Origin of the sequence: Planctellipticum variicoloris, from assembly GCF_030622045.1 — a bacterium.
Taxonomy (GTDB): Bacteria; Planctomycetota; Planctomycetia; order Planctomycetales; family Planctomycetaceae; genus Planctellipticum; species Planctellipticum variicoloris.
The window spans coordinates 403700-461370 of sequence record NZ_CP130886.1 but is presented as its reverse complement, the minus strand read 5'-3'; the positions used below and the strand labels follow the sequence as shown (position 1 = coordinate 461370).

The following is a 57671-nucleotide window of genomic DNA, read 5'->3' as shown; positions in this document are numbered from 1 at the left end:
GCTGTCGAGGCGGTCCACCAGGATCGCAAACGTCTCTGGAACGGCGTGCTTGCGAAGCTGGCCGACGGCCCAGGCCTGGATGGCCGAGTCCGTATCGTTGAGGCTCTCCTGGACGACCTGACTGACCATTTCGCCGTCGACCGTGCTTCCGGACGATGCCACTTCCTTGCGCGCCTCGGGCGATCCGCAGCGGAGCATCCACTGTTCCACCGCTCCGCGCAGACTCGGCGGGGTCTTCGTCGCCGCCAGCAATTTCAAGACGGCCGGCTGAATCTGCGGAGGAACCGTGGGCAGCGTGTCATCGGGGTTCCGCAGCCAGTCGAGCGACTCAATCTGCTTCAGATTGTCCTGCTGATGCCGGTTCAGCCGCCCGGAAATCGACCGCAGCAGATGGGCGATAAACTCGGGGTCTTCGCGTCGCTGAATCGCCTCGAAAGCCTTGGGATGCGGATACGCATAATTGAGGGAGTCGCAAATCAGCGACAACACCCCCGGATGCCGGCAGTTCATCAGCAGATGAGACACAATGTCTCGCGCCGGGGCGGCCGAGTTCCACAGCACCCGTCGGACCAGCGCTTCGTCGGCCCGTCCCAGGATCAACACACCTTCAATCACAACCTCCGGGTGAGCGATCTCGTCCGCCGAACTGAGCACCTTTCCCAGCTCCTGGAGAACCAGCAGTCGGCGCCCCTCGACCTGCGACAGGGCGGCGGAATCCCCCAGATCTCGCTCCGACTGCCACTGGTCATACAGGCGGTTGATCAGGCTCTTGAGCGTGGCGACCGCCGAGGGGTGCCCCGGGTGGTGCGTTTGCTTCACGATGGACAGCACGGGCGCCACGTGCTCGTCGGCATCGGCCAGCCGGATGCAGTAGAGCAGTTGCTCGACCAGCTCGGGACTTCCCTGTTGAAGCCCCTGTCGAAAAGCAACTTCCAGCCGACGTCCAGCGGACCGGATCTGCGGCAGAACCCCCTGCGGCAGGTGTTCGCACCGTTTAAGGACCTCGAGCTGACCGGTCACCGACGGCCGACGCAGCAGTGCCGACGCAGCCAGTTCCTGAATCTCAGGGTACGGGACATTGAGCGCAGCAGTTAACACCTCCTGAGCCTGGCGCGCGCCGGAGTCCCGCAAAACTGCGAATGTGGTTGCGAGAGATGCTGACATATGAGACAGAACGCCAGATTGGAGGAATTCCTGTTTTCCTTATCGATGGATAGCCCGGCGGCGCTGCATGCGATTCCCTCAGTCCGCCGAACTGCCGGTTTCGGAGGCAGTTGACGCGGCACTGTTAAGGAATACGTCTTTTTTGCCGCTCGTACCGAATGTCAGGGTGATTCCGGGTGCGACAATTGCAACAATCCTTCCACACGCGTTCTCCCCAGCTCCTGCAGACCGACTGTCTTCACATGCACCGCTTTTTTCTGCCGACAATTCCGGACGTCGGCCCGGCGATCCTTGATGGATCGGAAGCTCACCATCTTTCGCATGTTCTCCGAATTACATCGGGGACGGAGATCGAAGTCTTCGACGGACGCGGACGCTCGGCGGCGGCCACTGTCACCCGCGTCGGCAAACGAGACGTGGAACTGCTCCTTCAGGGCTCCCGTTTCACGACCCCGCCGACGCCGGAACTGACTCTGGCCGTTGCCGCTCCGAAAGGTGATCGATTGGACTGGCTGGTGGAGAAGTCGGTCGAACTGGGAGTCCGTCGCCTGATTCCGCTGATCACCACGCGGAGCGTCGTCGATCCGCGAGAGGGCAAGCTGGATCGGTTGCGCCAGGCAGTGATTGCGGCGTGCAAGCAATGCCGGCGGGATCATCTGCTGGAAATTCAGACGCCGGTACGCTGGACCGAGTTCCTCGCCGGTCTCAGCCGTCCCGATTCCTGCTGGATTGCCCATCCCGGAGGCGTCCCGATCGCAGCCTTGCTGCCCCAGGCCGATTCTCTGCCGCTCACCGCGGCCATCGGCCCCGAAGGAGGGTTCACCGATGAGGAGATCGCCGCGGGACTGCAACGCGGAGCAAGTCTGGTGTCGCTCGGAGATCTGATTCTCCGCGTTGAAACCGCCGCCGTGGCCGTTGCGTCGCTGGTGCGGCTGGGTTCAATCGCCGGTCGTTGAGTGATCGTGATCGCGCGGGCCGCCGGGAGGTTTATCCCAGCGTTCGAGCCAGCCCTTGCGCCAGACGAAAGCGAGAAACGCGATCCCGACGCCCCCCATGACGACGAGGGAAAACGGATAACCCCACCGCCAGCGCAGCTCCGGCATGTATTCGAAATTCATTCCGTAGACGCCAGCGACGAACGTCATCGGCAGAAACACCGTCGACAGGACCGTCAACGTCCGCATGATATCGTTGGTGCGGTTGCTGAGCTGCGAATAGTAGAAGTCCCGAAGATCCGAGCACGTTTCCCGATAGACTTCCAGAATGTCGATCAACTGGATGACGTGGTCGTAACAGTCGGCCAGATACGGCATCGTCTCGGGCGAAACGCGCGTGTGACTCGATCGCAGCAGCATCTGCAGCATGTCGCGGTGCGGCCAGACAATGCGTCTGAGATACAGCAGGTCGCTGCGGACGCGGTGAATCTGTCCCGGTCGTGTCGTTATTTGCCTGGTCGTCAGCCCGGAATCGAGCTCGTCGAGCTCCTCGCCGAAGCGCTCGACGACGGGAAAAAAACCATCGATGACGGCGTCGAGGATTTCATACAGCAGGTAATCCGGACCGGAAGTGCGGACCCGACCGCGACCGAGGCGGATTCGTTCGCGAATCGGATCCAGACAGTCTCCGCTCAGATCCTCCTGAAACGAGAGCACGAAATTCGCTCCAACGAACAGGCTCAACTGTTCCGAAAGGAGCGGAGGCCCCTGCACCATCCGCGACGTCACGAACAGGACGTCGCCGAAGTCATCCGCCTTGGCCCGCTGATGCGTATTGACGGTGTCCTCCAGGGCCAGCGGATGCAGCCCGAACACCTTGCCGAACTGCTGCAAAGCCTCCGCGTGTCCGAGTCCATCCACATTGATCCAGGTGACTGGCCAGCGCTCCAGCAGTGCGCGGGCATCGTCCGCAGAGGCGAGAATCCGCTCGTCGAGGCCATCCGGTCCGTAGCCGATGGCCCGAATCACCATCGCCGACGACTGCGGATCGACCACGAGCGTCCCCGGGGCCGTCCCCAGCGTCTGCGGTCGTCGGAGCGAACGTTTCCGATGCTTCCAGCGTTGCGTATTTCGAGCCACGACTCGACTCCTGCGCCAAACAATCCGCCTGTTTCCCGGTCGGTCGCCATCGTACAGGCGAGGGAGCCAGTCGTCTGCTCACGATCGCGCCGCCGGATCAGTCGGGAGCTCGAAGTTCAGCGTTCGGTGGCGCATCATCGGGAGTCGGCGGGACAGGCGTGGCGCCGATTCCGGAAATACTCCGAACGTACAAGTCGCGCTGCGGGAACGGAATCTCGATGCCGGCGGCACGGAATCGTTCGATGATCTGGGTGTTCAAGGCATCGGTTGTCGGCAGGCGGTTGCTCAGACTGGGGACGAAGCAATACAGGACATACTTCAGAGAACTGTCGCCGAACTGCATGAACGCGACCTGGGGAGCGGGGTCCCGCATGACGGAGGGCTGTTCGATCGCAATTTGCAGCAGCAACTCCTGGACTTTGCGCGGATCGGACGAGTACGAGACGCCGACTTCAATGACGAGCCGGCTCACCGTGTTGGACAGAGTCCAGTTGAGCAGGCTGTCCGTAATCAATTGCTTGTTCGGAACAATGAACTCTTTCTGGTCCCAGTCGCGAATCGTCGTCGAGCGGATGCGGATCTGCAGGACCGTCCCCGTCACGTCGCCAACGGTCACCACGTCTCCGACGCGAATCGGACGCTCCATGAGCAGGATGACGCCCGAAACGAAGTTGGCGAAGATCTCCTGCAGGCCGAAGCCGAGACCAACCGAAGCGGCCGCGACCAGCCATTGGACATTGGACCAGCCGACGCCGATCTGGCCGAATGCGGCGACGGCCCCCACAATGAAAATGGCGTACCGGCCGAGCAGAATTGCGGCAAACCGGATACCGGCGTCGAGCGGCAGTCGGCTGAGGACCGAGATCTCCAGCAGACCCGGAATATTTCGGCCGGCGACGATGGCGATCGCCAGCACGACAACGGCAGTCAGGACATCCGCCGCCGTGACCCAGCGCAGGCGGATGACAGTCTCCTGCGTCTGCTGCGCCTGTTCGGTATCCGAAGTCCCCGCGACCTGCTCGACATCTCGAACAATCGTCTGCTGCTGCGCCGTCTGCCAGAGGTTGACCCGATTCAGAATGCCGAGCGCGGGAACGACCTCCGCCCAGATCAGCCAGATCCCGATGAGCCAGACCACCACGAGACTTGTATTCAACAGCCGGAGAATCTGACCGACGATGCCGCCGAGATCGAACCGTGCCAGCGAAAATCCGGTTTCGGACGATTCCTGAGTCTGCTTCAGTTCCGATTCCGCCTGCGCGCGAAGCTGCTGAGCCTGCTGAAGGGCGAGTCGCCTTCGCTGCAGCGTGATCCACCGCATGATGATCGAGCGCAGGGTCAGCAGGCCGAACCACAGCCAGGCGGTTGCCTGAAGTCGTTGCGCCAGTTGCCCGGCGGTGTAGAAATAGCCGGCCCACACCAGGACGAGCAGGACCGTGGGCACCAGCAGGCTGATCGTCCGCGCCCAGGCCCAGCCTCGCACCGCCCAGGGGTGATTGGAGTCGGTCGACGGAACGGCGTGGGGACCCGACAGGACGGCCCGGCAGAACAACGTCAGCAACACCATCAGGAGCATGAAAACCAGCCGGCCCAGGGATTCCACGGGGGGCTCGTCCGCGCGGGCATTCAGGGCGCCCAGCAGGCACGCGAGCGCGAGGCCCACCGGAATGAACCAGCGCAACTGGTGGTTGATGTTCCGCAAGTTGCGGACGTTCCACGACAGGTGCTGCTCGGCAAGCCCCCGCCGGGTGCAGATGGATTGCAGCACCAGAAATGGCGTTCCGACGAGAGCCGCCTGCAGCAGACCTTGCCCGACCGCCTGCGTCCAGGCCAATCCGGAGACCTGCGACTCAAGTCGGATGCCGGGGAACCACAGCAGGCCGATCGGCCCTGCCGCCAGCAGCAATGTCAGCAGGATCGCCTGCAATGTTGGCCCAAACCGGCGGCACGAGCCCTCGGCCGCCTGATCGCCGACGTCGTGCAGCGTCCGACGGATCCGACGGCGCAACATCAGCCAGACCGCCATGAACAGCCCGAACACCGTCCAGCCGACGGGTTCGCGATGGAAGTCGCGGACGATCGAGTCGCCGAGTTCCCCCCAGCGTTCCGCGTTGAGGAATTCTGCGGCGGCGCCCGCCGCGGACCGGGCTTCGCTCCACCCATACCAGCCGCTGGTGCGTATCCAGAACGCCCGCTCATCAATGAAGCCGCCGTATTCCTCAGCGGAGCTCATCAGCTTGCGTTCGAGCGTATCGAGGCTGGTGAGTTGCTCGATGTACTTGCTGTAGTTGTTGCTGAGCCCGGTCAGAATCTCCCGTTGATGCTTCAGCAGGGTTTCCCCTTCGGCAATCAGCGTTTTTCCGGGCAGGCTGGGGGCGTCCGCATTCTGCTTGGCCAGGGCCTTGGGGAGCGCGGATTCAACGTCGGACAGCTCGTCGATCTTGGCGTTCAGCTCAAACAGCTTCAGGCGAATGTCGCGGATCGTGTCGCCGCGCTGCCGGATCCGTTCCTTCAGCTCCCGAGGATTGGCGATGTTCGCCCTCTGGCTGCGGAGCATCAGGCCAATCGACTCGGTCAGGCCGACTTCTTTGACCATCTCGCGCGTCCGGCTGGACTCGGCCTGCAGACTGTCGAACTGCGACTGAGCCTGCTGCAGGTCGTCCGCCACTTTGCGCAATCGCTCGGCGAGCGCATGGTCTTCTTCGGCGAGCTGCTGGGTTTCGTCGGCGATCGGCTTCAGCAGCGGGTGCGCGAGGGCGGCCTCCCGCTGGGCCGCTTCGACTTTTTCCTGCGCCTCCCTCTGCCGCCGCCGGTCCAGCTCTCCCTGCAGGAGCTTCACTTCATCCTGCGCGAGGGCCAGCTCCCGCTGAGCCAGGTCGCGCTGGTCCCGCAGCAAATCATTGGTTTCCGCAGGCTCGAGCCAGGCCAGCTCGGACTGCAGCGCCGACCGTTGCCGTTCCAGCATTGTCCGCTGCGCCTGCAGCGACATGCGTCGGGCCTCGGTCAGCTCCTTCGGCTCATTGTCGGGAGGCGAACCATCCAGTTCCTTCTGATTCATGTCGAGGGCGGCGGCGAGATCGGTAATCTGGGCAGGAATCTCCTGCAGTCGCTTGACCCGCCCCGTCGCCTGTTCGTCGGTCGACCTGGCCTGCGACTGCAGTCCGGTGTCCGGCTGATTGATCTTCGTCTGGACTGAAGTAATCATCCGCTGCAGATCGGCGCTGCCGACGGTCGCGTCGACATTGGCAGAGGCCTGCCTGGGAAGCTTCTGAAGCCTTTCCTGGACCTGCTTGAGCGTCGCCGCCGAGCGGTTGAGCTGATCCCGGAACCCCGCCGCCTTCCGATCCGCGGCCGCAGCGTCGTCCAGCGATGCCTGAGCGGTGGTGTAGCGATCGACGAGCTGCTTTTTCAGATCCGCGTCGAGTTTGGAGTCGGCCTCCAGTTGCTTGAGGCGGCCGGAAATCTGCGACGCCAGCGTCGGCTCAGCGCGGGTCCCGCGCCCTCCGATAGCCGGCGGCTGCGCCGCAGCATCGCCGACCGGCGCCACGCTCGTTACGAAGAACGCCGCCCAGAGCAAACACTTCTGCGCAGCGCATGACATCTTCAACCTTCGATCCTGCAATTCGTCGCGCACGAGCATGACATCCGTTTCACTGTGGCTGTTTTCGCCCCGCGACGATCGCCAGGCGATTCCCCCGATACCGGAGTCCGGCGACCGCATTCCACCAGGTGCGAGCATTGTGGCACTGGAACCAGTGCCGATGGCATGTCGCAGGGAACTCGCCTCTTTCCGACAGGCGCAGGCTGCATTTCCCAAGCGGGTTCCGTGTGGCTCTCCGTGATTTGTGTCACAATTGAAGGGGGAGTGTCAACCGGGACTCCCAAAGCCAGCGGCAGAAGTCGGCCTTCCAGAAGCGCCTCTTCCCAACCTGAAAGACCATGGCGTGAAAATCTTCGGCGGTCGCCGACCGGTCAACGGTTCGGCCGACTTTCTGATGACCGTGAGCATGGCGGCGGTGCTGCTGCTGGCCCGACCGGCGACATCGCAGGATCGACCGTCCGATCGCGTCGTTGCCGGCCGCACCATCGCGCAGTGGCGGGAGTTGATCGGGCAGATTGATTTCGCGGATCGCCAGTCTGCGGCGTACGTCGCGGGCCTGGTGGCGGTGATGGAGGACCGCGAAGTTCCCTGGTTCACCCGTCGGCAGGCGGCGCTGACGCTGGGCCGGCTCGGACCGCTCGCCCGTGACGCGGTGCCGCGGGTGCTGCGATTGATTGATGAGACCGGCGACGATCCCGAGACCGCCGCTGCACTCTGGTCCATCAAAGCGATCGCCTTGTACGGTCCGATTGCCGCCGAAACAACGCCGACCCTGATCGACCGGCTGCGAGATCCCAGAACGGACTGGTTCGCCCGGCTATCGCTGCTGGAGGCGATTTCGCAGATTGGCCCGAGCCACCCCGCCGCGCTGGCCGTGTTGATCGACGCCGCCCGCGATCCCGCCGCCGTGTATCCCCGACTCACTGAGGAGCAGGCGCTGGAGTTTCGGCGGCTGGCGTGCGAATCGCTGGGGGCGATCGGCCCCGCGGCGGCGGCGGCCACGCCGGTGCTCGCCCGACTCCTGGAGTCCGACGACGCGCATGTGCGTCGCGCCGCGGCCGATGGCCTGGCGCGTTTCGGGCCGCTGGCGACGGAGGCAGGCCCCGCGCTGGCCGACCGCGTCCTGCTGGACGAGGAGCTTGAGGTTCGCGACGCCGCACTGATCGCGCTGGCCCGCCTGGGCCCGGAAATGCTGCCTCGAGTGCAGCCCTGGCTGATGTCGGACAGCCCGCTGCTCCAGCAGGATGCGCTGCGGCTGTATCGCGAATGGGGGCCGGCGGTTCGTCGATCTCTGCCCGATGTGGCGCCGTTTCTCCAACACGAAGATCGGTTGACTCGGCTGGCGGCCCGCGCTGCGGCCGCCAAGATGACCGGGGAGGTCGCTCCTCATTTGCAGCCTGTCATCGAGTGCCTCGGCGACGATGACCGAGGCGTTCGCCAGGAAGCCGCCCGGCTGCTGATCGAATGGGGTCGGACGTCGACGTCCGTCGTCCCGACGGTCGAACGGATGCAGAACGATTCCCGGCCACGGGTCCGGGCAGCCGTCCATCACATCCTCGAACGGATCGCAGCCCAGAAACCCTGAGCGGGCCTCGAGGGGTCCGCGACAGACTTCAATTCGATGCGACGACCAGTTCGTTGACGACGCGCGTGGGGCCGACGAGCGGCAGCAACGATTCCTGGACCATCTGCTTCTGGAAATAGCTCCGGACCGAACCCCGCAGAATCAGGGCGCCGTCGACGAGATCCGCCTGAACCCGCCGCCCCGCGTAGGGGGACCGCTGCAGCGTGTGCAGAACCAGTTCGTCCAGGCGATGGCCGGTGTCGATTCGGTGGCAGGAACTGGCGACGGGCATGGCGGGAAGCTTCCGCAAACTGGTGATGGCCGGTCTCGCCTCCCGAAAATGGGGTTCGACCGGCAGATTCTGCCGATGTGTTCATCGGCTCTTCGGAAAACCTAGTTCGATTTTCCCGAAGCGCCGGAAAAAATGTTTCGAAAAAAACACAGACCAAACCCGTGCGGGCTTGTTCTTCAGTCCGCAGACCGGCCTTCCCGCTGCTGGCGGCTGATACAGTGGCGGTTCCGTTTCACGCACCCAACTCACATTTTCACAACCAGATCGGTAGCCGGCGTCATCCGCCGTTTCTGCCGCTCGCGACGCAATGGCGGCCGGCAATCGGCAGTCTCTGCGCAAGCCGCACAACCCGTCCGGCAGGAACTGCCGAGATCTTGACCGGTCCGGCGGAATCTCCTAAAAACCGCCCGCCCGACGCGACTTGGACTCAAGCGTCCTCCCCGCTCGTCGTCCCGCGTCCCTGTCGACCACTCGCACATCACAAGCAGCCGTCGGTCGTTTCTCGACTCCGAACAGGAAGGTGCTCATGCTTCGTCACCCCCTCGGCAAGGTCTCTCTGTGGAGCGGCCTCGCCCTCGTCGCCGCCGCCCAGCCGGCCCAGGCCCAGTTGTTTCCCTTTGGCGGGGCCTGCGACTGCCCGCAGCCGGTCGTCCAGTGCGCTCAGCCGGTGATGCAGACCTGCTATCAGACCGTGCCGGTCACCGAATTCCAGCCGGCCAAGCAGGTCGTCCGAAAGCCCTACATCGAAACGAAGTACGTTGAGCAACCGGTGACGGAGTATCACCCGGTCACCGAAACCAAGGTTGCGAACGTCCCCACAACAACGTATCAGGACGTCACCGAATACCGGCAGGTCTGCCGGAATACGACACAGTACGTCCGCCAGCTCGAACCGGTCTGCAAAGTGTCTCCCTGCGAGATCGACGGCCGGCCCGGCATGCTGGGATGGCTCAATCGGACGTCTTACGACTTCGCGAACATGTTCACGCCGGACTATCGGACGCGGGTCACCGCAATCCCCCAGACTTACGTGCAGAACATCCCGGTCACCCGCCGGGTCGCGATCCAGGGGACCCGCCAGGTGACCTACAACGTCACCACGATGGTGGCGGCCCAGTCGACGCGCCGCGTGGCCATGAACACCGTCGCCTACCGCGACGAAGAAGTCACCGTCATGAAGCCGGTCACCGTCATGCGGACCGTCCCGATCGGCAGTGCGATGGCTTTCGGCATCCCGGCGTACGGCGCTCCGCGCACCGCGTTCGGTCCGACTCCCGATCCGATCAGCAATCCGCGATCGGCCGACCGGCTCAACAACGCCGATCCGAACAAGTTCGAACGGGCACGCGAAGCGACTGTTCCCGTCACGCCCAAAACATCCCAGCGGATCCCGCTCGACGAAGTCATCCCCGTCCGCGGGACAAGCATCAGCCAGGTCGCCGCCGAGGAATCCGTCATCCCGGCCCGATCGACCCCCTCCGCGGTTCGCGTCGGACAGTGGGTGGCCCGCACGACCACCGAACCTCCCGCCGGCAAGTTCGGCCCGACGCTGTCCGTGGCCAACAATCTGCGGTAGTCGGCAGTCCGCTCAATCGACCGTCACGAACGCCCCGGTTTCCGCCGGGGCGTTTCGCATTGAACGCCAATCACTTCCACGGCCAAAGGGGGGCGCTCGTCCCCGCACGCGTCTGAGACCCGCGGCGACGTCCGAAACTCCATCTCCTCTCTGCGACGCTGCACGAGATCTTCTCGATCTCATCCGCTGCGATAGCGGCCCGCGAGTTTGAGTCCTGTGCGGATTGTGTGCAGCAGGCGCACGAATGCAAAGCAAAGCCGTTCGAGTCGAGTCCCGTTTCTCGGGCGATCATCGCTCTTTTTGCTTGTCGATCCGCATTTCCGTGGCCAGACTCAGGGTATGGACGCCAGACTCTCCCCTCGATTGACGTTTCTGTTTCCGCTCGTCAGCGCGGTACTCCTGCTCGGCGTCGTCGAGGCTCCGGCCGCGGAGACCCGCTGCGCGGTCGTCGAAGTCTTCCTGCGGGGCGAGTCCGAGCTGTCGACCGCGGCCCGCGCGTACGTCGAGAAGCACTACGCGAAGAAGGCCGGGGTCGTGGTGACGTATCGCGACGTCGCCGGCGACGAGGCCGCGCTGGCCCGGTTCTACAAGCTCGCCGATCACTTCAAGATCGAGAAACCCGGACTGCCGGCCTTCTACGCCAGCGGGCGGTTCGAGTTCGGCTGGGACGCGAAGACGTCTCCGCCTAAACTGGAAGAATTGCTGACGGTCGAAGTCTTCGTCCGACAGGGGTGCCCGCGCTGCGCGCTGGCCCATCCGATCATCTTTGAAGAACTGGCGCCGCGCTACCCCGGCTACAAGTTCGTTGAGAAGGATATTGCAGTCTCCGTGGAGGCCCAGCGGCGGCTGCAGGAAGTCGCCAATCGCTACGGCGTCCAGGGCGCGGGCGTCCCGGCACTGCACATGGGGGGGCGGCTGATGATCGGCTTTATCGACGCCGTCGCCAGCTTTCGACAGTGGGACGACGTCCTGAAGGGGGTGACCGTCCCCTGCCCGCCGAAGACTTCGTGGAATCGACCGGCCCGTCGCGGTTTCAACGAAAGACCGCTGCCGTGGTTTGCGGGCTGGGGCGGCGTCGCACAGGCCGGCGATCCGCCGGCGATCGAGACCGTTCCGGAACTTCCGCCGCCCCCCGAAGTCGGCGCGAGCGAGTCGAGCGCCAAACCCCTCCCGCCCGAAGTCGGCCCGCTGTCGGAGACCGATGCGGAAGCTCCTCCTTCCCGACCGCGGCGGGAATTGCCGCCGGAAGTCTCGGAGACGACCGATCCGCTGCCGCAGCCTCAAACCGCGTCGGACACGGTCTACCTGCCGATGTTGGGGCAGGTGAACTGGAAGCAGTGGGGTCTGCCGGCGTTTACGATTCTGGTGGGACTGGTCGACGGCTTCAATCCGTGCGCCATGTGGGTCCTGCTGTTTCTGCTGTCGCTGCTGGTGAACCTGCGCGACCGCTGGAAAATCCTCGCCGTGGCGGGGACGTTCGTCGTCATCAGCGGAGCAGCCTATCTGGCGTTTATGGCCGCGTGGCTGAACGTGTTTCAGTTCATCGGTCTGCTCCGTCCGGCCCAGATCCTGCTGGGCCTGCTGGCGATCGGCGTCGGCACGATCCACGTCAAGGACTTCTTCGCGTTCAAACAGGGGGTGTCGCTGTCGATTCCCGAATCCGCCAAGCCGAAGCTCTACGAGCGGATGCGGAAGATCGTGATGGCCGAAACGCTGATCGGCGCCATTGTGGGGGCGTCGGTCCTGGCGGTGCTGGTCAACATCGTCGAACTCCTCTGCACGGCGGGACTCCCCGCGATGTATACTGGCATCCTGACGCTGCAGAACCTGCCGGCGTGGGAGAATTTTCTCTACCTGCTGCTCTACATCGCCGCCTATATGTTCGACGACTCGCTGATGGTGACGGTGGTCGTCGTCACGCTGGGCAAGCATCGCCTGCAAGAGACCGGCGGCCGGGTGCTGAAGCTGATCAGCGGCGCGGTGATCCTGGCGCTGGGGATCGTGATGATCGTCAAGCCGGAATGGCTGGTGTGAGGGGACGGGAGGCGCGAAGCTTCTCAACCTCTTCTGAGCCCCGAGCGTGAGCGAGGGGAGTCTTTCCGCCCCAGCTCTCACCACGGACTCTCGGCGAGTCTGCATTCAACCCCGGAGGGGTTGCGGAGAGTAGCCGGTGGTTGAGCGCAGCGACACCACCGGAATGCGGTCGCAATTTCGCACTTCGACCTCTCCAGGGTCGCACCGTCCTCTCGCCCACGACCGGGGGTGTCGCCGCTTCGCTCCTCAACCCCCGGCTACATTCTCTCAGCCCTCCGGGCTGAAGAAAGCATTCCGACCCCGGCAGGGGTCGCAGAATGTAGCCGGGCGTTGAGCGCAGCGACACCCCCGGAATGCGGCGACTGCGACCCCTTCGGGATGAGGAGACCGAAGGGATCTGGCGACCGCTGGCCCCCGGCTCGTCCTCTCTGCTATTCTGTGCAGAATACGAGGGACTCTCCCTGAGCCAACACCGGAGCCGGCGATGGATGCGATTGTCGATGAACTGAAGGCGATGGGCGGACTGCAATACCACGAGAAGAAACTGCTGAGCGAAGGCCAGACCGGCAAGTGCCTGGAGGCGGTCTGCCTGCGCACCCGGAAGTGGCAGCTCGCCATGCTCTGGCTCTTTGTTGGCATGCTGACCATTCCGGCCCTGATCGGACTGGCGTCTCTCGTCTTTCAACAACGAGGAGCGGGTTCGAATCTCCCCTGGCAACTGGGGATCTTTCCCGCCCTGACAATCATCCCGCAACTGCTGTGGAAGTCCCATCGTCTGGCTCGGCTGGAGACCCTGGACCTGCTCTGGCGGATGACGAACGCCGGTGAGAAGTCCGTCGGCCGGGCGGCGTAAACGTCGCAATACCGTTGCTCTGTGATCGTAGAGTCGACGAGACCTTTGTGTGCCACGCGCGGAGCCGGCGATGGATGCAATTATCGACGAACTCAAATCGCTGAAGTTCCTCTACTACAACGAAAAGAAGCTGCTGGAACGCGGCGACATCGCAGGCTGCCTCGAAGCCGCGACCGGTCGAATGCGACGACGCATCGTCAATGCGAACCTGGGCTTCCTGGCGTTTGTGGCTCTCCTTATCACCACGGCAGTCCTCAGTGCGTTCACGGATGCCGATGGAGTGCCTCCATCGGAGATCGCCCCTGTGGTGTTCTGGACGTTTCTCTCGTTCGCCAGCGTGGCGATTCGATGGTTTCTGATGAAAATCCGGCTCGACGCGATGGCGCTCACTTACAGAATCGTTGAAGCTGAGAGGAAGGCACGAACGGCTGACGGCGTCGCGTAATCTTCACGCCTTGATGCGGAAAAACCGCAGCAGCCACAGCAGTGCGATGGCGCCGACCGTCGCGGTGACCAGGCTGCCAATCAGGCCGCCCGCCGAGAGCCCCAGCAGCCCGAAGAGAAATCCGCCCAGGAGCGCCCCGACCACGCCGACGATCAGATCGCCTACCAGCCCAAAGCCGCCGCCGCGCATCACCTGTCCCGCGAGCCAGCCGGCGGCAATCCCGATCAGGAGGAACCAGATGATGCTCATGCGATGGCCTCGCGGGAGAGAACGAATTGCGATGAGTTCAGCATAGCGTGGCGTCCGCAGGCGAGCGACGGGAATCGCGGCGGCTCAGGTCTCTTCAAATCGATCGCGGCTCACAGCCGTGACCCCGTCCAACTTCGCTTGACCCCGGCGGAACCGGGTCATACCATCCTCCTCCGTCACAGGTCGTGGGGTTCGCGCGTCGCAGACGTCCGAACCGGATCGGTCTCACTCCGCGCGGCCTGAGCATTCAATTCGTCGGCCGAGGAGTCCGCGGCGCACCTTTCCTGAGGAGGCTGCCAGATGTTCTTCCGGTGGTCCGACCGCGCGCTGATCGTCGACGCTCCCGCAAAACTCAACCTGTTTCTGCGGATCGTCCGCAAGCGCCCCGACGGCTTTCACGACATCGACACCGTTATGTCGACCATCAACCTGTTCGACACGCTGGAGTTCTCCGCGTCGAACGACAACGAAATCCGATTGACGGTCGAACTCGCCGTCTCGCCCATGACTGGCGTCTCGGTCGACACGATCCCCACCGGTCCGGAGAACCTCGTAGTCCGGGCGGCCGAGCTGCTCCGCCTGCACACCGGTGCGACCCCCGGCGCCGACGTCCGCCTCATCAAGCGGATTCCTTCCGCGGCGGGGATGGGGGGAGGGTCGAGCGACGCCGCGGCGGCCCTGCTGGGGCTCAACGCGTTGTGGGGGCTGGGGCTTTCGACGGGGGAACTGGTGGGCCTGGCTGCTCAACTGGGGAGCGATGTTGCGTTTTTTCTAGGCGGATCGACGACGGCGCGCTGCACCGGGCGGGGCGAGATTCTGGAACCGCTGAACCTGCCGGAGTTTCTGCACTTTGTCGTGGCAAAACCGCAGGCCGGGCTGTCGACGCCGCTGGTCTACAAGCACTGTCGCCCAGATACTGAAGGTCTTTCTCCAGAAGGACTTATCGCCGCATGGTCGCGGGGGGCGGTCGCGGAGGCGGCACGGTGTTTGCATAACGGTCTGCAAGCTCCGGCGGAATCGCTGAGTGAGGCGATTCGGGGGCTCAGGGAGATTTTTGACCGTCTGCCAGTGCTGGGGCATCAGCTCAGCGGCAGCGGAACGGCGTACTTCGGCGTCTGCCACAACCGCGGGCAGGCGCTGCAGATTGCCGGACGGCTGAGATCAGCCGGATATCCCTGGGTCTTTGTCACCCGGAGCTGCACGTGAGGGACGCGGATAGGAGCGCGGCCGTGGAAATTACTGAGATTCGCATCAAGCTGATGGAAGATCCGAACGAGCGTCTGCAGGCATTCTGCTCTGTGACCTTCGATGGATGCTTCGTAATCCGCGACCTGAAGATCATCCAGGGGACCCGCGGGTCCTTCGTGGCGATGCCGAGTCGCAAACTGACGGACCGCTGCCCGCGGTGCTCCTGCAAGAACCATCTCCGGTCCCGCTTCTGCAGCGAATGCGGAGCGAGGCTGAACGAAGATCGCGCCCTCAAGGGGGACGACGGTCGCGCCAAGCTGTATGCGGACATCGCGCACCCGATCAATTCGATCTGCCGCGAGCTGATCCAGAACCGCGTGGTCGACGCCTTCCACAAGGAACTGGAACGTTCGAAGCTGCCGGGCTATGTCAGCACCTACGACGACTACGGCGAAGAGAGCTACGCCTCGCTGCTGCCGTCGGATGAACGCGAAGAAGTGCTGGATCTGCCGCGAATGTATCCGGTGAGTAGCGGACGGCAGATGGTCGCCGTCGGTGCCGGAGCCGGTCGTTCCTTCGGAGCGGCGTCCCGCGAAGAAGGTTTTGCTGACGGCCTGTAGTCGCCGGATGCCGGTCTGAGCGAACATGCTGCAACGTAGGGTGAGTCGAGTCCACGAGGCTCACCGCTGCAATCACAAATTAAGGTGAGCCTCGAAGACTCGACTCACCCTACTGCTTCACCCCGGAATCCGCGTCACGCCGTGCAGGTAGACGTCGCCGTCAAGCGTCTGCAGTTCCACATGCTGCAGACTGCTCGTCTGGGAAATTTTGGAAGCTCCGGTGCCGCCGATGGGCGACGGCGCCGATGCGCCGCCGACGAGTTTCGGGGCGATAAAGGCATGTACTTCATCGATCAGGTTCGCGTCGCGAAACGCCCCGTGAATCGCCGAGCCTCCTTCGACGAGCAGATTCGTCATGCGACGGCGCCCCAGCTCGGCGAGCAACGCCGTCAGATCGGGGCGGCCATCGGAGCCTGCAGCAAGTCTCAGGACTTCCACGCCGGCTTCAGCGAGCAAGTCGGCGCGCTTTGCGCCGGCTGCTGAAGTCGTCACGACAATCACCGGCCCCATGTCGACCGACTTGGCAAGCTGGCCGGCAGGGGGGAGTCGCAGTTGGCTGTCGACGACGATCCGGGCCGGCGTTCGGGGGCCGGGAGGCCGGGCGGTCAGGAGCGGATCGTCGGCCAGCGCAGTGCCGATGCCGATCAGGACGGCATCCATCCGGCCGCGCAACTGGTGGACCACGGCCCGGGAAGCCGCTGACGAGATCCACTGCGAGTGTCCCGTCCGGGTGGCAATCTTTCCGTCGAGGGTCATGGCCCATTTGCCGTGGACCCACGGCCGCCGGTCGAGCATCAGGCAGACGAACGGGGCGGTCAGCAGCCGGGCCGCCGTCTCCTCAAGGCCGACGGTGACTTCGATGCCTGCGGCCCGCAACTCGGCGAAGCCCTTTCCGCCGACGTGCGGGGCGGGGTCGGCCATAGCGGCGACGACCCGCCGAACGCCTGCCGCGATAACCGCCTGGCTGCACGGCGGCGTCTTGCCGTAGTGACAGCAGGGCTCCAGCGTGACGTAGAGCGTCGCCCCCCGCGCCGCGTCGCCCGCCGCCTGAAGGGCATGGACCTCGGCATGCGGACCGCCGTAGCGCTGGTGCCAGCCTTCGCCCAGACAGCGCAGCTCATCGTCGACGAGCACGGCCCCGACGGGAGGATTGGGCTCGACCGAGCCCAGTCCCCGCGCCGCCAGTTCCAGCGCCCGTCGCATGACATCGGCGGGGCCGGCGAACTGCTGGACCATGGCGTGATTCCGTTACTGACCCGGGAGCCAGAGTTTGCCGCCGCTCGATTCGGCCCCGGCAGCGACCGGGCTGCCGGGCTGCCAGACCCCGCCGGGAGCGGGTCTGTCGCCGGGCATGACCAGTCCGCCCGCCGACCACGGGGATTCGACTTCGAGCTGGGCGAGAATCCCTTCGAGCTGAGGTCGAAGCTGAGGCAGCTTGGGACTGTAGTAGGTTGCGAACTTGTTGAGCAGCGGCCGGAGCCCCGGATCGGACGGATCTTCAAGGCGCAGGATCAGTTCGCGGAAGTCCCAGCGGGCCTGAACCTCAAACGAGGAGTCCGTCTCCGAGATTTGCGTTCGACCTCGCTGAATCCAGTCGAGAGCCTGATCCCGGCGGCCGTGCTGCCGGCAGAGGTCGGCGAGCGTCATATAACAGCGGTCGAGATCGAGCTGCTTGAGGCAGTTCGGCCGTTCCAGAGCGAGCGGAAGGACCCGCAGCACGGAACGGTCGTGGTGAATCAGCAGCGTCCGGTTGGCAACCGACATCAACTGCGCGTCGGTCAGCGACTCCACGGGCAACCGTTCGGTCTGCATGACCGACAGGTTGCTGACCGGGGCGTCGCCGTCGACCTCGAACGGCGGCAGCGGTTCGAGCTGCAGGTCCTTCAGGACCGCGTCGAGATCGAGGTTGTAACCCGCTTCATCGCAGTAGGCGTCGAAGGCGTAAGCGGCTGCGTAAAGGGCCACGCGAGAGCTGGCGTCGCCGACGCATTCGCGCGGCGAGCGACCGCCCAGCAGGAATGTCTTGCGGTTCGGCCAGACGTCGCGGACGGTTCGAGCCCATTGTTCGAGATCGATTCGCTGCCGCTCGACGGCGGAGGCATTGGCGGGGAAGCCCCAGGACCAGCCCAGTTCGTGCAGTTCGCGGGCGGCGCTGGAGACCGTCGAGGTTTCGGGCTGGCTCCAGTCGGCCAGCTCTCCAACGACTGCCCGCATCAGGTCGCCGGCGTCGTCGAAGTCCTTGCCCGCGGCCGCGACGATCAGCATTCGGGCGGGCACTTCCTGGACGCCCCGTTCGGCGTCGAAGACGAGGATCTGCGCCACTACCTGAGGGGCCGTCTCCACCGTCAGTCCAGCCATGTCTTCGCGTCGGACGCGAGGCCGGTCAAGGACCTGGTACGAGGCTGTGGGCGCATCCGGGTCGCCCGGGGGGAGCGTCAGTCGCTGGAGCCGTGGAACCGCGTCGAGGGCAGTGAGAAGACGGGAAACCGAATTCAGCGGGACCATCAGCGACAGGACGTCCGTGCGGTCGGTCGCCACGTTCTGATCGAGGAGTTGAGCGATCGTCTCACACTCGACCGCGGTGGCCAGGTCGGAATAGCGACCGGCCGCCGCGTGCAGGGCCGCCGCCGCCGCGGCTTCATCGCCGGACCAGGCGCGGCAGAGTCCGACCGCATGGTGGACTTCGGCGGACTCGGGGACGGCGACTGTGAGGGGCTGAAGGACGTCGGCGGCTTCGCGCCAACAGCCGACGCTGACGTATTTGAGGGCCTTCTTGAACTCGGACTGCTGAGGTTCGCTCAGTGCGGCCTGCGGCAGGTTATGGGCGCCGCGCAGGGGATACGGTATCTGGGCGCTGTTGTCGAATTCGAGCAGCCGGACGAAGATCTCCTGGCGATCCTGATCCGGAGCGATCTTCAGAGCGAAGCCCAGGTGCTCGCGGGCCGACATGAATTTGCCGCGCGAGGACATGACCGCCGCGGACGCGAGCGCCAGCCCCGCCACCATCGAGGGAAACTTGCGGGAGGCGCGCTGGAAGGCGCGATGCACCAGCTTTTCCGCCTGATCATAACCGTCCGCCTGCAGGGCCGAGGTGGCGTAGAGCACCAGAGTAAATTCGTGGTCCGGCTGGTGTTCGAGAAACTCGCGGGCCAGGTCGCGGGCTGCGGCCGGTTCCGCCAGTTCCAGATGGACCAGGATGCGGGTCGATTCAACCCAGGAGCTGCGGGCGTGTCGCTTGGCGAGGGCTTCGAGCTGCTGCAGGGCGGCGCGGGGCTGATTGTTCTCCATCAACCGCGTGATCCGGTCCATATCCTCCGCGAGGTCGGCGCAGCAGAATTTCAGTTTTTTACCGCTGCCGCACGGGCACGGTGCGTACACGTCCATTGCCATATCGAATCGGTCCTTCCGCGAAAAGCGAAACCGCGCCTGCGAAGGCGCGGGCATCGTGCGGGAATGCCTGCAATCCGGGCACGGAGCCCGGCGAATTGACCAAAACGGCAGGATAACAGACGCTCCCAAATTTCGCACGAGCAGCCGGCAAATTCGCCGCTGTGCGGAGCGTCGCGATCACGAGGTCGGCAGGTTGCAATCCTGCTCGAAATTCCGAATCCGATCGAGCAGCGGCTTCGGCTCTCCGTTCTCGCGGAGGATGCCGGCGCGCGGGAGCTCGTGAGCGACCACGTCGCTCCACTGCGACCAGAAGACGCCGGCGACCGCGGGCTTCGCCATCAGCAGCGGCAGCAGCTCCCCGAACCACCGCGCCTGCTCGCTCTCCGTGTCGGCCGTTTCCCAGACGTGCGGGTCGATCTCCCAGTCGAAGCCGGCGGCCGGGTCGTGTGCCATCGCGGACGGCGCCGCCAGTGTGATGTACAGCGGGATGCCGAGGACGCTCCACTGATCCAGCAGCCGGGAGACTTCGAGCAGATCGCGACGGGCGGAACCGCGGGGCAGATAGCCCATCGCAATCTCCAGGTGCACTCCCGCCAGACCCACGCCCGACCGGAGCAGCGCGTCGACCATCTGCAGCGGCGACAGCCGGTGCTGGCCGCGGGCGAGATACTCCCCCCACGGCTGATCGACCCGGACGATCAGCCGGGCTTCTTCGTCCACCTGACGGGCGACGTCCAGCATCCGGGCGACCAGTGTCAGTCGGGACTCTTCGGCGAGCGCCAACGCCCCCCCCGTATTGGCCCGGGCGGCGATCTCCCAGAGTCGAATCCGCCCCTGATACCGCGCGACCGCCGTCTCGACGAAATCGCAGACAAAACTCTGCAGATTGAAAAAATCGTGCTCCCACCGCGCCAGCCAGGGAGGAAGTCCGGACGAGCCGAAATCGACCAGCGAACTCCCCAGAACCATCAGCCGGTTCTGTTCGCACCAGCTCACCTGCTGATCGAACAGATCCCACCGGTACTCCCCCTCGGACTCTTCAACCGTCCGCCAGTTCAGCGGAACCGCGGCGGCGTCGAACGACAGCCCGAACTCCTGAGTCTCGCCGGGAGGCAGCACATAATCCGGAAGATGGCAGCCAAGCACTGCCGGAAGCTGCGAATAGCGTTGCGTGCGGCCCGCAAGCGCCTGACGCGAGTAAGCCCGCGTCAGGATGTCGGCGGCAATAAATCCATGTTCCAGCGACTGCTCGGCCAGAGCCGACGCCCCGGCCGGATCCGACTGCGACGACGCAGCCCGCGCGAAAAACAGGTGTGCCCGGCGGCTGGCGGGGAGAAATTCGTCGGGAATCCGCATGCCCGCCAGTTCCCAGGCGGAGGCCTGGTTGCGAAGCTGAACCAGCTTGCCGCGGGCGAGTTCGACCGACAGCAGGAAGGGCTCCGCACGTTCGGGAAGCGACGACGTCGACACGATCGGCATCCCGAAGCCCGGAACGGGCCACGCGACATGGAACCGACTGCTCTCGGACGACGACCGCCGACAGCCGATGATATTCTGATCGAGTTCGATGCGGGTGGGAAAGATCCGGCCGTCCGACCCGGTGAGGTAGCCGCGATGCACCTCCGGCCAGTCGACCAGCCGGTCCGCAGGGTGCACAGCAAAGCGGATCAACCCCATGAGCGCCTCGCGGAGAATCAACAGCCGAGGCCCGGAGTGGGAACTTCGAACTGCCCGAATTCGCGCGACCGGATCGGGGAGAGTCCTCGCCGACGGAACGGTCGCGAGCGTTCTCAACGGTCCAAAACCGCCGGGGACGCCATTTTGGAGTGTATATCCCGGCCAATTGATGTTCAAGAACGGGGCCGTTTGCTAGGTTGGCCGGCGAGGCCGATCTTGTGTCTGTCGCAAAGGTTCAGGAATGGCGGAAGCTGCTGGTAACGTGCTGCTGAACAGCGAAATCCCCGGAATCCCCGTTCTGCGGGGAAAAGTCCGCGACGTCTACGATTTTGGCGATCGCCTGCTGTTTATCGCCACGGATCGGATCAGCGCGTTCGACTGGGTGCTCCCGACCGGGATTCCCGACAAGGGGCGGGTGCTCACCCGGATCAGCGAATTCTGGTTTGGACTGCTGGAGGTCGATCACCATCTGCTCAGCATGGACCCGCGGGACGTCCCGTTGCCGGCGGGAGTCGATCCTGTCCCGCTCATGGGGCGCAGCATGGTCGTCCGGAAAACCAGCGTCTTTCCGGTCGAATGCGTCGTCCGCGGCTATCTCAGTGGATCGGGCTGGAAGGAATACCGCAAGTCCGGCACAGTCTGCGGAATTGCCCTGCCGGAAGGGCTGGTCGAGAGCGACCGGCTGGGCGCCCCGATCTTCACCCCGGCCACCAAGGCCGTCACCGGGCACGATGAAAATATTCCGTTCGAGCGGATGTCCGAGATCGTGGGCGCTGAAACGGCGAGTACGCTTCGCGATCTGAGTCAGTCGATCTATCGGAAGGCTTCGGAGTATGCCCGCTCACGCGGGATCATCATCGCCGACACGAAGTTTGAATTCGGAACCGTCGACGGAAAGATCTATCTGATCGACGAGGTCCTGACGCCGGACAGTTCGCGATTCTGGCCGGCGGACCAATACCGTCCGGGAAGCGGCCAGCCGTCCTACGATAAGCAGTTCGTCCGCGACTGGCTGGAATCGACGAACTGGGACAAAAACAGCCCGCCGCCGGCGCTGCCACTCGACGTGGTGGAACGGACCCGCTCGAAATACGTCGAAGCGTTCGAGCGTCTGACCGGCCAATCCTTCGCGTGAGGCGGGCGGTCGGGCAGGGCGGGGGCTTTCAAACTCTGACGGACGTGCCCGCATCATGGGCAGCGTCGCCCGTGGAGAATCCGCGGCTGGGCGGCGCACGCAAAATTTTCCACCTGCGTAAACCTTGCGGATGACGGCTGTGGAATGGCCGGCGACAGTTCTGCCTGCGCTGCGGGCAGTGCTGTTTCCCGCTCGCAGTTTCTGCCGATCAACACAGTCGCCGCTCGCTTGCAGTCTTCGCGGCCTCGGACGCCTGCTTCTCGGCGAAGCGGATTACGAGGTCCTCTTCTGCGGGATTCACCGCGGCCATCCCAGCGCTTCTCCACCCCCAGCCTGACGAGCGGGAGAAAACTGCATGCGGCAATTCTTTCGACGGTGTCTGCCTCAGGACCCCCAATTTCGCGCAAATTCACTGGCCAGTCTGATCGCCGTGGGAACGGTGGGCTTTCTTTATCTGCAGTTTCCGGTGGAACCGGCGGGGGCAGAGACCATTCGATTGACGCGGGCGGCGCCGAAGCCGCTGATCAACCTGCAGGCGGCCGCACCGGTCGAGGCCGCTCCCTCCGCCGGAACGCCGAGCCCGAGCGCCGCCGCGGTCCTCTCGCCCGAACAGCAGGCGGAAGCGACCCTGCAGCGCAAGATCGCTCAACTCGAACGCGGGATCACCTTCCTGAAAGGAATCCCCAGCTACTCGGCCCAGTTCACCAGGCAGGAACTGGTCGACGGGACGCTGCTCGACGAGCAGGAAATGACGCTCAAGGTCCGGCACGAACCCTTCAGCGTTTACCTGAAGTGGCACACCGGGGAACGGGGCCGCGAAGCGATTTATGTCGCCGGGCAGAACGACGGCGAAATGCTGGTCCATGCGGGGGGCTGGAAAGCCCGGCTCGGGACGCTGTCGATCGATCCCGACGGGACGCTGGCGATGCAGGAAAACCGGCATCCGATCACGAACGCGGGGATTCTGGAACTGGCGAAGATGATCGTCAACTACCACCAGCGCGATCTGCAGACGCACAACTACACCCGCTGCGAACAGCTCGCCGACGCGGAATTCGACAGCCGGGCCTGCGACGTCTATCTGATCGAATACAAGGACCAGTCGGCTTCGGAGACCTACCGCAAGTCCCTGACCTTCATCGACAAGGAACGCTCGGTGCCGCTCTACATCAAGAACTTCGGCTGGCCGGGCGCCAACGCTCCGACGGACGGCGAAGAGCTGGATGAGGCGACGCTGATCGAGTTCTACAGCTTCGCGGAAATCGACTTCGGCGGTCGGATGTTGGCCGCGGACTTCGACACCGCCAATGAAGAGTACGGGTTTAAGCGATAGGCAAACTGGCGGCGGAATCGCCGGCACTCGCTGGATCAAAATGTACACGCGGCAGGCTCGAACTCGGGCCTGCCGCGTGTTTTGCATTGCAGTTACTTCGCCGGAGCGGCGGGAAGCTCCTTGAGGAACGCCAGCAAGTCGGCCATCTGCTGCGGGTTGATCTCCTTTTCGACCCCTTCGGGCATCAGCGACAGGCCGCTGGAAACCAGGGCGTCAAGGGTCTCCCGCAGAACGACGTCTTCTTTCGCTTCGGCACGCCGGAGCGTGATGCTCGCTGCGGTTTCGGCGGAGATGATGCCCGAAAAGACTCGCCCCTCATCCGTCGTCGCGGTGTAACCGATGAAGTTCGGCTGCGCTTCCCGGTTCGGATCGAGGACCGCGATCAGCAGATCCTCCAGCGACTTGTTCTGCACCGACACCAGATCGGGACCGACCTGGTGCCCGAGGCCGGCCGCCCGGTGGCAAGTGACGCAGTTCTTCGTGTACACGGCCTGACCGCGGGTGGCGTCGCCGGCCAAAGCGAGAGCCGGCTGGTACTTGGCGACGATTTCCTTGCGATTGCTGGTCTGTGTGGCGAACAGGCCGCGGGCGCGCGTGCGAATCGGCTCCGACGGATGGTTCGACAGCAGTTGCTGTTTGTCGCGGTCGATTTCCGCAAGTTTGACCGTCCCGGCCGCGACCGCGACCAGCAGTGCATCCGCGCCGCTGGAGGACTGAACCAGCGCGTCGACGATGCTGCGACGGACGGCAGGGCCGTGCGTCTTCCATTCCGCCAACAAGGCCGCCGAGGCCTGAGGACTGTTGCCGGCGGCCAGCGCCGCGACGACGGCCTGCTGGATCGCCGGAGGCGTCTGAGGAGTCAGCAGATCCGGGAACGATTCCATCAGCAGCGATTCATCGGCATTCGCCACCAGCTTGACCGCGGCCAGCCGCGTCCCTTCCGGGAGCTTTCCGTTGGAAGCCTGCTCAATCGCGGTCTTCCAGACGTCGGCCAGCGACTTCGCCGCCGTCTCGCTGGCGACGGACGAGAGCCGGACGCCGCGACGACGCAGGCCTTCGCCCAGCCCCTGCAGCACCAGCGCCTGACGGGGGGCGGGAACGCCGGCGGCAAGACTGGCGTCGAGGAGCTGCTTCGGACCGGCCGGGTCGGACTCAGCGCCCACGGAACGTGCGAGTTCCGACAAAAACGCCGTCGAGGCCTCCGGGTCGCGGAGCAGTTCGGCCGCGAGGCTGGCGGCGACTTTCGATGAAGAGCTCAGGATCGCCGGGAGGAGATCCTTGTCGGTCTTCAGATGCCGGGCCACGCGCCGCAGTCCATCGACGGCCGCCGGGCCGTCAATGGCCCCGAGCGACAGCGCGACCTGCCAGCGGACGCGTTCGACCGGATCGTCGGTCAGTGCGATCCAGCGACTGACAATTTCCGGCTGGCCGGCCGCGAAAGGCTCGGAGAGCTGCAGTCCGCATTCGCGCACGTGGGGGTCACTCGCGCCCAGGGCGACGAGCAGCTCCGCCGGCGCGAGGGCCTTCAGTCCTTCGAGCGACCAGAGTGCGTGAACCTGTCCCTGAGGCGTTTTGGCCTCTCGGACCAGTTTGCGGAGCGGTTCGACCGCGCCGGCGTCCTGGGCTTCCCAGATCAGCCGATGGGCGGTATCGCGTACCCACCCGTGTGGAGAATCGAGGTAAGCGACCAGCTCAGCCGGCTCCAGCCCCGCCAGTTTCGGCGGCGTGGCCGGCTTCGTGTCCGGCGGCAGCAGCCGATAAATCCGGCCGCGATCGTAGCCGCTTTCCAGGTCGACGTACGCCTTGATGTCGTCGGGAATCGAGAACGGATGCTCGATCGTTTCCCGATACATATCGAGGATATAGAGCGTGCCGTCGGGGGCGTTGACGAAGTTCACCGGACGGAACCAGTTGTCGGTCGACGTCAGAAACTCGACCCCTTCTTCGGTTCGTTCGGCCACGAAGCTGGCTCCCGCGGGGGTCAGCTTTTTGCGGTGGACGAGGTTGCCGCCGACGTCGCCGATGAAAACGTTCCCCTGGAACTCGGGCGGATATGCTCCCCCCCGGTAAACCGTGATTCCAGTGGCGGAGGTGAAGAACCCCGTCGCCACGAGCTCGGTCGCGGAGACGCGGGATCGAAAGGCCGGGTCGGCGGCGCGACGGGCGGTGCGGACCACGCGCCAGGGCTCGGGGCCGCTGGTGCGAAAGACCGGTCCCGCAGCGCCTTCCTTGGCGATCGACCGGAGGACGGCCGAGAACGCGAGCTGCGGGTTGCGTTCCAGGTAGTGGAGCGGGAAGACCACGTGTTCGATGTGGTTGCTGTTGTTGCAGACGAAGCGGTCGCCCCAGTCGTCGACCGTATGGCCGAACTGCTCGCCTCCCGAAACGAGCTGGAAAGTCTTCGTCGCGGGATTCAGGCGGAGATCCCGCCGGCCCGGGGAGACCTTCGTGCCGTCGGCGAGCTGGACTTCGCCGCCGGCACGGCCCGAGGCGAACCAGATGCCGTGATCGAGCCCCCAGCGGAGACCGTTGGCGAGTCCCTGCACGTTGGAAGTGCTGAAACCGGTGGCCAGGGTCTCCTGATGATCGGCCTTGCCGTCGTCGTCGGTGTCTTTGAAGTAGACCAGGCCGGCGGGACCGAGGACGAAGATGCCCCCTTTGTAGCAGCAGACCGATTGGGGCCAGCGGATCTTGTCGGCGTAGATCTCGCTCTTGTCCATCTTGCCGTCGCCGTCGGTGTCGGCCAGACGGCGAATCCGCCCCCACGTTTCCTTGCGCTGGGCAACGTACTTCTCGACGCGCTGTTCCGGGAGGAACGGGTAGTCGTTCATTTCGACGACGTACATCCGCCCGTATTCATCGAAGCAGGCGTCGATCGGGTCGACGACATCCGGTTCGTGCGCGACGAGCTGGAGCTGGAAGCCGTGCTCGATCTTGAAGCGTTTGAGCGAGTCTTCCGGAGACGTGGCCGGGATCCGTTTCATCACCTCCTCCAGCGGAGGTTCGTCGGCCAGGAGCGGTCCGGCGGCACTCAGCACGGCGGTTGCCAGCAGGCCACGGCACGCGATCGGCAGAAATCCTGCCGATCGGAAACGACTCCACAAACGCTGCAGCGCGGGCATGGCGGAAAACTCCTTCGCAAGGCAGGGGGAAACGGCGGGAGGAAAAGTACTCAGTTCAGGCGGAAGTCCTCGGCAGTTTCTAAGGGGATCGTCAGGGTGCGTCGTGCGGGGATTTCGTCGATCAGGCAGGGTCAAGCATTCGCTGAGGTCAGTCCCAGATCAGTTCGTCGGCTGTGAACACGGGACCTTCGACGCAGACGCGGCGATAGTCCCACGCTCCATCCTCCTGTTTCACGCGGGTGACGCAACTGAAACAGGCGCCGAAGCCGCAGGCCATCGGCGTCTCCAGCGAGACCAGGCAGGGGACGGACGCCGCAGCGGTCAACTTTGCGACCGCATGGAGCATCGGTTCCGGTCCGCAGCAGTAGACGGTGACCGGGCCGGATTCGGCTTTGAGGACCTCGTCCAGGAGCTGCGTTACGTAGCCTTTGCGTCCCGCCGTGCCGTCGTCGGTGGCGATGCGGACGTCGACACCCGGCAGCCGGAAGTCCTCGACGCCCGCCAGGTAGCTGGCGCTGCGGACGCCGTAGCAGAAGGTCAGCTTGTCGGGGCGCGTTTCCACCGGCCGACCGTAGTTGCGCTGGCCGAGGGCTTCGTGCAGAACCGACAGGAACGGCGTCTGCCCGATTCCGCCGGCGACGACGACCAGGTGCCCGGCGGGCGGAGGAGGGAATCCGTTTCCCAGCGGACCCCACAGCTCCACTTCGTCGCCGACTTTCAGTGAGGTCAGCAGCGACGTCAGCTTGCCGACCACGATGTAGCCGAAGTCGAGTTCGGTCACGTTGCCGCTGGCGTCGGCGTAGGTCTCGAACAGGGCGAAGGGGCGGCCGAGCAGAGGATCGCTGCGGTCGGGGGCCTTCACCATGAAGAACTGGCCGGGCAGGATCTGGCCGGCGATCTCCGGGGCATGGATCCGCATCCGCCAGGTATTGGTCGCCATCGGGCCGTGGGCAGTGATCCGGGCGCGGACCTGGCGGGCAGTCGTAACCACGCCCGGGAGTCCGAGCGGAGGAACGCAGACGCTCATCGGGAACGGCCTCCCCCTTTGGTGGAGCCCTTCGCGCCGCGCGGCGCCGGCCGATCGGATCGGCCGCCGGCGATTTTCTTCTTCATCGCTGCCGGCTTCGAAGCGGTCGGCTTCATCGAGGCCGATCTCGTCGTCGCGGTCCGGCCGGTGGGAGTCTCCGCCCGCGCCGGGCGCTTTGTGACCGGCCGGGCTGCTCCTGCGGCAGCCTTGGGGACCCGCTCCGCCGCCGCGGCACTGGCCGCCTGAATGTGCGCCGACGATTTTCTGACAACCTTCGGGCGGGCGCCCGGGGGACGGGTGGATTTGCGGGCGGGGCGGCCTTCCGCCATGCGATGCAGCTCGGCCACTTCGACGCCGTTGAGCTTGCGGTAGGCCCCGGTATCGAGGTCGGCGAGCTTCAATGGACCAAAGGCGATCCGTTTGAGATTGAGCACTTTGTGGCCGACACGGGCGAGGAGCCGGCGGACTTCGCGGTTCTGACCTTCGGTGAGCACAATCTGGAGGATCGTGCTCTGACCCTGCCGACCGAGTCGCCGGATGTCCCGCACGCGGAACTTACCCTCGGTGAAGTAGTAACCCTCTTTGAGCTTGTCGAAGACTTCCCCGGCGGGGTCGCCGGCGACCTGCACGCGGTAGACCCGTTCGACCTGAAATCGAGGATGCGCCAGCCGCTGGGCGATTTCGCCATCGTTGGTGAGAAGGAGCAGACCTTCGGTATTCTCGTCCAGACGGCCCACGGTAAACACCCGGCCCGCCTGTGGCGGGAGCAGATCGACCGCACGCGGTCGGCCGGCGGGATCGTCGTTCGTGCAGAGATAGCCCTTCGGCTTGTTGACCAGGAAGTACTGCTTCCGCTCAGGCTTGATCTTTTCGCCGTCGAGGCAGATTCGCTGCCGGTCGGGATCGACCTTAAAGCCAAGCTCTGTCACGACTTTGCCGTCGACGGAGACGCGTCCGGTGGTGATCAGTTCTTCGCAGTGGCGCCGCGAGTCGACCCCGGCCGCTGCGAGAACTTTCTGCAGTCGTTCGAGACGCGGTGCGGAGTGCTCGCCAGCCGATTCGTCGGAGGGCGGTGAGGCGGAAGGGGGTCGCATGAGATCACTTGTAAAGGCCAACGAGATTTCCTGAAGGATACCCGACTCGGGGGGCGGAATGAAGAGCCGGGGCGGCAACGGGTTTTCGCCCCGGTTTGCAGGGTGGTATGATCCGGGAGCCGGTTCGAGGCGTTCTGTGCAGCGTCGGCTGACGGACTGAGAAGCAATCTTTGACTCTCGAAAGGAGTCCTGCTCATGAGTTTCTTGCACGGTGCGCGTCCCTGGCTGGCGGCGATCGCCCTGACTGGCGGCTGGCTGGCAAGTCCTCTGGCCGCCGAGGACGAGAAGAAAGGGGCCGAGGCCCCCAAGATCGAAACGCTCGAAGTCGCCCACATCGAGCTGAAGGGAGCGCTCCGGGAAGGGGCGGCGCTGCCGGGGCTGTTCGGTGAAGTCGAGGAGACGTTTGCCGCAACCCTCAAACGACTCGACAAGGCCCGCGATGACGACGACGTCCATGCGGTCGTGCTGCACATCAACGGCCCGACGCTCGGCTGGGGCAAGCTGCACGAACTGCGTCAGGCGATCGGACAGGTCCGCGCCGGAGGCAAGAAAACCTATGCGTGGCTCGAAAGCGGCATGACGCAGGATTATCTGCTGGCGTCGGCCTGCGATCAGGTCGTGCTGCCGGAATCGGGCCTGCTGATGATGCCCGGCCTGCGGGCCGAGGTGACGTTCTACAAGAACTTGTTCGACAAGCTCGACGTGCGGGCCGATACGCTGCGGGTCGGCGAGTTCAAATCGGCGGGCGAACCCTACTCCCGGGCCGAGATGAGCCCGGAGTTCCGCAAGGAAATGGAAGAGGTTCTGGACGACTATTACCGGATGGTGATCGAGACGATCGCCGCGGATCGCAAGCTGACTCCGGAAGTCGTCAAGGAGATCGTCGATATCGGCGTCCTGACCGCGGCGAGCGCCAAAGAACGCGGGCTGGTGGACGTGCTGTCCTATGAAGACAAGATTCCGGACGCGGTCAAAGGGGATCGCCAGAATGTCGAGATCAAGCTGGTTCTGAATTACGGCAAGAAGAAAGTCGACACCGACTTCAGCGGCATGGCCGGTCTGATCAAGATGATGAACCTGATGTCGGGCGTTGATTCCCAGCCGCGGAAGTCTTCGACCGCCAAGATCGCCATCATCTACGCCCAGGGCATGATCATGGAAGGGGCGAGCTCCTCGGACTTCCTGGGCGGCGAAACGATGGGCTCGGCGACGATGATCAAGGCGATCCGCAAGGCCCGCGACGACAAGACCGTCAAGGCCGTCGTGCTGCGGGTCGACAGCCCGGGCGGCAGCGCCCTGGCCAGCGACCTGATGTGGCACGAGCTGGAAACGCTGGAAAAGCCGTTCGTCGTCAGCATGGGGAATACCGCCGCCAGCGGCGGGTACTACATCGCGATGGGGGCCGACCGGATCTTTGCGGAACCGGGAACGCTGACGGGATCAATCGGCGTGGTGAGCGTGCGGTTCGCCCTGGACGGTCTGTTCAAGAAGGTGGGCGTCAATACGGAAGTGATTCAGCGCGGGAAAAATTCCGGACTGCTGAGCACGACCTCGCCCCTGAGCGACAGCGAGCGGACGGCCCTGCAGACGCTGCTGGACGACATCTACCTGCAGTTCACCAGCAAGGCCGCCGCCGGCCGCAAGATGGAAGTCGCCACGCTGGAGAAGCTGGCGCGAGGGCGGGTCTACACCGGTTCCCAGGCCCTCAAGCTGGGCCTGGTCGACGAGCTCGGGACGCTCGCCGACGCCGTGGCCTACGCCCGCAAAGCGGCCGGTCTGGACGAGAAAGAGCGAGTCGAACAGCTCATCCTGCCCAAAGCCAGCAGCCCGCTGGAAGCCCTCTTCGGGCCGCTCGATCAGGAGACGCGCGTGCGGGGGGCGGCGCAATCGTCCGTCGCCGAAGCGCTGCCGGATTCCGCGAAGAGCGTCTGGCGCCACTGGCTGGCCCTGGAGCGCCTGGCCCGACAACCAGCCTGCACGCTGCTGCCGTTCCAGATGGAAGTCCGCTAATCCCAGGCCGAAGTCCGAGTGGACTTTTCGAAACGATCAGCGCGGGTCCGTGTTGCCGGATGGCAGCGCGGACCCATTGCATTTGGGCCACGTGCAGTTTGGAATGAATCGATCGTAGCATTTGCGCCGCACGAAGCGCCGGCGCGCAGCATGATGTGAAAAGGGAATTGAACGCGCACCCGAGCGGCATCTGACGTGCAACTGGAGCGGACTCCTCCGTTCCGTTTCTCCCCAGCGGGAGCCCTGCACCGTGATCGCAATCGCCGAACTGACCTCGATCGAACAACTTTCGTCCATGCGTCTGCTGTGGCGCGCTCTGCTGGGCAAGACACGCGGCGCCACGTTCTTCCAATCCGCCGAATGGCTCGAAGCCTGGTGGCGATATTGCGGCGAAGGCCAGACTCTCAAAGTGCTCTGCATCGGCGTCGGCGGCAAAACTATCGGCATGGTGCCGCTGACCGTCCGCCGCGAAACCACCGACGTCGGCCGCCTCCGCACCCTCACCTACCCCCTCGACGACTGGGGAACCTTCTACGGACCCGTCGGCGCCAACCCCACCGCCGCACTCTACGCAGCCATGCGCCACCTCCAGCAGTCGCCCCGCGACTGGGACCTCATCGACCTGCGACACGTCGACGAAGCCCGCCTCGACCAGGGCCGCACCGCCAACGCCTTGCGCATGTCCGGACTCTCCGCCCTCGAACAGACCTGGGCCGAGCTCCCCGCCATCCGTCTCGACCAGTGGGACGCCGGCGAAGTCTTCGCCCGACACTCACAGCTCCGACGCGCAGAACACCAGCTCTCAAATCGAGGACGCCTGATCTCCATCCGGCACCGCCCCGCGGGAAACGACGTCGGCCCGGCCGAAATGCGCCGCGATCTCCTCGACGACTGCCTGAAACTGCTCCGCGACCGGCCCGAAAACGAACGCCAGCTCATCGCCGACGCCTACCACGCCGCCGCACTGGCCGCCATGGTCGAACTGAATCTCGTCTATCTCAACGGCCGACCGGCGGCCTGCGCCATCAACTTCGTCAATCAGGGCGAGGTCGACGTCTTCGCCGCCGCCGTCGATCCGGAACTCGCACCCGCCGCAACCGACGTCCTGCGAGGTCGAATGCTCCTGGACGCAATGGACCTCGGAGATACCGTCTTCCGCTTCAGCCCGCGGACCGCCTGGCTGGCGGAGGGCTGGTCGAACGCGACGCTGACCAGCAGCCGGCACACGCACTTTGCATCGGTCGGCCTGCGGGCCCAGCTCCTGCGCCTGAACCAGTGGGGGCGTCGCCTGCTGAGCCAAAAACCCGTCACGGTCAGCGATCTGCCGGCTTGACCGGCGCCGCCGGCGGACCTTTGTCGGCCTTCGAAACACGTTCGAGTTCGGCGAGCTCCTCCCGAAAGACCTTCAGCTTCTCGCCCCCCAGGTATTCGCGAATCATGTCGCCGGTTTCGTCGCAGAGCCGGTTGATCTTGATCGCCGTGGCCCTGTCGGTCTTCGTATCGACCGCTTTCAATGCGTCCACGCGGATGCCGGTCAGCTCCTGCAGAAATGGTGCGGCCCCCGGCAACTCGCCCAGTTTCTTGCGACCGGTTTCGACGGCGTCCCACCGCTCCTGTCGGGCGAGCTTGCGGAGGCTGATCAACAACGTATTGCGCGACGCAACCGCGTCGACCAGCCGGTCCTGCAGGATCTGCAGTTGCCCTTCCACGCCGAGTCGGACGGAGTCGTCGGGAACTTCCAGCACGAGGCGCGGATGGGCGCCCGGAACCATGGGAACACGCGCCAGGCGCTGCTTGCCGCTCCAGACGGTGATCCAGCGCAGCGGAGATTCCTGCGGTTGCAGGCTCAGCCGCCCCAGCCGGTCGGTCAGCAACTCCGCCGGGGCGGGAGCCTCCTCGCCGAGTGCTTCGGCCAGCGTCACGCGGCTCCCTCCCAGCCGCCGCGGAGATTTTCCAAACGTCTGCAGGACAAGCTCGGTCTGACGATACCAGGGACGGACCAGCGCCCCCGTCTGCTGCATCCGGCCGCGGGAGCGGGCGCTCAACGCCTGTCGCAGGCCGCTATGAATCCGGCCTTGCAACGTCGCGCGGTCGACCGAGTCGATCTCGACGATCGTCCAGGGGATCTCGCGCCGCTGGCCCGGCGTCGTCCCTTGAGCGGCAAAGACGACGGCGACTTCGAGCAAGTCCCCCTCGCGGACCCAGACCACGTCGGAATCGGCCGGCGCCAGCTCGCCTGCCCGGAGCTGCAGTCGAACGTCGGAACCGTTCACCGCGTCGATGCGCGCCACCGGCCGGAAAACGCTGCGGATCGCGGCCAGCAGATGTTCGGGGAGAGTGCGATCATCCCAGGTCGTCCCCGACACCACCGGAGAGCGGCTCTCCAGCTCGGGCTGCCAGCACTGAATCTGCCAGGCTGTCTGTCCGACCGTGGTCGCGACGTGAATCCGCAACCAGACGTCGGCCGTGCCCGGCTCGGCCTCGTTCAGCAGTTTCCAGGGAGGGACGCCCTCCGCGACGGCAGGCATCCCGGGGTCTTCCGGACGGTGAATCTCAAGGCGCCAGCCGGGACCGATCACGCGATCCGTCAGCGCCGAGAGATCGGCGGCCAGCGCAGCCAGCCGGCCGTCGAGAACGGGATCGTCGCGGTCGGCCGTCAGCACCGCCTGGACCCGGTAAGGCCGCCACTCCCAGAGCGGGGCCTCGTCCTCGGCCTGGACCGGCAGAACTGCAGACAGCAGCACCAGCAGAGCGACCGGAAAGTGCAGAATCGCACTCGGCATCAGGGCGTCTCCTGCGGAAACCACGACTGCACAATCCACTTCTCCGCATTGTGATAGGGATTCAGCAGCGGCGACGGGACACCTCCCAGCCGGCGACGCGCGATCCAGAACTGCTCGACTTCCCATAGAGGAATCCAGCGGGCCTCCGCCAGCATGTCGACCTGCAGTTGCTGGATCAGATTTGTGGCCGTCGTCCAGTCGCCGGCCTGTTCGAGGCCGAGCAGACTCTGCCGCAGTCGGTCTGGAAGCGGAGCGAGACTGGCGATCTCCGTCCGTTCGGCCCCGGTCACGAGCGGCCAGAGCTCGGCCGCCGGATCGGCAAGCTGCAGCGTTCGAAACGCCAGATCCCACGGGGGCTCGCCAGGCTTGCCGCGAGGATCGACCAGCTCGACCTCAATCCCCACCCGCTTCCAGGCAAGAATCAGTTCGTCGCAGAGCCGGCGGATGTCGTCGTCTCCCGGATGCGCCAGACGCAGTCGAACCGTTTCCAGTCCCAGCTCCTTCCTGGCGGTCAGGAGCAGGGATGCCGCCAGCAGCGGGTCGTAGACCGGCTGGGCGAGAACGCGATTGTAGGCAAAGCTGCTGATCGGGAACGGGGCCGTCGTCAGCCGCCCCCAGGCGGGATCGGCGTCCTTCAGAACCACGTCCCGCAGCAATTGCTCGCGAGGGATCGCCGCGAGGAGCGCCCGCCGCAGGGGGCCGTTCTTCAGTGCAGCGCTTTCCGGATTGATCTGCAGCAGATGCGTTTCGGGAATCGCGGCGGGAACGGTGAAGAATCGCCCGTCGGACTGCAGCAGTTTCGCATCAGCCAGCCGGGCATAGGGCAGGATATCGGCGTCGCCCCGCAGCAGCGCCTGCAGCGATCGCTCCCAGGACTCGTACCGATGTTCGTCGAGATCCGTCAGATACCGCTGCTTCGACTTCCCGTTCGGCTCCCGCACGCGCAGCAGGGACTGATCGTCGTCATCCCGCCGTTCGAGCTGGAAACGGGCCGCGAGCGACGCATTTCCGCGCCCCAGGGCGCGCCGGGCGCCGGGAGTCAGATCCGCAGCCAGGTCCGAGTCCCCCGGAGGGGCCAGCAGCGGCAAAGCCAGCAGCGACTCCGGCCGCAACGGAGGCGTCCGGAAGCTGATGACCACTTCCCAAGGCGAACGGGCCTCTACCCCGGTGACCAGCGCCGCAATCCGTTCGTCGAAATCCGGACTGGCCGGATCGAGTCGGCGCTGCAGTGTCTGCTGGATTTCGAGAGCGGAAATTCCCGGACGCGACTCCCAGAGGGCGCGTCGCGCCGCCACGTTCAGACGAAGCTCGCGTCCGAGGTCGGTCGGCTCCCATTCTTCGCAGATCCCGCTCCGGTAGCGTACGCCCGATTCATCAATTCGCCCCGGTTCAAACAGCCGCAACTCGGTGAGAGAACGACTTCGCAGGTCGGCACGCGTCGGAAACGGATAAGCCGGGCTGTCGCCCGCGAACGTCAGAACGCCGACTTTGAGAAACTGCGCCGCCTCCAGCAGGCTGCGGTGAAGCTCGCGAAGCCCGGGCGTGTCCGGCCAGATCCGTGCGGCGGCATCAATGCGATGGGCGGCGGCCCGCGGATCATCCCGCGCGAGCATCGAAGCGATCTGCATCTCGGATTGCGTGCGGGACAGCAGCTCCTGCTTCCAGCGCAAGTACACCGAATGCTCCGGACGGAATCGCGCCAGTCGCGCCAGGTAATGTCGGGCGCCTCGAAAATCGCTCGCGTCGACGGCGCGCTGAACCAGGATGTTGACGGCCTCGCCAGCCCGTTCGGACATCCCCTCGTACTGCGGATTCATCGCCAGGAGCGCTTCCAGCGATCGCAAAGCGTCCTCGGGACGATCGTTGGTCAGTTGCACCCCGGCTTCCACGTAGTGAAACCGTTGAATGGCCTTGTCCGACTCCGGCCAGCCCCGCTGCCTGCGGTCGATGAGGGTCAGCAGTTCGTAGGCTCTCAGAGTGTCATTCTGATCGAGGAGAAGTTGAACTCGCTGCAGAATCAGATCTTCGAAGTAGATGATCCGCTCGATCACCCGCGTTTCGATCAGGTATTCGCTCTCACCCGGTGCATCCCAGAGCGAAATTCGCAGCCGCTGCAGCAGCGCGCGCTTTTCGGTCTGCTCCCGCTGCTCGTCCTTGTTGCGGGGTTTCGGCCACTTGAAACTGGCCTCGTACTTGGTCGCCAGATCGGTCAGCGTTCCCGGACGAGGCTGCACCGGCTCGACAAACAGAACTTTCTGCTCCGTCGTCAGCACGAACCAGTCGACCGGACGTCCGCTCAGCAGCGCCTCATACTCGGGAACCTGCAGATCCTCGAACTTCGGCAGCGGCGGTTCGACCTCCTCCTGCGCTCCGGCCGCGCCGCAAAGGCCGGCCAGCAACAGGCACAGACACGCCGTCAGCCGCCGTGCCGTTAGTGGAAAGGATCTCGAACAACCGGCAATCATGGCTGACCTCCCGGCGGAACAGTCAGGAGGTACAGACTTCCGTCGGCCGCGATCGCCACGGGGCCTGCCGCAGTCGAAATCAGTCGCGACAGTCGCTGGGGAAGTTTGAGCCGGCGGATTTCCGCCCCCGTCGCGCGATTGAGCAGCAGGACGTCGCCGCGGGTCCCCGCGAGGACAAGCTGCTCTCCCTGGACGACGGCCGCAGACAGGAGTGCGATCGGCCCGAGCTCCGCGCTCCACAGCGACGCGAGCGAATCGCCTTCGATCGGCAGCGAGTGCAGGGTTCCGGAAGTCGACTGGGCGAGGGCGATCCCCTCGACAGTGGCGAGCATGGAGACCCCCGCTTCAAACCCGCGTTCCGCCTGCAGTTCGAGGAGATCTTCCGACACGCGGATCACCCGCCCCGATCGGTCGGCGAGGAACCATTGCCCCTGGCAGCCGACGGGAGGCAGCGCCAGCGGCTCCGCCAGACTGAGAATCGCACGTTCCGCCAGGTGGGAAAGGTCCCCCCGCTTCCACTCGATGGCCCGGCATTCGCCGGAATCGTCGCACGCAAGCACCGTCGTTTCATTCAAAGCCGTGACGTGAGTCCAGTGTCTTGAGACGTCCCCCGTGATCGGAAGGATAAAATCCTGAGGCGGCGGGTCGGTGCCACGCAACGGGCGCCAGGCCAGGCTGCCGGCCAGGGGCAGAATCAATCCACCCTCCAGCGGAGCGGGCGCCACATCGAGCGGTGCAGGGGGAATGAGACTCGCATCGACAATACCGGCCGGGCTGACCACCGCGATCGACTGGGAATCGTGACCGGGGACGAGGACGGCGCAGCGGCCATCCGGCAGTGTCGTCGCCAGCAACGGACGGGCCGGGGCCACGGGCCACTCGATGTCGCGCGACCCGCGCGGATCGAGTCCTCCCTGACGCAGTCGCTCGGCGGAGATGGACACGGCTTCTCCATTTTCCGTGAGCATCGTCAGTCCGGAAGCAGTCGGAAGAACCGCCAGGGGCCCCGCGCCAAGCGTAATCCGCCAGGGGCTGCTGAGCTGATCCCGATCGACGCGCGACAGTTGCACTCCGCTCGCCCACAGCGGCCGACGGGCGACGAACAGATCGTCGCCGACCGACTGCAACGGCTGCGTCGCCAGTCCAGTGGCGACCGCATTCTGATCCATGCCGATGCTGTCGGATGTGAGCTGAAACTTGCGGAAGGCGTTACTGGCCAGCCAGAACTGTCCATCAGGCCCCAGTGACAACTGCATCGGCACGGTTCCCGTTCCGGGGACCTGGTAGCCGGCGATGGGAACGAGCCCCGGCCGCTCCGGGTCGTCGCGGACGGCAAAGGCTTCGAGACGTCCATTCGTCAGGGGGACGACGAGCTGCGGGCCGCGCACGACAGGCGGATCCCGGACGACGCCGTTCAGCGAAACCCCTTTGAGTTCCGACAGCGGCTGGCGGGGTTCGTCGGCGTTCCAGAGCCGGAGTCTGCCGGAGCTTTCCCGATCGTTTTCGCACAGCAGCAGAAGTCGACCGAGCGCAAGGGGCGGAACCACCACGCTGCCCGAAGCATGTTGCGTAAAGGTCAATGAGACCGCCGCAAACGGGTTGAGAGAGATCGCATAGATCAACGAATGCTCCCCTGGGACGAACAGCGTCGCTTCGTCGCGGGACAGGCAGGGAGTCGTCACCGGACGTTGTGAAAGCGTCAGCGCTCCGGAGAGGCGGCCGGAGTCGATTTCAATCCGGGCCAGCCGACGGTCCTCCAGCGGCAGGTAAACCTGTCCGCCGTGGATCAGCGGCGCGTCCGTCGGCTGCGAATGAAGTTCCTGGCGCCAGACATCCAGGCCGTCCTCTTCGCGGAGCAGCCGCACGGACTGATCGATCTGAAAGTAGGCAATGATCCCCCGAGCTCCGCCGGGGACGCGGATCGGAAAGAAAACCGCGCGATCACCCAGATTGCGCCGCCAGGCAGGCTCGCCCGTGATGGAGTCGACGGCATACAGAACCCCTTTCGACACCACGAGAACTCGGCGACCTTCCGAAGCTTCGTCGGTGCGAGCGCGAGCCAGCGGAGTCGGGACGAGCGGTTGAGGCGACGGATCCGCGACGGCGGGTATTGCGGCGATCGGTTCGGCCAGTTCCGCAACGGTCGACAGCTCCTGCTCGAGAGCCGTCTTCACATGCTGCTGGACCGCCCCCTGAGTCGCCAGGTCAGGATAGCGCTGGAGCAGCTCGGCGCGGGCGCGCAATGCATCGAGCGGCTTCTTCGCCTCGATCGCGGCGGTCATCGCCGCCAGCGCCGTGTCGAGACTCTGCTGTTTGACAATGGCCCGGCGCGCCTGGTCAGTGGCGACTCGAATCCGTTCCAGTGAAGTGACGGGCGGCTGCTGCGGATCGGAGTGCCTTTCCAACAGCAATTGCGCATCGGCAGACCAGGCAAGGGGCTGCTCGTCGCGTGTGGCTTCCGCGGTTTTGGCGGCGCCGACAGCGATCTGCTCGGCGTACTCGCAAATCGTCGGTTCCAGCTCGGAAAACTCGGGTGAGTTCCGATTCTGTTTGACGAATTCCTGAAGTTGTTCGAGCCCCCGTTCCCAGCTCGGCGCCGCGCCGCCGATCTCCTGCAGAATCCGGGCCTTACCCGAGCCGATCATGGCCTTCGAAACCAGCCCGTTTCGCGGGTAACGTTCGACAAACTGGTCGAAAGCCTGGATGGCCTGCGCAAACTGACCGTCTCCCAGCGCCGTCACGCCGCGATCGTAGAGTCGGTTGGCGACTTCACGGCCCATCAAAAACCAGATGGCCGCCGTGGCGAGCAGCAGCACGAGTGCGCCGCCGCCGAGCCCCAGCACGAGGGGCGACCGCAGAGCGTCCTGTTCCCCCGGCCTGGCGGACCGGACGTTCTTGACTTTGAGCTTGGCCGGCAGATCGGCGCCGCGCGCCGTGTTGATGCGCGAACCCTGGAAGCGAGGATTCTCGGCGAGCGCCGGCAGTTCGACCGATTCGGGAACATCGGGACCGTCGTCCAGAACAGGGGCGGGGCGGGCTTTCGGGCTGTGACGCGCTTCGCGCGCCGGCGGCTCCGCCACCCTGGGCTCGCGCGGCGCTTTCGCCGGCTCTTTGTGAACCGGCGCCGCCGCCGGGTATGCCGCCGGTTGTTCCGCCTGGAAAACCAGCGTGCAGGTCCCGACCTGAATCAGGTCGCCCGTCGACAGGCGAGCCTGCGCGACGAGGTGCCCGTTGACGCTGACACCCTGCGGATTCGCCGAAGTCGCCTCAAATCCGGACTTGCTCCAGCCGATGCGGCAGACGATCGGCGCAACGTCGTTTTCGTCAATGCGGATTGTGCTGTATTCCAGTCGGCCGACCAGGACGGGTTCGCTGCGCGACAGTTCCTGTCGTTGCGACGGCTGGCCCGGTCGGAGGATTTCGAGGAATGCCATGAACGGTCGGTTTCCTGCGGAAGTACGCCTGCTGCTGCGGATTCACGATGATCGAGTGCTGCTGCGGTCGACTATCCCTTGCGCGAGCCGAGTCGGATTTTCTGGATGCCGGCTTCATTCGCCGCGTCGATCACGGTTACGACAGTACGGTGCAGCGCCGCCGAATCGGCCGTGATGATCACTTCGGTTTTCTGTTCCCGGCGCATCTTGTCTCGAAGCGCCTCCGCAAGCCGCCCCAGATCGGGCCAGGGCTCGTCGTCGAGCGTGAGGGTGTTGGCGGCGTCGATCTTCACCAGAATCGACGTCCCCTGCAGGTCTTCCAGATTCAGCAGGCTCTGGGCCGCCCCCTGCTGATCCGGCTGCGGCGTCGGCGTCTCGATGCTCTTCTGCAGACTGAATGACGCCGTCACCATGAAGAAGATCAGCAGCAGAAAGGTCACGTCGACCATCGGCGTGAGATCCATCTCCTCGTCCTCTTCGACCAGACGCCGCGAGTTGAACTGGAATGGTTGCTCCGCTTCTTCGGGGTCGGACCACTCACGCTCGACCGGCCGCGCTGCGGCCGGGTGAGATGCAGCGGCAATCGGAACAGTCACGACGGCCGGGACGACTGGAGCGGAAACCTGGACCGGCGGCTCCGCCGCGGCGGGCGGCGGCTCGTCGTCGTACGAGCCGAACACGATGTCGTCTTCGGGTTCCGACCGCATCTCGACTTCGGGCTCGGCAGCGGGAGGGAACTCCAGGTCCGGCTCCACTTCCGGAACGGGAGCTTCAAACGCATCCTCCAGCGGCACGAGAGTTTCCTGGTCACACGTCGGACACGTCACCAGCGATCCGGCCTTGCGACTGCTGATGCTGAGCAGACCGTTGCAGTGTGAGCAGCGAAACCGGATTGCCATGCACGCCCCCGCTTTCCAAGACCATCAGCGCGATGGCTGATCTCCGACGCCGACGTACAGTTTGACCCCTTCGACTTCGCCGATCGCGCGAGAAAGCTGATTCACGACTCCGTGCGGAACGTCTCCTTCAGCCTTGAGCACCACGTTCGTCTTGCCGGCGCGAGCGGCGTCCGCCACGTAGCGTTTGACATCGTCCAGGCTCCCTTCGTCCCCGGCGCCATCGCCCAGCACAATCCGCTCCGCGCCGCGCGCCGAGGCGGCGAAGATCGTGACCACCACGGCATTATTGGCTTCCACCCCCAGACTGTGGGCGGCGGGAGGCACGTCGATTTCCGGCGTCCCCTGCATCGTCGAAGCAACCATGAAGAAGATGAGTAGCAGGAATACCACGTCGATCATCGGCGTGATGTCCATGTCGCCCGTCGTCACCCGGCGGGTCCGCTTCCAGCCCGAGGCTTCGACGTCGGCAAACATGCGATGGCGGGCCGCCATGCTCAGGCCTTCCTCGTCGTGGCTTCGAAGTCGTCCAGAAACTCGCCGACGTCGCTCTGAACCGAGTCCTGCAGTTTGGCGATCCGGACGTTAATCGACGCCAGAATCATCACCAGCGGAATGGCAATCATCAGCCCGATCGCGGTCGTGAACAGGGCGAAACTGATGTCGTCAGCAAGCTGGGAAGGGTCGACGCCGGTCTTCTGGCTGGACGCAATTTTGCCGAAGGCGGCGATCATGCCGACGACCGTACCAAGCAGCCCGAGCATCGGGGCCGTCTTGATCACGGTATTGATCCAGGCGACGCGGTACTCCAGGTCGGCGAGCACATCGCGTTCGAACTTCTCGCCAAGAAGTTGTTTGAGCTTCGCGAGCGGAAGACCCCGATTCCCGAGTGCGATGAGAATCAACTGCGGAGACGCCTTGCTCCAGTAAGGCGGGGAATCGCAGATCTGAGCCGCTTCGTCGTAGTTGCGTTCTTTGAGCCGCTGCCGGATCTCCCCCAGGAACTCCTGCGAGGCCGCGGGAGTGCCGAATCGTTTCTGAGCGATCCGGCGGAAGACGAGAATCACCAGGAAGGCTCCTTGGATGGCCGTCAGAGCCTGCAGGGCGTAGATCAGATTGCCGATGACGTCGAGAACGGGCGTGAGATTCATGAAGGTTTTTCTGCGCTGACGGAACGTCGACGGAACGGAAGGGATCGTCTTGCAGCAGGGCTGAACGCCCGCAATTCAGAATAGCCGTCCGGCACAGCGTCGGAAATGGTCCGTGCGCAATTCTCCATGAACCGTGTCACGGAATAACAGAACGGCCGGCATCCGCAGGGTGCAGACGCCGACCGTTCGCGATCCGAGGTCTCGAGCGTTGACAACCGGTTCTCAGCCCGCAGCGGCAACCGCAGGACTGGCGGACGCCTGAAGGGCTTCAGCCCCCTGACGGGCGCAGAAGTCGCCGAACGATTCGCCCGGCAGCCGGTCCGATTTGAAGAATTCCAGCAGCGGGACCAGCGACGGAATCAGCTCTTCGTAAGGAACCAGATCCTTGTAGATAAATGCCAGCCGCGAGCCGATCGAGTTCCCCCCTACGAACAGCGTATATTTCCCCAGCGTCTTGCCCACGATCCCCACGTCGGGGGTGTAGGGCCGGCCGCAGCCGTTCGGGCAGCCGGTGATGTGGACGGCGAACAACTCCCGCTCCAGCCCCAGCCGGGTCAACTCCGCCTCCAGCCGGGTGATCACGTCCGGAAGCACCCGCTCCGATTCCGCCACGGCAAGACCGCAGGTAGGAAACGCGGTGCAGGAGATCGCAAAGCGGCGGACCGGCGTCAATTCCTCCGCCGGCACGATCCCGTGATCGCGCATCATCTGCTCGATGACCGGCTTTTCGCTCGGCGGAATGTCGCAGAGAATCACCGCCTGCATACAGGTCAGCCGGGTCTCCATGCCGTATTTCCCCAGCACCGCGCGGAAGAACGACTTGATCCGCAGATCGCCGTCGTCCTTGATGCGGCCGCCGGAGATGTTGATGCCGACAAACAGATTCCCATCCCCCTGCTCGTGCCACCCCATATGGTCCTCGGCCTTGAGGATCGGGATCGGGCGCGGGGGGGCGAGCGGCTGGCCGTAGTATTCCTCGACCTTGGCCTTGAACGCCTCCAGCCCGAGGTTGGCGATGGTGTACTTCAGGCGGGCGACCTTGCGGTCTTCCCGGTTGCCGAAGTCCCGCTGGACCTTGATGATCGCCTCGGCGACCAGGTCGACCTGCTCCGGCGAAATGTACGCCAGCGGCTGGGCGACTGCCGCGAAGGTTTTCTCGGCGCTGGGGGTGCGGCCCATGCCGCCGCCGACCATGACGTTGAAGCCGACGATCCGGTCGTCCTCGACGACGGCGAGGAGGCCGAGGTCGTTGGCGAAGATGTCGACGCAGTTGTCGTCGGGGAGGGCGATGGCAACTTTGAACTTGCGGGGGAGATAGGCTTTGCCGTACAGCGGTTCGTCGACCGGCTGGAACTCGGCCAAGTTCTCGGTCAGCCCGCTGTCGTCCGTCAGCCAGATTTCGTGGTAGGCGGTCGATCGCGGTTTCAGGTGTTCGGCCAGGTGATAAGCCAGGGCCTGCATCTGAGCGCGCACGCCGTTGTTCTTGAACGGCGCCGGGCAGGTAATCACATTCCTGTTCACGTCGCCGCAGGCTGCGAGGGTCGTCAGCAAGTTCGCGTTAATTGCGGCGATCGTCGCCTTGAGGTCGTTTTTCAGCACGCCGTGAAACTGAAATCCCTGCCGCGTCGTGATCTTCAGAGTGCCGTTGGCGTACTTTTCGCAAAGATCGAGGTGCCCCAGGAACTGTTTGGCCGTGACTTTGCCGCCGGGAACCCGGGTACGGACCATCACACGGTACTCTTTGGCCTTGGGAGTCCCGTCGGGATTCTTGGCCTTCCGCTCGTCGCGGTTGCCTTGCTGATAGCAGCCGTGAAACTTGAGCAGGGATTCGGCTTCTCCGCTGAAATGCTGGTCGAGTACCGTCAGTTCGCGGGCGAGCGGGCCGCGGAGCTGTCGACTTTCTTCTTTCAGGACTTCGGCTTTGCTGCGTTTGGCTTCGTCAGCCATCGGTCGATGCTCCAAGGTCAGGGCCGGCAACACGTTGGAAGGAGAGCCGGGCCGATGAGTATGTCGATTTTCCGAACTATATCGGTCATCCGGAGATTTGAGTAGCGGAACCTCGCCCCGGTTCGCCCGGAAGCGCCTCGAAATGGCTCCTGACGCCGGAAGATTAGACCTTGCCAGCACTTGGGCAGTGTGAGAGACTGGGGATTCGTCGGGAAGTCTCCCGACGGTCGCACCATTCCGGACCCGGGTTTCAAGGACTTCCCTTTCATGATGGCGCGCATCACCGCGGTGGCCGGGCTGTGTCTGGCGTGTTTGTGGAGCGGCACGGCCGCAGCGCAGGTCGGCGTGTTCGAACTCCCCCCGGACGGCACCTGGGTCCGCTACGAAGGAACCTACACGCAGGTCGAAATCCGCCCGGATTCCACGCTCGGGAAGCTGGAAATCCCCCCGTGGATCGAGCACGTCTGGATCAAGTCGGTCGGCGCAGAACAGGGGATGTACCAAGGGAAAGAAGTCCCCTGTCGATGGCTCGAGATCAAGATCGAACGGGGTCGGGAGCGGGACGGCAAGCTCGACACCGGCGTGACCGGAACCGAAATCTACAAAGTGCTGGTCCCCGACTCGGGAGTGATCGAGAATCCCAAAGACGAGAAGGGCGTGCCCGTCTCATTCCTGCCGGTGATCAAGGGATTCCGGAAAATCGGACAGGGAGAGCCGACTTCGATCGCTCAACCCGCCCTGCAGCTCTACCCCGTCGGGCTCGTGCTGGGTTACTACCGGAACTGGGAGACCGCCGAAAAGGACGTCGATCCCGAAGTGGGGCTTGGGGCGGTCAAGGCCGATCAGCTCGATGGAAAAGTGAACATCGAAAGCCCAGGCGGCCGGACCATTCAGGAAACGTCGATCTGGCGGAGTCGCGATGTCCCGTTTGGGCTGGCCCGCTGGAAGGCCACGATCACCCGTGAAACCAAAGATGCCCGCCAGCCGCGGGCGGAATACAAACCTGTCAGCGAAATCAATGTCGAAGTGCGGGCTCGCGAAAAAGGCGAAGACGCTCAGAGCGAGCTGATGGTTCCGTAGTGCTGCGGAACTGGTAGAATTGCGGAGCTGGGAGGACTGCATCTTGTCTCCCGATCGCTGGATTCGCGTCTGCCGGCGGCGACTGCTGGGTCGGGAGCTGATGCTGAGGGCTCTCGGCCCGCTGGCAGCCGCTGCGTGGTGCTGGGCAGGATTGCTGCTGGCGGCCAAGCTCTGGTGGCCGGTGGCCGTCCCGGCGACGCTGTGGTCCGGCGCCCTGCTGGTCCCGGCCGCACTGTTCTGGCGGTGGACGGAGCGGCGTCCGGCGATCTCGCGAAGCGACGCGGCCGTGTGGCTCGATCATGAGCTCGAAGCCGGGGGGCTGATCGTCGCCCTGGAAGAGGCTCCGGACGAGCGTTGGGCGGCTCTGTTGCCGCAGGCCCATCAGCGCTGGCGGGAAAGTCTCCCGCGCAGGCCCTGGAACCGCGTGCTGCAGGCGCTCGGCTGGCCGGCGCTGTTTCTGGCAGGAACGATGATCATCCCGGCCAGGCAGCCGGCGGTAGCGGCGGTGGTCGAAACGACGCTGGGGCAGGAGACCGCCCGTGAGCTGGCGGATATGTCGGCGGCGCTCGACTCCTTGCCTTTGTTCGATCCCGCCGAAAAGGCGCGGCTCAAGTCAGAAATCGCCGCGCTTTCCGAGGAGGTGAAACGGGCTCCGCTGACCCATGAAAAATGGGAAACGGTCGACGCATTGCGTCAGCGGCTGAAGTTCCGCGTCGATCAGGCGGGGAGCGAGCTGGGTCAGGCAGGACAGATCCTGTCGCTGCTGACGGCGGCGATGGAGGCCGGCGGCGGACCGATTCCGGCCGATCAGCAGCGGCAACTGGAGGAGCAGGCGCTCGGCGTCGTGCAAAAGTTTGCCACGCCGGAGAACCTCTCCCAGTTGCAGAGCCTGGTCGAGCAGCCGGCCGTTCGAGAAATGCTGCAGCAGGGAGTCACCAGTCTCCCCAGCGATCCCGCACAGCGTCAGCAACTGTTGCAGGGGCTGCAACAGGCCGTCTCGGGCGAAGCCCGCGAGCTGCAGTCGTTGCAGAATCTGCTGCCGATGGGAGGCGCGCCGAAATCGCTTGCCGCCGCGGCGATGGGTGGAGCGATCTCGTCGCTGCGGGGGGGGAGTCCGCGGCCGACGCTCCCGGGAACGTCGACGTCCCAAGTTCCTGCAAAGCCGCTGTTCGGCGATGCGGGCCTGCCGCGGGTCGAGCGATTTCGGCCGCAGCCGTCGATGATGCGCCCTGCAACCGATCCCGCGACCGCCCGTACGGCGACGCCGAGTCCGCAGACGGGGCCGCCCACGGCGCGGCCGGGGCAGGTGGTTGCCGGAGCGAGCCCCACGGGGGAAGCCTGGACGCGGCAAGTTTCGCCGCGACATCGGGCGGCGGTCAAACAGTATTTCGGGAACTCGCCGGCACGTTTTCCCGCGAAGAATTGAAGAGCAGGCGCGGCGGTCGAATTGTCCGCGCCGGCTGGAATGGTTAATTTTCAATGACTGCTGCCGTCTCATCGCTCGATCCGGCCGAATTGAGCCGCCGGGTCAAGCTGGCGGCGACGGACTCCGGTTTCGAACTGTGCGGGATCGCCCCGGCGGTGTCGCCAGTCGGCCTGTCGCGGCTGGACGACTGGCTGGAGCAGGGCTTTGCCGGCGAGATGGGTTACATCGCCCGACGCCGGGAGGCTTATTCGCACCCGGAGAATGTCCAGCGCGGCGTGCGGAGCCTGATCGTGTGCGCGATGAACTATCGCGGCGCTGAGCCGGCAACGTGCGGTCCCGGAGAAGCCCGTGTGGCGCGATATGCGTGGTCCGGGGCAGATTACCACGATTTTCTGAGGGCGCGGCTTCATCAGGTTGCTGACACTCTTCACGCATTGGGACCCGGTACGAAGACGCGAGTGGTTGTCGACACGGCTCCGCTGCTGGAACGGGACTTCGCCCGGCTCGCAGGGATGGGCTGGTTCGGCAAGAATACGATGCTGATCCACAAGCGGATGGGGAGCCGGCTGCTGCTGGGGGCGATACTGACCGATGCCGAACTGGCGTACGACCAGCCGCATGAGACGAGCCACTGCGGCACGTGCACACGATGTCTGGAAGCCTGTCCGACGGATGCGTTTCCGGAACCGGGAGTGCTGGATGCCCGAAAGTGCATTTCGTACCTGACGATCGAGCTGCGGTCGCCCATTCCCGCCGAGGCGCGTCCAGGGATCGGGGGCTGGCTGTTCGGCTGCGACGTCTGCCAGGACGTCTGCCCGTGGAATCACAAGCCGCCACGGACGGCTGCGGTGGAGTTCATACCGCGCGGCGATCTGAATCCGGCCGGCGCTGCCGAAATCCTGAACCTGTCCGAGTCAGAGTTTCACGCCCGCTTTGACGGCTCGCCCCTCGACCGGCCGGGGTATGACGGACTGCGGCGCAATGCCGCAATCGTTCTCGGAAATACGAGCGGCACTGCGTCGATTGCCGATCTGGCTCCGCACCTCGGCGACCCCTCTTCACTGGTTCGCGGAGCCGTCGCCTGGGCGCTGGGCCGGATCGGCGGCCATGCGGCCTATGCGGCACTTAACGAACGCATCGCGATTGAAACGGATGAAACGGTTCTGAATGAGCTGCACGCCGCTCTCGGTCAGGCATCAATTCCGCCGCCGAATTCCTCAATTTCCTCCGAAATCTCTTCGTCGGTGACCGCTGGGGGCGGTTCCGCAGAGGCTGCGGCCTCGCCGCGGAGCAGGTCGTGATCGGCGGCGTGCTGCAGGGCGTGTTCGGTGCTCTGCGGATCGACGGCCCGGCAGGATTCGGTCAGTTGATTGGCCAGGTCGCGGAGCTCCGCACGCCAGACCTCCGGATCGACCTCGGGAGGCGTGAACTGCGAGAATTCCCCCAGCAGCAGCACCGTTCGCAGGACGTGGCGGAAGATCAAACCTTCCTGCTTGGCGAGATCCCGGCCGCTGATGAACTTGGTGAAGTCGCCGCTGAAATTGAGCAGATCGCCGATTGCCCACACGGCCTGAATCCGAACATCCCGGACCTCGGAATATTCGTGCTCGAACAGCATCCGCACCTTTTCGGCGAGAGCCGGCGGATACTTGCGCTCCTCGAACGGGACGTCCGGATCGAAGTCGGGGTAGAGATCGCCGGCGGGCATCAGGCCCCGCTGCACGATCTCCAGATCGACGCGCGTCGTCGCAAGCGGGCCGGGCGGCATAATCCGCGGCGGGGGGACGCGGACGTAACGCAGCAGGTTGCCCGGCAGTTCGAGCGTGCTTTCCCAGAGCTGCAGGCGTTCTTCCGGAGACGCGACCCCCATGAGTTGCACCAGGAACAATCCGTAGAGGGGATTGATGCTGCGGAAGCCGAACAGCAGTTCCAGGGTCTCCGTCGCGTGAGCCATCTTCGGGTGGTATTGCGGTACCGCAGTTCGCTGATCGGCGGTTTCAACTTTCTTGCCGGTCTTTGCCGCGTGCTGCGAATCGATGGCGGCCTGCAACTGCTGCGACAGCCAGGAGGGCTGGGCAGTTTCCGGTTCGGTCTGAGCGACTTGAGCGCCGGGTTCCGGCGGGGCAGGGGGCTCCGGTTCGAGCCGGACGAAGCCGCCCGTGTGCAGCGCCAGCAGCATCCGCTCGAGGTGGCGTTCGTTGGCTTCCAGTTGTTTGGGGTCGACCAGCCGTTTGCGAATCAGGCTGCGCAGCCGGTCGACGTCCGGCGAGAGTTGCAGCAGATAGGCGAGCAACCGCCAGGGGAGATGGCCCCGGCTTACGAGATCGCCGGCGGGAGCCGCTCGCAATTTGTCAAACTGCTGCTCGTTCCAGTACTGCTTCTCGGGATTCCGCGTCGGCTGCTTTTTCTTGAGCGACTTCTTGGCGCGGATCAGCATCGGATCCTTGGTGTCCTCGGGGATCTGGTCGTATTTTTCCTTCCAGCGCAGGATCTTGACGTCGTCTTCGTGCGGCAGGACGAAGACGAAGCCTTCTTTGTCGAACTGGGGGCGGCCGGCCCGGCCGAAAATCTGATGGGCGGAGCTGGGGTCGATCAGCTTCTGCTGACCGGGTTTGCCCTTCATCAGCGACGGCAGCACGACGGAGCGCGCGGGCAAGTTGATTCCCGCGGCGAGCGTTTCGGTGCAGACGCAGACTGAGAGCAGCTTCTTCTGAAACAGATCTTCGACGATCCGCTTGTAACGGGGCAGCAGTCCGGCGTGATGGACGCCGACGCCGCGCATCAGAATCTGTTTCAGCTTAGGGCCGGCGCCCTTTGTCAGGTCGTACTCGGCGAGCTGCGCCACCAGCAGCTTCTGCTGACCGTCGGCCAGCATCGAGCGTCCCTTGAGTTCCTCGGCGATGCTCCAGCATTCGTCGCGATTGAAACAGAAGACGAGTGCGGGCGTGCGGCGGGTCTCGGCGTCGCCGTCGGCCATTTCTTCCAGATGCTCGATCAGCGTCTTGTCCGGGATCCAGCGGTAGTTGAGGGGCACCTTGCGTTCGGTGCCGACGACCAGTTCCAGCCGGCGGCCGTGGCACTGGTGGAGCCAGGAGACGAACGGATTGGCGTTGCCGATCGTGGCGGAGAGGAGCATCAGCCGGACGTGATCGGGGAGCAGCGAGAGCGAGAACTCCCAGACGATCCCGCGTTCCAGGTCGCTGAAGTTATGAAATTCGTCCATGACCACCGCGGTCACGTTGTCGAATGGGAACTCCGTCGGGTGGAGCAGCCGGTTGAGCAGAATTTCCGCCACGACGACCAGGACGCGAGCCCCAGGGTTGACCCGCCGGTTCCCGGTGACCAGGCCGACCTCCTCGGCGGCAAAGCCCCAGCCGACGGCGGCGGCCTGAATCTCGCGGAACTTCTGTTCCGACAGGGCGATCAGGGGCGTGGTGTAGTAGACAGTCTTGCCGGTATGGAGGGCTTCGAAGACGGCCGCCTCGGCGATGAGCGTCTTGCCTGTGCCTGTCGGGGCGCTGACCAGAACGCCGGTGTTGGTGTCGAACCAGGCCAGCAGGGCTTCTTCCTGCACGGGATAGGGCGTGTAGGGAAGTTGTTCGAGGTATTTCAGTGCGAGTTCGTCGCGGCTGGGCGGGGGGACGTCAGACGGCATGCCGGCTCCGGAGGCGGGGACTGTTTGCCCCTACCATACCCGCCGCGCCGCGGCTCCCCCAGTCGTCCGCGAGAATTGGTCGACGCTACGGCAGCTTCAGATCGACCCAGACCAGCCGGTGGTCGCTGGCAAGCCAGGCGTTCTCCGCTCCCGGCTCACCCTGCGCCGGCCAGTAGACTCCCGTTCCGCCGACCGCGAGGCCCTTGGACGGCAGAACGTAGTCCAGACGGCCGAAGTTGGAAGTCTTGTACGGCAGGTAGTCGCTCAGATTTTGCGGGTTGCTCTGCTCGGCCGCGCCAGGGCTGGTCGGCTGGAGGTCCTTGACGCGTGCGTCCTTCAGCACCCACTCGATCGGGCGACGCCCGTAATCCGCTTCGCTGCGCACGGGGTCGGAGTTCAGATCGCCCAGGAGGACAAACTCCGCGTCGGCGGCGAGCCCCCCCCGCCGACCGCGGTCATCGACGATCCACTCGGATTTCGGATTGCCGGCCAGGTAGTCGCTCCAGAACCGCAGTTCGTCGTGGTTGCGACGTCCGTTGGCATCTTCCGGGCCGTCAAAGATCGGCGGCGTCGGATGGGAGCAGAGCAGGTGAATCGCGCGTCCCCCGATGGTCACCGGGACGTCCCAATGGCTTTTGCTGGAGAGCCGGAAGACATTCATCGACTGCGGCGAATAGAACGCCGGTTTGCCAGCGGTCCCGTCGGGGAGCAGGTTGCCCGGCATCTCTTTCCAGAGCAGCTTTCGAAAGGTGCGAGCTTCGGCGGCATCCAGCGGGAAACGACTCAGCAGCACCATTGCGTATTCGCCGGGGTAGCGGCCGAACCCGTAGGCATCGTTGGGGCCGTCGAGCTTGGAATCCCCGTTGAGGTCGATGTTCGACGGCGTTCCGGTATTCGACGGAGCGTAGAACCGGTAAGGATAGGCAAGGGGCTCCAGACCCGCGCGGGGAACTGCCAGATACCTGCGGAGGAATTCCGCCGCGGCATCTTTCCCGGCCGGCGGTTCGCCGTCGGCGTCGACCGGGCCGGTGTAGTCGATTTCGTTGATCAGCACGATGTCGGGGCGAATCTGCTGCAGAATTGTCGCGGCGGCGACCAGTTGCGGATGGCTGCCCCGTCCCGTCTCATCGACCTGCTGCAGTTTCGGCCAGCTCAATTCCTGAATGTTGAACGTGGCAAAGCGGATCGCTGGGGCCGGTTCCGCCGCCAGGCAATGCGACGATGCACAGTACGCAAGATAGAGGACCAGCAGACGGACCGTGACATCTGACGACATTGGCACTCCTGGCCGGCAGCGCCGGCTCACTGGATCTCGGGAACTTTCACCTGTGAGTTCAGTTTGCGGGCCTCAGCCAGCGCCTCATCAGCCTGCGCCTGATCGTTCTGCTTCATGGCCAGGCGATAGCGTAGAAGATGAATCTCCGACATGTCAGCCGCCTCCTGACTCAGTTCTGAAATTCCAGAGGCGGCTTCGTCGAATCTTTCGAGTCCGATCCACGCCTGAATCCGACCGACGCGCGCTGCTTCGAGCTGATCCGGATTCAATCCGCCGCTCAACGCCGCCGCGAACTTCGTTTCGGCGTTCTGAAAGTCGCCCCCGGCGAGCGCCTCCTTCGCCGCGTCCAGTTCCGCTTGCGCCGATTGTACCGTCGTCGGAGGGACCTGGGATCGATCGCAACCGCAGATCGACAGCCCCGCGGACGCGGCGATGATCAACGTCGCGAGGCATGAGAAACGCATCGGCATTGCCCGCACCCTGAAAACAGAACTGTAGGAGGTTCGCGCGGACTGCAGGCAGTCCGTCGATTGTGGAGGAGGTCGTCTCGACCGGCGATCAGAAGTCGCTGACGACTTCGCCGCCAGCCCGCGTCCCCAGCGCCCGCCAGATTCCGCGATCGATGTTGCTGCTGACGAAGCGAACGGATCCGTCCGCCAACTGGGCATGCACGCCGCCCGTGTGATAGCTGCGGGCAGAAATGATGGCATGCTCCCCGGGAGTGTCGGCGATCGCGCTCCAGTTACCGCAGTCTTTGCCGGTCCAGTTCGGCGGAGCGACGTGGTTGAACATTGTTCCGCTGTAGGCCGCGAACGGCCAGCCGTTGGAGTAGTCGCTGCCCGCCTGCCAGCTTCCGAAGGAGTTGAAGCTGAACGAGTCGATCGTGGCGTAGTTCGCGCAGGCGTTGAACATGACGTCGGGGTCGAGCATGGAGTTCGTCCGTCCGGGCATGGTGACGACGTCGAAGGGCGACGGACGTTCAACGGCCAGATTCTTACCGCTCCCTTTCGCCCGTTCCGAAAACATGACCGTGTTCGACATTCCGTCGGTGAAGTCCCGCTCGGCCAGGGATCGGCCGGCTGTGAACGCGCCGTTGCCGAGGCAACTGAAACTTCCCAGCATCGCCGTATTATTGGTCTGCTGAGTGGTGCTGCTGGCCCCGGCATACGGCGTACTGCCGCCAAAGTTGTAGACGTAGTTGTTTTCCGAAATGACCCGCCCGGAATTGCCTTCCGATGGGCACAGGAACAGCCCGGCGGCGTTGGCGTAGGCCTGGTAGTTTGGATTCGTCGGCGTTCCGCTGGTGGTCAACCGCTGCGAGTGGCGACCGCTGAAGTTGATCAGATTGTAGATATTCGCCTGGTCCATGTAGGGGAGAATGAAGACGTGGACCGAGCGAGTTCCCGTCCAGGAGGTCAGCGCGTCCGACGCGTTGTAGTTGGTGTAGCTGGTTGCCGGCACCCCGTTGGTGACGAGATCCGGCAGCAGCCGTCCGGGCGGAAACTTCGAATGCGACGATGCGTAGTTGTGCAGGGCCAGGCCGATCTGCTTCAGGTTGTTCCGGCACTGCGTCCGTCGGGCGGCTTCGCGGGCCTGCTGGACGGCCGGCAGCAGCAGTGCAATCAGAATCGCGATGATCGCAATGACGACGAGGAGCTCGATGAGCGTGAAAGCTCGTCGACGCGGCGTCGCTCCCCGCTGAAAGTCTCGTGATCGCGTCATGAAAGTTGCTCCGGAATGAAAGAAAGAGTGACCGCGTCGTCGACGATGGACGGACAAAGACCCCTGCGGGTCTACTTGCGACGGGAGGAGTATTCCAAGTCGCGATGAAGATGCCGTTAGCCGGACGTGAAAAGTGCACTAACAGATGAATTACGAGACGTCTCCACATGCGGCGGCCATTGCGAGTCGACCGGGCCGTTGCGGCCTGCAAGTCGAGGCTGAAATCCGGCCTGCGATTTTCGATGAGAACAGCCGGGGAAATTCCAGGCGGAAGAGGATGGGGTGAGCCGGCCGGGAGAATCGCAGCGGCGGGCTTCACGGTGTCATCAAGGGCGTTAGAATCGTCGGGCCATTGCGCGAACGACTGTTTTCAAGGAACCGCCCGTGTCTGTCGAATCCACATCCGTGACCGTTTCGCTGGGAGAGCGGAGCTATGACATTGAAATCGGAAGCGGAATTCTTGCCGACAGCGGCCGTCGGTTTCGGGGCTGGCTGCAGAGCCGGTCGGGAAGCGTACCGGCATCACCGACGGCGTTGATCGTGACTGATGCTCACGTCGGACCGCTGTATGCGGCGACGGTCGCGGCAAGTCTGTCAGCGGACGGCTGGACGTGTCAGACGATCGAATTGCCTGCGGGGGAAACTTCCAAGTCGCTGGAAGTTGTTGCGCAGGTCTACGACCGGCTGATCGCGATGCAGGCGGACCGGCGGACGGTCATCGTCGCCGTCGGCGGGGGGGTGATGGGGGACCTGGCGGGGTTTGTTGCGGCGAGCTGGGTTCGCGGCGTGCCATTTATCCAGGCGCCGACCACGCTGCTGGCTGCGGTGGACAGTTCGGTGGGGGGGAAAACGGGGGTCAATCACCCGCGAGCCAAGAACATGATCGGGGCCTTTTATCAGCCGTGGGGCGTGGCGATCGATCTCGACGCGTTTCAGACGTTGCCGGAGCGGGAGTACCGGGCGGGTCTGGCGGAGGTGGTCAAGTACGGCGTTATTCTGGATGAGAACTTTTTTGCGGAGCTGGAAGCGGGGGTCGAGCGGATCCAGGCTCGCGAGCCGGCGATGTTGCAGCGGATTGTTGCGGCGAGCTGCCAGTTTAAGGCGGATGTCGTCGAGCAGGACGAGTTTGAGCGGACCGGTCTGCGGGCGATGCTCAACTACGGCCACACGTTCGCGCATGCTTTCGAGACGCTTTGCGGATATGGCACGCTGCTGCATGGTGAAGCGGTGTCGATTGGCATGCTCTACGCCAGCCGGCTGGCGGAGCGACGGGGCCTGATCGACGCGGACGTCACACGGCGCCAGCGGTTGCTGCTGGAGCGGCTGGGGATGCCGATTTCGCTGCCTGCAGGTGTCGACCTGTCGAACGAGGCCATTCTCGGGCGGATGCGGCTTGATAAGAAGACGGTCGCCGGCAGTCTGCGATTCATCCTGCCGACGAAACTCGGTCGCGTCGAGACATTCACCGATGTGCCGGAGAGCGACGTTTGCGCGGTGCTGGATGAAATGCGTCCGCGGTAAGCGTTCGCGTCCGGCTCAGCAGACTTCGACGTCGTTGCGGATCGAAGCTTCCTCGGCGGCGTCGAGGGCGGCGTGGCTGATGAGCTGCTTGTGATAGTAGCTGGATGTGCGGCCGGAAATGACGAGCTGGCCGTCTTGGACCTGGACCCGTAGACCGTAGATCACGCTGTTTGTCCGCTGGCGGACATTTTGTTCGACGAGTCTGGCCAGGCGTTCGAGCGAAGGGAGCGGAGCAGCGATCGGCATAACAATCCTCCTTGCACAGTGACTCTTGATGCAGCCCGTGTCAGTGAGTCCGGTACGGACTCAATAGCCCGGAAATCGCATCCGACCTGTCAGGACGACCGCAACGGGCCATCTCTCCTGGCCGGCTGGTCCCTGATGAGCTGCAGAAACGTCGCTGTTTCCGCCTGCGCACCTCCTTGTGGCACCCACAGACCTGATCGGCGAACCGATCTTGCCGATGAAGTCATTCACCGACACCCTTTGCGGCAGTGATTCCACCGCGTGCCGACAGCAGGCCAAGCTGGCCCCGGGCAGGTGACTTCACTGTAGGCCCACGACTTCAATCGGTCAAACGAAAACCGTTCAGATGACGTCAAATTTAGCGAGTTCCGGCAGGATGCAGCGGACGAGGGTTTCCCCGTTCGACGTCAAGTTACCCAGCTTCCAAGCTCCGGAAATCGACGATCCACGGATGTCGTCGTTTGTGGGCGCACGTCACCAGCGGAGGTCGGCGACGCTGGATTTCGTCGCCGCCAACGGATAATCAATTCTTCACAGACGAAATCACTTTCTCAGGACGCCGACGATGCTGACCGACGCGGAATCCCAGTTTCTCAAAGACCTCCTCCACGCACCCAGCCCGTCGGGATTCGAGCGTCCGGTGCAGAATGTCGTGCGGGAGTATGCGCGGTCATTCGGGGCGGAAGTTCGAACGGACTGGCACGGCAACGTCATCGTCGTCGTCAATCCGGGGGGATCGCCCCGGATTATGCTGGCGGGGCATTGCGACCAGATCGGCCTGCTGGTCAAACACGTCGACGACCGGGGCTTTCTCTGGGTTCATGCGATTGGCGGCTGGGATCCGCAGGTGCTGATCGGCCAGGCGGTTCAGGTCTGGACCCGCCAGGGGCCGATCAGCGGCGTCATCGCCCGTAAGCCGATCCATCTGCTCTCACCCGAGGAACGGAAAGTTGTCCCGGAAATCAAGAACCTGTGGGTCGACATTGCCGTCCGCGACGGCGAGGAAGCCCGGTCGCTGGTCGAGATCGGCGATCCGATCACCGTCCAGCTTGGCTTCCGCCCGTTGCGGAACAATCTGGTCTGCGGACCGGCCATGGACAACAAAGTCGGCGTCTGGACGGTGATCACCGCGGCTCGGCGCGTCGCCGAGGGGAACCCGCAAGCGGCAGTCTATGCGGTCTCGACCGTGCAGGAAGAAATCGGTCTGCGAGGGGTGCAGACGAGTGCGTTTCAGATCGATCCGCAGCTCGGCATTGTCGTGGACGTGACGCACGCCACCGACTGCCCGACGGTTGAGGAGTCGCAGTTCGGCCGCGTGAAGGTCGGCCAGGGGCCGGTCCTCTACCGCGGCCCGAATGTGAACCCGGTCGTCCTGGAGCGACTGCAGCAACAGGCCGGGGCGTCGGGAATCCCGACGCAGCTCAATGGTCTGGCGGTTCCCGCCAGCAACGACGCCGCCCAGTTGCAGCTATCCCGGGGCGGGGTGGCAACCGGCCTGGTCTGCATTCCGAACCGCTACATGCACAGCCCGGTGGAAGTCGTCTCGCTGGACGACCTCGACCACGCGGCGACGCTGATCGCGAAGTTCTGCCTGTCGGTGACGCCGGTGTGCGATTTTACGCCGTGAGTGAGTCGTTGATGGTTGATCGTCTATGGTTGATCGTTGATGGTCGGAGAAGAGCATCCTTCGTTCGATCGACTATCAACGATCAACGAATTCGCTCCGCCGGATCCTGCCGGTAATAGCCCCGGTACAGCTCGTAGAGCCGCGGGTGTTTTTCGGCCATCTCGCGGGGACGCTCAAAGAATGTCTCGCAGGTGACGGCGAAGAATTCGGCCTCGTTGGTCGCGCCGTAGGCGTCGAACAGGGTTCGGCGACCTTGTTCGGTCAGTCGCTGCAGCTTGCGGAATTCGAGAGGCACGATTTCGGCCCAGGCGTTCGCCTGCTCCGGCGTGGACAACGCAGGGGCGCCGTCGACGTTGTGGTCGGCCATATCCAGCAGGTGGGCGAATTCGTGAATCACGACGTTGCGCCCCGCGGGGGCCTCGAAGCAGTCGCGAGCAACTTCGCGCCAGGAGAACAGCACCGGCCCCTGGTAGGCGGCCTGTCCGAGCAGCGGCAGATCCTGATCCATCGGTCCCCAGGGAGTTCGCCGGGGCTGCCGGGCGACGAATGTGTCCGGGTAGATCAGCACCGACAGCAGACGTTCAAAGGGGATCTCCGGGAAGCCGAGCCCCATCAGGGCCGCGTGCGAGGCGATCGTGACCTGCATTTCCGCCGTCACGACGACGCCATTGCAGCCTTCCCATTGCTTCTCATCGATAAACAGCAGCGTTCGCTCCCGCAGAAGCTGGCGCTCGGCGTCGGAGAGTCCGTGAAAGTGCCGGCAGCGGGTCTGCACCAGTTGCTCGCACTCCTCCGGAAACGGCTGCGCCAGACGCTTCTTCCGTCGCCACGCTTTCCACCAGCCCAGCACGCATGTCTCCCCGAACTCACGTTATCCGATGCCTTTTTTCGCCACGGCTCGGCGCTGCCTCTGCAGAACGCACACAGTCTCCCGCCGGATCACGTCGTCGTAAAGCCAGTCGCGCGGCTTGCCTCCCCGGTGGCGGCTTGGTCCAATCGGTTCCTGCGGCCGCGCTTTCGCACGGCTCGGATGTCCGGCTTTTGGTTTGAAGGATCCCCGAGATGGTCTTACGCGGCGTGCTGGCGGTAATTCTGGCCGGGGGAGTGAGTACGTCGATGGCGGATGAATTCAAATATCCCGCAACGAAGACCGTCGATCAGGTGGACGAGTTCCACGGCAAGTCGGTCGCCGATCCTTACCGGTGGCTCGAGGACGACGTGCGAGAAAGCGCCGACGTCAAAGCCTGGGTCGAGGCGCAGAACAAACTGACGTTCGGATTTCTGGAGCAGATCGCCGAGCGGAACGTGATCCGCGAGCGGCTGACGAAACTCTGGAACTACGAAAAGTTCTCCGCGCCCTCGCGGAAGGGACCGCGCTACGTCTTCAGCAAGAACAACGGCCTGCAGAACCAGTTCGTCCTCTACACTCAAGACACGCTCGACGCCGAACCGGCAGTCCTGATCGACCCCAATACCTGGTCGAAGGACGGCACCGTCGCCCTGGCGGGGACCGCTTTCAGCAAGGACGGCAAGTACCTGGCTTATGGCGTGCAGGACGCCGGTTCGGACTGGCGCGTCTGGCGCGTGATGGAAGTGGCGACCCGCAAGCTGCTCGACGACGAGTTGCGCTGGGTCAAGTTCAACGAACCGAGCTGGCTGAAGGATGGCAGCGGATTCTTCTATGCCCGCTACCCGGAGCCGGAATCCGGAGCGGCCTTCCAGACGCTGAACCTCAACCAGAAGATCTACTTCCACAAACTCGGCACGAAGCAATCGGAAGATGTCCTCGTCTTCGAGCGGCCCGACGAACCGAAGTGGGGTTTCCAGGCTTCGGTGAGCGACGACGGCAAGTACGTGGTGATCACCACCTGGATCGGCACCGACGACAAGTACCGGATCTTCTACAAGCCCGTGGCAGACCTCGCCGCCCCGGCGGTCGAACTGATCGACAACTTCGACCACGAATACACATTCCTCGGCAACGACGGCAGCA

The 57671-nt window shown here is 64.5% G+C and carries 42 protein-coding genes (2 of these 42 running past the window's edge); 18 read left to right on the top strand and 24 right to left on the bottom strand.

Features of this window, described 5'->3' with window-relative positions; translation table 11 throughout:
- Positions 1–1098, bottom strand: the 5' portion of a protein-coding gene (locus SH412_RS01810; RefSeq protein ID WP_336521796.1) for a HEAT repeat domain-containing protein. The gene continues 477 nt to the left of window position 1, outside the view; the window shows 1098 of its 1575 coding nt (coding positions 1–1098); the start codon lies at positions 1096–1098; its stop codon lies beyond the left edge, outside the window.
- Positions 1099–1406: 308 nt separating this feature from the next.
- Between SH412_RS01810 and SH412_RS01805 the strand changes: the two genes are divergently transcribed.
- A complete protein-coding gene (locus SH412_RS01805; protein ID WP_336521795.1) occupies positions 1407–2120 on the top strand; it encodes an RsmE family RNA methyltransferase in 714 nt (237 codons plus the stop codon).
- Here the strand turns inward: SH412_RS01805 and corA are convergent.
- Positions 2103–3239 (bottom strand): magnesium/cobalt transporter CorA, encoded by a 1137-nt coding sequence (corA, locus tag SH412_RS01800; RefSeq protein ID WP_336521794.1) that lies wholly within the window; start codon positions 3237–3239, stop codon positions 2103–2105. The genes SH412_RS01805 and corA overlap by 18 nt on opposite strands.
- Positions 3240–3336: 97 nt before the next feature.
- A complete protein-coding gene (locus SH412_RS01795; protein ID WP_336521793.1) occupies positions 3337–6840 on the bottom strand; it encodes a mechanosensitive ion channel domain-containing protein in 3504 nt (1167 codons plus the stop codon).
- A 343-nt stretch (positions 6841–7183) separates the two neighbouring features.
- On the opposite strand from SH412_RS01795, the gene SH412_RS01790 reads away from it, so the two are divergent.
- Positions 7184–8425, top strand: a complete 1242-nt coding sequence (locus SH412_RS01790) for a HEAT repeat domain-containing protein (protein WP_336521792.1) — start codon at positions 7184–7186, stop codon at positions 8423–8425.
- 28 nt (positions 8426–8453) lie between these two features.
- On the opposite strand, the gene SH412_RS01785 is transcribed toward SH412_RS01790, so the two are convergent.
- Positions 8454–8696 (bottom strand): hypothetical protein, encoded by a 243-nt coding sequence (locus SH412_RS01785; protein WP_336521791.1) that lies wholly within the window; start codon positions 8694–8696, stop codon positions 8454–8456.
- A 526-nt stretch (positions 8697–9222) separates the two neighbouring features.
- Here SH412_RS01785 and SH412_RS01780 point away from each other — a divergent pair.
- The 4 genes from SH412_RS01780 to SH412_RS01765 all read left to right on the top strand — a co-directional run bounded on the left by SH412_RS01780 (position 9223) and on the right by SH412_RS01765 (position 13604).
- Positions 9223–10272 (top strand): hypothetical protein, encoded by a 1050-nt coding sequence (locus SH412_RS01780; RefSeq protein ID WP_336521790.1) that lies wholly within the window; start codon positions 9223–9225, stop codon positions 10270–10272.
- A gap of 339 nt (positions 10273–10611) precedes the next feature.
- Positions 10612–12306, top strand: coding sequence for a glutaredoxin family protein (locus tag SH412_RS01775; RefSeq protein ID WP_336521789.1), 1695 nt, complete (start codon positions 10612–10614; stop codon positions 12304–12306).
- 484 nt (positions 12307–12790) lie between these two features.
- A complete protein-coding gene (locus tag SH412_RS01770) occupies positions 12791–13159 on the top strand; it encodes a hypothetical protein (protein WP_336521788.1) in 369 nt (122 codons plus the stop codon).
- A 70-nt stretch (positions 13160–13229) separates the two neighbouring features.
- Positions 13230–13604, top strand: coding sequence for a hypothetical protein (locus SH412_RS01765; RefSeq protein ID WP_336521787.1), 375 nt, complete (start codon positions 13230–13232; stop codon positions 13602–13604).
- A 3-nt stretch (positions 13605–13607) separates the two neighbouring features.
- Here SH412_RS01765 and SH412_RS01760 read toward each other — a convergent pair whose 3' ends face one another.
- Complete coding sequence (locus tag SH412_RS01760; protein ID WP_336521786.1) at positions 13608–13853, bottom strand: GlsB/YeaQ/YmgE family stress response membrane protein; 246 nt, start codon at positions 13851–13853, stop codon at positions 13608–13610.
- Between the two features lie 300 nt (positions 13854–14153).
- Between SH412_RS01760 and ispE the strand changes: the two genes are divergently transcribed.
- Together ispE and SH412_RS01750 are read left to right on the top strand one after the other, a co-directional pair.
- Positions 14154–15059 (top strand): 4-(cytidine 5'-diphospho)-2-C-methyl-D-erythritol kinase, encoded by a 906-nt coding sequence (gene ispE, locus SH412_RS01755; RefSeq protein WP_336521785.1) that lies wholly within the window; start codon positions 14154–14156, stop codon positions 15057–15059.
- Positions 15060–15082: 23 nt separating this feature from the next.
- Positions 15083–15661, top strand: coding sequence for a SpoVG family protein (locus tag SH412_RS01750; RefSeq protein WP_336521784.1), 579 nt, complete (start codon positions 15083–15085; stop codon positions 15659–15661).
- Between the two features lie 117 nt (positions 15662–15778).
- Here SH412_RS01750 and ribD read toward each other — a convergent pair whose 3' ends face one another.
- The 3 genes from ribD to SH412_RS01735 form a co-directional block, all read right to left on the bottom strand.
- Positions 15779–16897: a bifunctional diaminohydroxyphosphoribosylaminopyrimidine deaminase/5-amino-6-(5-phosphoribosylamino)uracil reductase RibD gene (gene ribD / locus SH412_RS01745; protein ID WP_336521783.1), complete on the bottom strand. Its 1119-nt coding sequence runs from the start codon at positions 16895–16897 to the stop codon at positions 15779–15781.
- A gap of 12 nt (positions 16898–16909) precedes the next feature.
- The gene (locus SH412_RS01740) at positions 16910–19051 is read right to left on the bottom strand and encodes a hypothetical protein (protein ID WP_336521782.1); all 2142 of its coding nucleotides are present in this window, start codon (positions 19049–19051) and stop codon (positions 16910–16912) included.
- 177 nt (positions 19052–19228) lie between these two features.
- The gene (locus SH412_RS01735) at positions 19229–20728 is read right to left on the bottom strand and encodes an endo-1,4-beta-xylanase (RefSeq protein ID WP_336521781.1); all 1500 of its coding nucleotides are present in this window, start codon (positions 20726–20728) and stop codon (positions 19229–19231) included.
- 241 nt (positions 20729–20969) lie between these two features.
- On the opposite strand from SH412_RS01735, the gene SH412_RS01730 reads away from it, so the two are divergent.
- Positions 20970–21863: a phosphoribosylaminoimidazolesuccinocarboxamide synthase gene (locus tag SH412_RS01730; protein WP_336521780.1), complete on the top strand. Its 894-nt coding sequence runs from the start codon at positions 20970–20972 to the stop codon at positions 21861–21863.
- A 355-nt stretch (positions 21864–22218) separates the two neighbouring features.
- Positions 22219–23196, top strand: coding sequence for a DUF1571 domain-containing protein (locus tag SH412_RS01725; RefSeq protein WP_336521779.1), 978 nt, complete (start codon positions 22219–22221; stop codon positions 23194–23196).
- A gap of 92 nt (positions 23197–23288) precedes the next feature.
- Here SH412_RS01725 and SH412_RS01720 read toward each other — a convergent pair whose 3' ends face one another.
- The 3 genes from SH412_RS01720 to SH412_RS01710 all read right to left on the bottom strand — a co-directional run bounded on the left by SH412_RS01720 (position 23289) and on the right by SH412_RS01710 (position 28439).
- A complete protein-coding gene (locus SH412_RS01720; RefSeq protein WP_336521778.1) occupies positions 23289–26318 on the bottom strand; it encodes a PVC-type heme-binding CxxCH protein in 3030 nt (1009 codons plus the stop codon).
- A gap of 148 nt (positions 26319–26466) precedes the next feature.
- Positions 26467–27345, bottom strand: coding sequence for a dihydroorotate dehydrogenase electron transfer subunit (locus SH412_RS01715; protein ID WP_336521777.1), 879 nt, complete (start codon positions 27343–27345; stop codon positions 26467–26469).
- Positions 27342–28439, bottom strand: coding sequence for a pseudouridine synthase (locus SH412_RS01710; protein WP_336521776.1), 1098 nt, complete (start codon positions 28437–28439; stop codon positions 27342–27344). The genes SH412_RS01715 and SH412_RS01710 overlap by 4 nt, the downstream gene beginning before the upstream one ends.
- 195 nt (positions 28440–28634) lie before the next feature.
- Here SH412_RS01710 and sppA point away from each other — a divergent pair, with 195 nt between their 5' ends.
- Together sppA and SH412_RS01700 are read left to right on the top strand one after the other, a co-directional pair.
- Complete coding sequence (gene sppA / locus SH412_RS01705; protein WP_336521775.1) at positions 28635–30449, top strand: signal peptide peptidase SppA; 1815 nt, start codon at positions 28635–28637, stop codon at positions 30447–30449.
- A gap of 250 nt (positions 30450–30699) precedes the next feature.
- Positions 30700–31782: a GNAT family N-acetyltransferase gene (locus SH412_RS01700; RefSeq protein WP_336521774.1), complete on the top strand. Its 1083-nt coding sequence runs from the start codon at positions 30700–30702 to the stop codon at positions 31780–31782.
- Here SH412_RS01700 and SH412_RS01695 read toward each other — a convergent pair.
- From SH412_RS01695 to SH412_RS01665, 7 genes are all read right to left on the bottom strand, one after another.
- Positions 31763–33232: a hypothetical protein gene (locus SH412_RS01695; protein WP_336521773.1), complete on the bottom strand. Its 1470-nt coding sequence runs from the start codon at positions 33230–33232 to the stop codon at positions 31763–31765. The two genes, SH412_RS01700 and SH412_RS01695, sit on opposite strands and share 20 nt — an antisense overlap.
- The gene (locus SH412_RS01690) at positions 33232–35697 is read right to left on the bottom strand and encodes an ABC transporter substrate-binding protein (RefSeq protein WP_336521772.1); all 2466 of its coding nucleotides are present in this window, start codon (positions 35695–35697) and stop codon (positions 33232–33234) included. The genes SH412_RS01695 and SH412_RS01690 overlap by 1 nt, the downstream gene beginning before the upstream one ends.
- On the bottom strand, positions 35694–39131 hold the full coding sequence (locus SH412_RS01685) for an outer membrane protein assembly factor BamB family protein (RefSeq protein WP_336521771.1): 3438 nt from the start codon (positions 39129–39131) through the stop codon (positions 35694–35696). Before SH412_RS01685 ends, SH412_RS01690 begins: the two co-directional genes overlap by 4 nt.
- A gap of 71 nt (positions 39132–39202) precedes the next feature.
- The gene (locus SH412_RS01680) at positions 39203–40030 is read right to left on the bottom strand and encodes an ExbD/TolR family protein (protein ID WP_336521770.1); all 828 of its coding nucleotides are present in this window, start codon (positions 40028–40030) and stop codon (positions 39203–39205) included.
- A gap of 24 nt (positions 40031–40054) precedes the next feature.
- On the bottom strand, positions 40055–40522 hold the full coding sequence (locus tag SH412_RS01675; RefSeq protein WP_336521769.1) for an ExbD/TolR family protein: 468 nt from the start codon (positions 40520–40522) through the stop codon (positions 40055–40057).
- A 2-nt stretch (positions 40523–40524) separates the two neighbouring features.
- Complete coding sequence (locus tag SH412_RS01670) at positions 40525–41178, bottom strand: MotA/TolQ/ExbB proton channel family protein (protein WP_336521768.1); 654 nt, start codon at positions 41176–41178, stop codon at positions 40525–40527.
- A 222-nt stretch (positions 41179–41400) separates the two neighbouring features.
- Positions 41401–43125 carry an NADPH-dependent assimilatory sulfite reductase hemoprotein subunit gene (locus tag SH412_RS01665; RefSeq protein ID WP_336521767.1) on the bottom strand — a complete coding sequence of 575 codons (1725 nt, stop codon included), beginning with the start codon at positions 43123–43125 and terminating at the stop codon, positions 41401–41403.
- 267 nt (positions 43126–43392) lie between these two features.
- On the opposite strand from SH412_RS01665, the gene SH412_RS01660 reads away from it, so the two are divergent.
- The 3 genes from SH412_RS01660 to queG are packed head-to-tail and all read left to right on the top strand — an operon-like array spanning position 43393 to position 46932.
- Positions 43393–44205, top strand: coding sequence for a hypothetical protein (locus SH412_RS01660; protein ID WP_336521766.1), 813 nt, complete (start codon positions 43393–43395; stop codon positions 44203–44205).
- A gap of 43 nt (positions 44206–44248) precedes the next feature.
- Positions 44249–45631: a hypothetical protein gene (locus SH412_RS01655; RefSeq protein ID WP_336521765.1), complete on the top strand. Its 1383-nt coding sequence runs from the start codon at positions 44249–44251 to the stop codon at positions 45629–45631.
- Between the two features lie 53 nt (positions 45632–45684).
- Positions 45685–46932: a tRNA epoxyqueuosine(34) reductase QueG gene (gene queG / locus SH412_RS01650; RefSeq protein ID WP_336521764.1), complete on the top strand. Its 1248-nt coding sequence runs from the start codon at positions 45685–45687 to the stop codon at positions 46930–46932.
- On the opposite strand, the gene SH412_RS01645 is transcribed toward queG, so the two are convergent.
- The 4 genes from SH412_RS01645 to SH412_RS01630 all read right to left on the bottom strand — a co-directional run bounded on the left by SH412_RS01645 (position 46821) and on the right by SH412_RS01630 (position 52284).
- Entirely contained in the window at positions 46821–49286 is a 2466-nt protein-coding gene (locus SH412_RS01645; protein WP_336521763.1) for a DEAD/DEAH box helicase, read from the bottom strand. The two genes, queG and SH412_RS01645, sit on opposite strands and share 112 nt — an antisense overlap.
- Before the next feature lie 85 nt (positions 49287–49371).
- Positions 49372–50562 carry an endonuclease/exonuclease/phosphatase family protein gene (locus tag SH412_RS01640; protein ID WP_336521762.1) on the bottom strand — a complete coding sequence of 397 codons (1191 nt, stop codon included), beginning with the start codon at positions 50560–50562 and terminating at the stop codon, positions 49372–49374.
- A gap of 26 nt (positions 50563–50588) precedes the next feature.
- Complete coding sequence (locus SH412_RS01635; RefSeq protein WP_336521761.1) at positions 50589–51026, bottom strand: hypothetical protein; 438 nt, start codon at positions 51024–51026, stop codon at positions 50589–50591.
- A 94-nt stretch (positions 51027–51120) separates the two neighbouring features.
- The gene (locus SH412_RS01630; protein ID WP_336521760.1) at positions 51121–52284 is read right to left on the bottom strand and encodes a DUF1559 domain-containing protein; all 1164 of its coding nucleotides are present in this window, start codon (positions 52282–52284) and stop codon (positions 51121–51123) included.
- A 384-nt stretch (positions 52285–52668) separates the two neighbouring features.
- Between SH412_RS01630 and aroB the strand changes: the two genes are divergently transcribed.
- Complete coding sequence (gene aroB / locus SH412_RS01625) at positions 52669–53805, top strand: 3-dehydroquinate synthase (protein ID WP_336521759.1); 1137 nt, start codon at positions 52669–52671, stop codon at positions 53803–53805.
- A gap of 15 nt (positions 53806–53820) precedes the next feature.
- On the opposite strand, the gene SH412_RS01620 is transcribed toward aroB, so the two are convergent.
- Positions 53821–54051, bottom strand: coding sequence for a hypothetical protein (locus tag SH412_RS01620; protein WP_336521758.1), 231 nt, complete (start codon positions 54049–54051; stop codon positions 53821–53823).
- A gap of 565 nt (positions 54052–54616) precedes the next feature.
- Here SH412_RS01620 and SH412_RS01615 point away from each other — a divergent pair.
- The gene (locus SH412_RS01615; RefSeq protein WP_336521757.1) at positions 54617–55678 is read left to right on the top strand and encodes a M42 family metallopeptidase; all 1062 of its coding nucleotides are present in this window, start codon (positions 54617–54619) and stop codon (positions 55676–55678) included.
- 82 nt (positions 55679–55760) lie between these two features.
- Here SH412_RS01615 and SH412_RS01610 read toward each other — a convergent pair whose 3' ends face one another.
- Positions 55761–56528 carry a M90 family metallopeptidase gene (locus SH412_RS01610; protein ID WP_336521756.1) on the bottom strand — a complete coding sequence of 256 codons (768 nt, stop codon included), beginning with the start codon at positions 56526–56528 and terminating at the stop codon, positions 55761–55763.
- 212 nt (positions 56529–56740) lie between these two features.
- Between SH412_RS01610 and SH412_RS01605 the strand changes: the two genes are divergently transcribed.
- Positions 56741–57671: the 5' portion of a prolyl oligopeptidase family serine peptidase gene (locus tag SH412_RS01605; RefSeq protein WP_336521755.1), read on the top strand. The gene runs 1196 nt beyond the window's last position; the window shows 931 of its 2127 coding nt (coding positions 1–931); the start codon lies at positions 56741–56743; its stop codon lies off the right edge, out of view.

What these genes read in the sequence shown, in the direction of transcription:
- SH412_RS01805 (WP_336521795.1), top strand. Translation starts at nt 1,407, where the DNA reads ATGCACCGCTTTTTTCTGCCGACAATTCCGGACGTCGGCCCGGCGATC.
- SH412_RS01795 (WP_336521793.1), bottom strand. Translation starts at nt 6,840, where the DNA reads ATGTCATGCGCTGCGCAGAAGTGTTTGCTCTGGGCGGCGTTCTTCGTA.
- SH412_RS01785 (WP_336521791.1), bottom strand. Translation starts at nt 8,696, where the DNA reads ATGCCCGTCGCCAGTTCCTGCCACCGAATCGACACCGGCCATCGCCTG.
- SH412_RS01780 (WP_336521790.1), top strand. Translation starts at nt 9,223, where the DNA reads ATGCTTCGTCACCCCCTCGGCAAGGTCTCTCTGTGGAGCGGCCTCGCC.
- SH412_RS01775 (WP_336521789.1), top strand. Translation starts at nt 10,612, where the DNA reads ATGGACGCCAGACTCTCCCCTCGATTGACGTTTCTGTTTCCGCTCGTC.
- SH412_RS01770 (WP_336521788.1), top strand. Translation starts at nt 12,791, where the DNA reads ATGGATGCGATTGTCGATGAACTGAAGGCGATGGGCGGACTGCAATAC.
- SH412_RS01765 (WP_336521787.1), top strand. Translation starts at nt 13,230, where the DNA reads ATGGATGCAATTATCGACGAACTCAAATCGCTGAAGTTCCTCTACTAC.
- SH412_RS01760 (WP_336521786.1), bottom strand. Translation starts at nt 13,853, where the DNA reads ATGAGCATCATCTGGTTCCTCCTGATCGGGATTGCCGCCGGCTGGCTC.
- ispE (WP_336521785.1), top strand. Translation starts at nt 14,154, where the DNA reads ATGTTCTTCCGGTGGTCCGACCGCGCGCTGATCGTCGACGCTCCCGCA.
- ribD (WP_336521783.1), bottom strand. Translation starts at nt 16,897, where the DNA reads ATGGTCCAGCAGTTCGCCGGCCCCGCCGATGTCATGCGACGGGCGCTG.
- SH412_RS01740 (WP_336521782.1), bottom strand. Translation starts at nt 19,051, where the DNA reads ATGGCAATGGACGTGTACGCACCGTGCCCGTGCGGCAGCGGTAAAAAA.
- SH412_RS01735 (WP_336521781.1), bottom strand. Translation starts at nt 20,728, where the DNA reads ATGGGGTTGATCCGCTTTGCTGTGCACCCTGCGGACCGGCTGGTCGAC.
- SH412_RS01730 (WP_336521780.1), top strand. Translation starts at nt 20,970, where the DNA reads ATGGCGGAAGCTGCTGGTAACGTGCTGCTGAACAGCGAAATCCCCGGA.
- SH412_RS01725 (WP_336521779.1), top strand. Translation starts at nt 22,219, where the DNA reads ATGCGGCAATTCTTTCGACGGTGTCTGCCTCAGGACCCCCAATTTCGC.
- SH412_RS01720 (WP_336521778.1), bottom strand. Translation starts at nt 26,318, where the DNA reads ATGCCCGCGCTGCAGCGTTTGTGGAGTCGTTTCCGATCGGCAGGATTT.
- SH412_RS01715 (WP_336521777.1), bottom strand. Translation starts at nt 27,345, where the DNA reads ATGAGCGTCTGCGTTCCTCCGCTCGGACTCCCGGGCGTGGTTACGACT.
- SH412_RS01710 (WP_336521776.1), bottom strand. Translation starts at nt 28,439, where the DNA reads ATGCGACCCCCTTCCGCCTCACCGCCCTCCGACGAATCGGCTGGCGAG.
- sppA (WP_336521775.1), top strand. Translation starts at nt 28,635, where the DNA reads ATGAGTTTCTTGCACGGTGCGCGTCCCTGGCTGGCGGCGATCGCCCTG.
- SH412_RS01695 (WP_336521773.1), bottom strand. Translation starts at nt 33,232, where the DNA reads ATGCCGAGTGCGATTCTGCACTTTCCGGTCGCTCTGCTGGTGCTGCTG.
- SH412_RS01690 (WP_336521772.1), bottom strand. Translation starts at nt 35,697, where the DNA reads ATGATTGCCGGTTGTTCGAGATCCTTTCCACTAACGGCACGGCGGCTG.
- SH412_RS01685 (WP_336521771.1), bottom strand. Translation starts at nt 39,131, where the DNA reads ATGGCATTCCTCGAAATCCTCCGACCGGGCCAGCCGTCGCAACGACAG.
- SH412_RS01680 (WP_336521770.1), bottom strand. Translation starts at nt 40,030, where the DNA reads ATGGCAATCCGGTTTCGCTGCTCACACTGCAACGGTCTGCTCAGCATC.
- SH412_RS01675 (WP_336521769.1), bottom strand. Translation starts at nt 40,522, where the DNA reads ATGGCGGCCCGCCATCGCATGTTTGCCGACGTCGAAGCCTCGGGCTGG.
- SH412_RS01670 (WP_336521768.1), bottom strand. Translation starts at nt 41,178, where the DNA reads ATGAATCTCACGCCCGTTCTCGACGTCATCGGCAATCTGATCTACGCC.
- SH412_RS01665 (WP_336521767.1), bottom strand. Translation starts at nt 43,125, where the DNA reads ATGGCTGACGAAGCCAAACGCAGCAAAGCCGAAGTCCTGAAAGAAGAA.
- SH412_RS01660 (WP_336521766.1), top strand. Translation starts at nt 43,393, where the DNA reads ATGATGGCGCGCATCACCGCGGTGGCCGGGCTGTGTCTGGCGTGTTTG.
- queG (WP_336521764.1), top strand. Translation starts at nt 45,685, where the DNA reads ATGACTGCTGCCGTCTCATCGCTCGATCCGGCCGAATTGAGCCGCCGG.
- SH412_RS01645 (WP_336521763.1), bottom strand. Translation starts at nt 49,286, where the DNA reads ATGCCGTCTGACGTCCCCCCGCCCAGCCGCGACGAACTCGCACTGAAA.
- SH412_RS01640 (WP_336521762.1), bottom strand. Translation starts at nt 50,562, where the DNA reads ATGTCGTCAGATGTCACGGTCCGTCTGCTGGTCCTCTATCTTGCGTAC.
- SH412_RS01635 (WP_336521761.1), bottom strand. Translation starts at nt 51,026, where the DNA reads ATGCGTTTCTCATGCCTCGCGACGTTGATCATCGCCGCGTCCGCGGGG.
- SH412_RS01630 (WP_336521760.1), bottom strand. Translation starts at nt 52,284, where the DNA reads ATGACGCGATCACGAGACTTTCAGCGGGGAGCGACGCCGCGTCGACGA.
- SH412_RS01620 (WP_336521758.1), bottom strand. Translation starts at nt 54,051, where the DNA reads ATGCCGATCGCTGCTCCGCTCCCTTCGCTCGAACGCCTGGCCAGACTC.
- SH412_RS01615 (WP_336521757.1), top strand. Translation starts at nt 54,617, where the DNA reads ATGCTGACCGACGCGGAATCCCAGTTTCTCAAAGACCTCCTCCACGCA.